The sequence below is a fragment of the Bifidobacterium ruminantium DSM 6489 genome (genome assembly GCF_000770925.1).
GTDB classification, from domain to species: domain Bacteria; phylum Actinomycetota; class Actinomycetes; order Actinomycetales; family Bifidobacteriaceae; genus Bifidobacterium; species Bifidobacterium ruminantium.
The window spans coordinates 1-57,671 of sequence record NZ_JDTK01000016.1 but is presented as its reverse complement, the minus strand read 5'-3'; the positions used below and the strand labels follow the sequence as shown (position 1 = coordinate 57,671).

General features: G+C 59.3%; 42 protein-coding genes and 1 tRNA gene (1 of these 43 running past the window's edge). 31 read left to right on the top strand and 12 right to left on the bottom strand.

The annotated features are described in order from the left end of the window. The 11 genes from OU26_RS06875 to OU26_RS06825 all read left to right on the top strand — a co-directional run. Positions 1–379: the 3' portion of a sugar ABC transporter permease gene (locus tag OU26_RS06875; protein WP_026647129.1), read on the top strand. Its footprint begins 521 nt before the window's first position; only the last 379 of its 900 coding nucleotides appear in the window; the start codon falls outside the window, past its left edge; it ends in the stop codon at positions 377–379. A gap of 15 nt (positions 380–394) precedes the next feature. Then, complete coding sequence (locus tag OU26_RS06870; protein ID WP_026647130.1) at positions 395–2,449, top strand: alpha-amylase family glycosyl hydrolase; 2,055 nt, start codon at positions 395–397, stop codon at positions 2,447–2,449. A gap of 120 nt (positions 2,450–2,569) precedes the next feature. Next, a complete protein-coding gene (locus OU26_RS06865) occupies positions 2,570–3,364 on the top strand; it encodes an HAD family hydrolase (RefSeq protein WP_026647131.1) in 795 nt (264 codons plus the stop codon). Between the two features lie 99 nt (positions 3,365–3,463). Then, positions 3,464–4,270 carry a TraX family protein gene (locus OU26_RS06860; protein ID WP_026647132.1) on the top strand — a complete coding sequence of 269 codons (807 nt, stop codon included), beginning with the start codon at positions 3,464–3,466 and terminating at the stop codon, positions 4,268–4,270. A gap of 119 nt (positions 4,271–4,389) precedes the next feature. Beyond that, entirely contained in the window at positions 4,390–5,412 is a 1,023-nt protein-coding gene (locus OU26_RS06855) for a LacI family DNA-binding transcriptional regulator (RefSeq protein WP_026647133.1), read from the top strand. Between the two features lie 689 nt (positions 5,413–6,101). Further along, positions 6,102–10,160 (top strand): SpaA isopeptide-forming pilin-related protein, encoded by a 4,059-nt coding sequence (locus OU26_RS06850; RefSeq protein WP_026647134.1) that lies wholly within the window; start codon positions 6,102–6,104, stop codon positions 10,158–10,160. A gap of 119 nt (positions 10,161–10,279) precedes the next feature. Beyond that, positions 10,280–11,818, top strand: a complete 1,539-nt coding sequence (locus OU26_RS06845) for an isopeptide-forming domain-containing fimbrial protein (protein ID WP_026647135.1) — start codon at positions 10,280–10,282, stop codon at positions 11,816–11,818. A gap of 274 nt (positions 11,819–12,092) precedes the next feature. After that, positions 12,093–13,130 carry a Cna B-type domain-containing protein gene (locus tag OU26_RS06840; protein ID WP_237743798.1) on the top strand — a complete coding sequence of 346 codons (1,038 nt, stop codon included), beginning with the start codon at positions 12,093–12,095 and terminating at the stop codon, positions 13,128–13,130. 10 nt (positions 13,131–13,140) lie between these two features. Beyond that, positions 13,141–14,259, top strand: a complete 1,119-nt coding sequence (locus OU26_RS06835; protein ID WP_280641649.1) for a class C sortase — start codon at positions 13,141–13,143, stop codon at positions 14,257–14,259. Positions 14,260–14,479: 220 nt separating this feature from the next. Beyond that, entirely contained in the window at positions 14,480–15,838 is a 1,359-nt protein-coding gene (locus OU26_RS06830; RefSeq protein WP_026647137.1) for an ATP-binding protein, read from the top strand. Positions 15,839–15,910: 72 nt separating this feature from the next. Continuing rightward, positions 15,911–16,747, top strand: coding sequence for a sulfite exporter TauE/SafE family protein (locus tag OU26_RS06825; RefSeq protein ID WP_026647138.1), 837 nt, complete (start codon positions 15,911–15,913; stop codon positions 16,745–16,747). Here the strand turns inward: OU26_RS06825 and OU26_RS06820 are convergent. Continuing rightward, positions 16,744–18,084, bottom strand: a complete 1,341-nt coding sequence (locus OU26_RS06820) for an ATP-binding protein (RefSeq protein ID WP_026647139.1) — start codon at positions 18,082–18,084, stop codon at positions 16,744–16,746. The genes OU26_RS06825 and OU26_RS06820 overlap by 4 nt on opposite strands. A 649-nt stretch (positions 18,085–18,733) precedes the next feature. Here OU26_RS06820 and OU26_RS10215 point away from each other — a divergent pair. From OU26_RS10215 to OU26_RS06785, 8 genes are all read left to right on the top strand, one after another. After that, positions 18,734–18,883, top strand: a complete 150-nt coding sequence (locus tag OU26_RS10215; protein WP_155809206.1) for a hypothetical protein — start codon at positions 18,734–18,736, stop codon at positions 18,881–18,883. 244 nt (positions 18,884–19,127) lie between these two features. Then, a complete protein-coding gene (locus OU26_RS06815; protein WP_026647093.1) occupies positions 19,128–21,770 on the top strand; it encodes a glycoside hydrolase family 31 protein in 2,643 nt (880 codons plus the stop codon). Positions 21,771–22,285: 515 nt separating this feature from the next. Beyond that, positions 22,286–24,175, top strand: coding sequence for a molecular chaperone DnaK (dnaK, locus tag OU26_RS06810; protein WP_026647094.1), 1,890 nt, complete (start codon positions 22,286–22,288; stop codon positions 24,173–24,175). Positions 24,176–24,177: 2 nt separating this feature from the next. Further along, positions 24,178–24,867: a nucleotide exchange factor GrpE gene (gene grpE / locus OU26_RS06805; RefSeq protein ID WP_026647095.1), complete on the top strand. Its 690-nt coding sequence runs from the start codon at positions 24,178–24,180 to the stop codon at positions 24,865–24,867. Between the two features lie 174 nt (positions 24,868–25,041). Beyond that, positions 25,042–26,067, top strand: coding sequence for a DnaJ C-terminal domain-containing protein (locus tag OU26_RS06800; protein WP_026647096.1), 1,026 nt, complete (start codon positions 25,042–25,044; stop codon positions 26,065–26,067). Between the two features lie 5 nt (positions 26,068–26,072). Next, complete coding sequence (locus tag OU26_RS06795; RefSeq protein ID WP_033499011.1) at positions 26,073–26,693, top strand: heat shock protein transcriptional repressor HspR; 621 nt, start codon at positions 26,073–26,075, stop codon at positions 26,691–26,693. A 348-nt stretch (positions 26,694–27,041) separates the two neighbouring features. Beyond that, positions 27,042–27,329, top strand: coding sequence for a hypothetical protein (locus tag OU26_RS06790; RefSeq protein WP_026647098.1), 288 nt, complete (start codon positions 27,042–27,044; stop codon positions 27,327–27,329). 342 nt (positions 27,330–27,671) lie between these two features. After that, a complete protein-coding gene (locus OU26_RS06785; protein ID WP_230581792.1) occupies positions 27,672–28,385 on the top strand; it encodes an HAD family hydrolase in 714 nt (237 codons plus the stop codon). A 70-nt stretch (positions 28,386–28,455) separates the two neighbouring features. Here OU26_RS06785 and OU26_RS06780 read toward each other — a convergent pair whose 3' ends face one another. The 4 genes from OU26_RS06780 to OU26_RS06765 all read right to left on the bottom strand — a co-directional run bounded on the left by OU26_RS06780 (position 28,456) and on the right by OU26_RS06765 (position 31,981). Then, the gene (locus OU26_RS06780) at positions 28,456–29,697 is read right to left on the bottom strand and encodes an ATP-binding protein (RefSeq protein WP_026647100.1); all 1,242 of its coding nucleotides are present in this window, start codon (positions 29,695–29,697) and stop codon (positions 28,456–28,458) included. Between the two features lie 427 nt (positions 29,698–30,124). Beyond that, positions 30,125–30,197 (bottom strand) — tRNA-Ala (locus tag OU26_RS06775). A 189-nt stretch (positions 30,198–30,386) separates the two neighbouring features. Next, entirely contained in the window at positions 30,387–31,073 is a 687-nt protein-coding gene (locus OU26_RS06770) for a DedA family protein (RefSeq protein ID WP_026647101.1), read from the bottom strand. A 497-nt stretch (positions 31,074–31,570) separates the two neighbouring features. Beyond that, positions 31,571–31,981, bottom strand: coding sequence for a DUF4143 domain-containing protein (locus OU26_RS06765; RefSeq protein WP_237743799.1), 411 nt, complete (start codon positions 31,979–31,981; stop codon positions 31,571–31,573). Positions 31,982–32,054: 73 nt separating this feature from the next. Between OU26_RS06765 and rsmI the strand changes: the two genes are divergently transcribed. Beyond that, positions 32,055–33,074, top strand: a complete 1,020-nt coding sequence (gene rsmI, locus OU26_RS06760; protein ID WP_152571341.1) for a 16S rRNA (cytidine(1402)-2'-O)-methyltransferase — start codon at positions 32,055–32,057, stop codon at positions 33,072–33,074. A 20-nt stretch (positions 33,075–33,094) separates the two neighbouring features. Here rsmI and OU26_RS10535 read toward each other — a convergent pair whose 3' ends face one another. Both OU26_RS10535 and OU26_RS06750 read right to left on the bottom strand, forming a co-directional pair. Further along, a complete protein-coding gene (locus OU26_RS10535; protein WP_237743800.1) occupies positions 33,095–33,514 on the bottom strand; it encodes a variant leucine-rich repeat-containing protein in 420 nt (139 codons plus the stop codon). Continuing rightward, positions 33,511–34,065, bottom strand: a complete 555-nt coding sequence (locus OU26_RS06750) for a hypothetical protein (RefSeq protein WP_152571340.1) — start codon at positions 34,063–34,065, stop codon at positions 33,511–33,513. Before OU26_RS06750 ends, OU26_RS10535 begins: the two co-directional genes overlap by 4 nt. Positions 34,066–34,301: 236 nt before the next feature. Here OU26_RS06750 and metG point away from each other — a divergent pair, with 236 nt between their 5' ends. Together metG and OU26_RS06740 are read left to right on the top strand one after the other, a co-directional pair. Next, entirely contained in the window at positions 34,302–36,164 is a 1,863-nt protein-coding gene (metG, locus tag OU26_RS06745) for a methionine--tRNA ligase (RefSeq protein ID WP_026647106.1), read from the top strand. 348 nt (positions 36,165–36,512) lie between these two features. Next, positions 36,513–38,717: a glycoside hydrolase family 2 protein gene (locus tag OU26_RS06740; RefSeq protein WP_026647107.1), complete on the top strand. Its 2,205-nt coding sequence runs from the start codon at positions 36,513–36,515 to the stop codon at positions 38,715–38,717. Between the two features lie 268 nt (positions 38,718–38,985). Here the strand turns inward: OU26_RS06740 and OU26_RS06735 are convergent, their stop codons facing one another. Next, positions 38,986–40,014, bottom strand: a complete 1,029-nt coding sequence (locus tag OU26_RS06735) for an alpha/beta hydrolase (RefSeq protein WP_081815682.1) — start codon at positions 40,012–40,014, stop codon at positions 38,986–38,988. Between the two features lie 90 nt (positions 40,015–40,104). Between OU26_RS06735 and OU26_RS06730 the strand changes: the two genes are divergently transcribed. The 4 genes from OU26_RS06730 (at position 40,105) to OU26_RS06715 (ending at position 46,325) form a co-directional block, all read left to right on the top strand. Beyond that, a complete protein-coding gene (locus OU26_RS06730) occupies positions 40,105–40,599 on the top strand; it encodes a hypothetical protein (protein ID WP_155809207.1) in 495 nt (164 codons plus the stop codon). Positions 40,600–40,619: 20 nt separating this feature from the next. Then, on the top strand, positions 40,620–42,110 hold the full coding sequence (locus OU26_RS06725) for a sugar porter family MFS transporter (protein WP_026647110.1): 1,491 nt from the start codon (positions 40,620–40,622) through the stop codon (positions 42,108–42,110). A 546-nt stretch (positions 42,111–42,656) separates the two neighbouring features. Continuing rightward, entirely contained in the window at positions 42,657–44,519 is a 1,863-nt protein-coding gene (locus tag OU26_RS06720; protein WP_033499010.1) for an ABC transporter ATP-binding protein, read from the top strand. Between the two features lie 18 nt (positions 44,520–44,537). Next, entirely contained in the window at positions 44,538–46,325 is a 1,788-nt protein-coding gene (locus tag OU26_RS06715) for an ABC transporter ATP-binding protein (protein WP_026647112.1), read from the top strand. An 88-nt stretch (positions 46,326–46,413) separates the two neighbouring features. On the opposite strand, the gene OU26_RS10530 is transcribed toward OU26_RS06715, so the two are convergent. Both OU26_RS10530 and OU26_RS10525 read right to left on the bottom strand, forming a co-directional pair. After that, positions 46,414–46,788 (bottom strand): glycoside hydrolase family 2 TIM barrel-domain containing protein, encoded by a 375-nt coding sequence (locus OU26_RS10530; protein ID WP_026647113.1) that lies wholly within the window; start codon positions 46,786–46,788, stop codon positions 46,414–46,416. Continuing rightward, on the bottom strand, positions 46,770–47,114 hold the full coding sequence (locus OU26_RS10525; protein WP_026647114.1) for a hypothetical protein: 345 nt from the start codon (positions 47,112–47,114) through the stop codon (positions 46,770–46,772). The genes OU26_RS10530 and OU26_RS10525 overlap by 19 nt, the downstream gene beginning before the upstream one ends. A gap of 192 nt (positions 47,115–47,306) precedes the next feature. On the opposite strand from OU26_RS10525, the gene OU26_RS06700 reads away from it, so the two are divergent. From OU26_RS06700 to OU26_RS06685, 4 genes are all read left to right on the top strand, one after another. Beyond that, positions 47,307–48,263, top strand: a complete 957-nt coding sequence (locus OU26_RS06700; protein WP_026647115.1) for a TatD family hydrolase — start codon at positions 47,307–47,309, stop codon at positions 48,261–48,263. 169 nt (positions 48,264–48,432) lie between these two features. Beyond that, positions 48,433–50,613 carry a KUP/HAK/KT family potassium transporter gene (locus OU26_RS06695; protein ID WP_026647116.1) on the top strand — a complete coding sequence of 727 codons (2,181 nt, stop codon included), beginning with the start codon at positions 48,433–48,435 and terminating at the stop codon, positions 50,611–50,613. A gap of 71 nt (positions 50,614–50,684) precedes the next feature. Continuing rightward, the gene (locus tag OU26_RS06690) at positions 50,685–51,569 is read left to right on the top strand and encodes a class II glutamine amidotransferase (RefSeq protein WP_026647117.1); all 885 of its coding nucleotides are present in this window, start codon (positions 50,685–50,687) and stop codon (positions 51,567–51,569) included. Between the two features lie 30 nt (positions 51,570–51,599). Beyond that, positions 51,600–52,463, top strand: a complete 864-nt coding sequence (locus tag OU26_RS06685; RefSeq protein WP_081815680.1) for an HD domain-containing protein — start codon at positions 51,600–51,602, stop codon at positions 52,461–52,463. Positions 52,464–52,583: 120 nt separating this feature from the next. Here the strand turns inward: OU26_RS06685 and OU26_RS06680 are convergent, their stop codons facing one another. Next, positions 52,584–53,654 carry an ATP-binding cassette domain-containing protein gene (locus OU26_RS06680; protein ID WP_026647119.1) on the bottom strand — a complete coding sequence of 357 codons (1,071 nt, stop codon included), beginning with the start codon at positions 53,652–53,654 and terminating at the stop codon, positions 52,584–52,586. After that, the gene (locus tag OU26_RS06675; protein ID WP_081815681.1) at positions 53,651–55,030 is read right to left on the bottom strand and encodes an ABC transporter permease; all 1,380 of its coding nucleotides are present in this window, start codon (positions 55,028–55,030) and stop codon (positions 53,651–53,653) included. The genes OU26_RS06680 and OU26_RS06675 overlap by 4 nt, the downstream gene beginning before the upstream one ends. A 262-nt stretch (positions 55,031–55,292) precedes the next feature. On the opposite strand from OU26_RS06675, the gene OU26_RS06670 reads away from it, so the two are divergent. Next, entirely contained in the window at positions 55,293–57,464 is a 2,172-nt protein-coding gene (locus OU26_RS06670) for a DUF6541 family protein (protein ID WP_237743801.1), read from the top strand. Positions 57,465–57,671 lie beyond the last annotated feature (207 nt).

The window sequence follows — 57,671 nt, the reverse complement described above, 5'->3', positions numbered from 1 at the left end:
TGGCTTCTACGTGATGAAGGGCTATATGGACACCATTCCGACCTCGCTGGACGAAGCCGCCCTGCTCGACGGTTGCACCCGTTTCCAGGTGTTCCATAAGATCATCATCCCGATCTGCAAGCCCATGATCGTCTACCAGGCCATCATCGGCTTCCTGACCCCGTGGCTCGACTTTGTCATGGCCAAGGTGATCTGCCGTACGCAATCCAACTACACCGTGGCATTGGGCCTGTGGCTCATGCTGCAGAAGGAATATATCCAGAACTGGTTTGCCCGCTTCGCCGCGGCCGCGGTCGTGATCTCCGTTCCGATCGCCATCCTGTTCATTGTGATGCAGCGCTTCTACCAGGAGTCCATGGCTGGCTCCGTGAAGGGCTAAAGAAAGGCAAAGGATATGACGCTCGTAGACAGCTTCGCACAGCCGAATACGAGCGTCGCCGAACCGTTCCCGCTGTGTCTGGAACGGCCGCTGGGTGCCGTGGTTACTGAAACCGGCACCCAGTTTGCTCTCTGGGCGCCTTCCGCACAGAAGGTGACACTGCGACTGTTCATGCGCGGCTCTACGGGGGAAGACGGCGACGCTCTGATCGGACAGTACCCGATGCGTTCGGAATCCGATGGTTCCTGGACGTATGATTTCGCCGACAACATGCACGGCGTGTATTACGACTTTTTGATCGAACGCGATTGCGGTTCCGTCGACCGCATCGCCGACCCGTGGGCGTACGGTGCCGGAGTGAACGGTCGCCGCAGCATGGTCGTCGATTTCGATCGCACTAATCCGGACGGCTGGGGAAACGACCGCACGCCCGACGTTCCGCTTGCGCAGACCGTGGTCTGGGAAACGCACGTGGGCGATTTCAGCAACGACCCGACCGGCGGCTTCCCCGAATCGCACCGCGGAAAATATATTGCTTTCACGGACGATGGCACTACGCTGGAAGGCCATCCCGATTTCCCGACGGGCATCGATTATCTGAAGAAGCTCGGTGTGACCGCGGTGCAGCTGATGCCGATCTACGACTTCGGTTCCGTGGACGAAGCCGCCTGCAATCGCTATAACTGGGGCTACGACCCGGTCAACTACAATGTGCCGGAAGGTTCGTACTCCACCAATCCGTTCGACGGCTCCACGCGCATCCGCGAGGTCAAGCAGATGGTGCAGGCGCTGCATAAGGCCGGCATCAAGGTGATCATGGACGTGGTCTACAACCACATGTTCTCCACTGACAACTGGTTCGAGCGCGCCGTACCGGAATATTTCCTGCGTCGCAAACCGAACGGGGCGTTCGCCAACGGCTCCGGCTGCGGTTGCGACATGGCCACCGAACGCAAGATGTTCCGCCGTTTCATTGTGGAATCGGTGACGTTCTGGGCGCGCGAATACCACTTGGACGGCTTCCGCTTCGACCTGATGGGCCTTATCGACGTAGACACCATGAACGCCGTGCGCGCCGCGCTGGACGAGATTCCCGGACGTGGATGCGACATCCTCATGTACGGCGAGCCGTGGTCCGCCGGAGCCACCTCGCCGCTGCCTGCCGACACGCTGCTGGCTGACAAGGGCGGCCTGTCGAAGCTTGACGATCGCATCGGCCATTTCTGCGACACCACGCGTGACACCATCAAGGGCCACGTGTTCTATTCCGACCGGCCGGGCTACGTGAACGGCGGCATGCACGAGAACGCGCCGGCCGTGCGCGAGGCCGTGGATGCGTGGCGCAACGGCAAGCATCCGGAAGGCAAGCCGGGGCAGATCATCCAATACGTCTCCGCGCATGACGACCTGACGCTGTGGGACAAGCTGTGCGCGAGTCTCGCGGTCAAATCGCTGGGCAGCGCGGTATCCGAAGGCGATCAAGAGAATTCCGTGGACGTGCCGAAGGTCATGTACGACGCCGATTTCTCGGACGAGAACCTGGCTTCCCTCGATCCGCGTGTGGCGGCCGCGTTGCAGGACGTGACGAACGCCAACAAGCTGGCCGCGGGCATCACGCTCACCTCCGCTGGCATTCCGTTCATGCTGTCCGGCGAGGAGTTCGCCCGCACCAAGTTCGGCAGCTCCGACTCGTACGATTCCGCCAAAGAGCTGAACTGGCTGGATTGGCATCGTGCGTGGCGCATGCGCGATCTGGTCGGGTACTACGCGAAGCTGATCGCGTTGCGCAAGTCCGATTCGCGGTGGTTCGACGGCGAACGCGAGATCGTCAACACGGAGGGCGACGAGCTGGTATACCGTGTCGGCGATTATCTGGTGGCCGTCAATCCGGGTAAGCATGTCGGCGTGATCGACGTGGGTTCCACGGGTGTGGACCAGATTTCCGGAACCCCGCGCTTCTGGTGCGGCTACAGTTCGTCCAGGGGGTCTATGGAAGGCAACGTGAACACGGGCGACGGCGATTATCTGATCATTCCGTCGCATACGTTTGCAATCTGGCGGCTACAGTAATACTCTCGTTACAGGGAATACCCTCAACAGTAGAGTTACAGCAAACGGCGGCCGCGAAGCTGCGGTCGCCGTAACCGTACGGCAATGGGGCCGGGTGACCAGAAAGGACACGATAATACGATGGGAACCGAAGCGCAGAATTCGCAGCCGAATCCGCGGTACGAAGTGGTGTTTTTCGACCTTTACGGCACGTTGATCGACATCCGCACCGACGAGCAGAGCGACGCCGCCTGGCAGGCGTTGTACGATTGCGTCCGCGAATTGGGCGCGGACTATGGTTCGGTCGAGGAGATGCGTGACCGTTTCGACAAGCTTGAAACGCGTGAGATGGTTCATCAGGCGGATCGTGCAATCGTTCGCAATGGTTGGGACGAGTTCGACATACTGCCGGTCTACCGCTCGCTGCTGATGCACCGCGACGAGGAGTCGGAAAAAAAGCTGGCGTTGCCGCAGGCCGCGTTGAAGGCCGCGTGGGCGTTCCGCCAGGGCAGCACCAGCATGATTCGCTTGTATCCGGGCGTGTTGGACATGATCAAGAAGCTGCAGGATGCCGGCGTGGTCGTGGTGCTGCTGAGCAATGCGCAGGCCTGCTACACGCGTCCGGAATTGGAGATGACGGGCCTGTCGAGCGTGCTGGACGACGTGATCATCTCCAGCGAGGAGAAGATTCGCAAGCCCGCGCGCGACCTGTACATGCTGGCGCTCGACCGCGAGTTCGTCACCGCCAAGCACGCGCTCATGGTCGGCAACGACGAGCGCAACGACATCATCGGCGCCAATTCCGCCGGCCTCGACGCAGCGTATTTCCGCACGGAGATTTCGCCGGCGGACGACCCGCAGGTGTCGGAGCATGCTGTATGTTCTTTCAACGGCGCGGATTACGACGGGCTGCTGAAATTCGTGCTGGACGCGTGAACCGCGTGTGGGGTAAGGACGCGCAAACAACAACGCGCAAGTAAGATGCGCGCAATAAAAATGCGTGGGTAAGAACGCGCATATGAAATAGGAGGACGTATGGAAGGCTATGCCGATCAGGGCACTGGAACCGATTCGACCGATCAGATTGGATTCGGCGCCGCGCGACGCGGCAGGAAGAAGCGCAGTGGTTTGACGGTGTTCCAGCTCAAGGTCATCGGCGCGGTGGCGCTGCTGCTGTCCGCCGGTTCCACCACCATCGTCCCGCTGTTCTTCGGCTCCGACACGAACAACATGACGTCGCTGACCGCGATGGTGCTCAGCGAGGTGGCTTCCTGGTTTGCGATCCCGATCTATGCGTGGCTTCTCGTGCAGGGTTTTCTGAAAACGCATAGCCGTGTTGCATATGGTTTGCAGTTGTTTGCACTCGCCGTGGTGTGCGAGGTGCCGTATGACCTCGCCACATCCGGAAAGACCTTCGATCTGGGCTCTCAGAACCCGGTTTTCGGCTTGTTTGTTGCATTTGTGGTGCTTACGGCGCTCGAATGGGTGGGTGAGCACTATCAGAAGGCCATGAAGGTGGTTTTCTCGGTTCTTCTGGTGGTGGTCGGCCTGCTGTGGGACCTGCTGCTGCGCGTGGGACTGCGTCAGCACATGATGAGCATCGGTGCCGTAACCCTTGGTTTTGCGCTGATTTTCAAGCTTATGCGGCAGTATGAGAACTCGATGATGTTCACCGCCGGCCTGTTCGGCGCGGTGATGATGATCACTCCTGGCGTGGGCGTCGCGTTCGTGCATTACGACAATGGCCGTCTGGGCTATAAGCATTCCTGGACGAAGTGGGTTTTCTACGCTCTGTATCCGATTATTCTGATTATTTGCGCATTTTGTGCAAAACTAGCGTGATTTTTGACAACGTTCGCAGTATGATGGAAACAGATTGAGAGAGCATCGCCGCTCAAACGAATATTTCCAATGCTGGAAACGTTTGTGATTCCGGTGCTGAGGCCGCAAAGGGGATGGAGATGGACAAAGCAGGCATTCGTGAGGTTGCCAAAGCCGCAGGTGTGTCGATTTCCACGGTTTCGCGAGCGTTCACGCGTCCGGAACTGGTTTCCGACCGCACCCGTCGCAAGGTTCTGGAGACCGCGGACAAGCTGGATTTCAACATCTCACGTTCCGCGACATCGTTGAAATCGGGTCAATCGTACCGTGTGGCGATGCTGATGAATGAAGAGATCACTAGCTGGTTCAATACGGAAGTGTTCGCTGGAATCGAATCCGTCATGCATAATGCCGGGTATGACGTATCGCTGTTCCAGCACGTCGACACCGCCGAAAATCGCCGCGACTTCTTCACGAATCTGCCGGTCCGCCGCAACGTGGACGCAGTATTCGTGACATCGTTCGGCGTGGAGCCGAAGGAAATCCAGCAGCTCAAGCGCATCCACGTACCGATTATTGGCATCAATACGCCGACGCAAAACGGCTTCGACGCCACCATCTCCATCGACGATGAGGACGGTATGTTCACCGCCGCCCAGCATCTGATCAATCTGGGGCACAAGAATATCGTGTACGTGTGCTCCGATGCGGTCGATTCCATTAATTCCTCCATCGATGCGCGAGGACAGGGCTTCATCCGCGCCTGCAAGACGATGGAGGCCTCCCATGACTTCAAGTGGCGCGTCGTCTCTGTGCCGCGTGGCAAGACCTTCGCCGACTCGGCGTTGACCGCGCTGCTTGCGTTGGACGAGTTCCCGGACGCGATCTGCTGCCAGATGGATATGATGGCGATTCCGCTGGTGTTGCGTTTGGAGCGTTACGGCCACCACACGCCGAGTGACTATTCGATTATCGGCTTCGACGATTCGCCGTACGCCGACACTGTGAACCTGACCACCATGCGCCAGGATCCGTATGCGATGGGTCGCGCGGCCGCACAAAAGGCCATGAGGCTTATCGAAGGTGAGCCGCTTGAGAACGCGCATGAGATTGTGCGCGCGCAGTTGGTGCTGCGTGGCACCGATTCCGTGTACAGGAAGTAGGATCGGCGCCCCGGTTGACCGGATTGATGCCCCTGGCGGGCTCGATTCCCGGGTGTGATTCCAGGTTTTTCGAGTACGGGGGAGACGGGGCGATTCCGATGCGTGCATCCGGGGGCTTAACTCGTGTTCCGGTTGCGAGGTTGGAACGGAGGGAGCACGGGGTGGCGGTTGGCGCCGGTTTCCCGGGGGTACTATGGCTTGTCTCGGATACGGTTTGCAACCACGGTCGGGACGATAAGAGTCGATTACGGGAAATCATTTCCCCGGATTGATGCGTGATCGCAATGATACTGTTTCATGAAACAGATTTGCATGCATTTGTTTCATTACGCACATTCGGGGGCATAGGTCGCGGCAAATTTTAGCAAGTTTTGAATAATTCTCGGCAAGGCTCAAAAAAACTGAGAACCCAATAAGCACAAAGGATTAGTGCTTGCTGAAAAATGGATGGGGGGGGTGTTTCATTGCTGTAAGGGTGAACATGAGGAAGTGTTTCATTGATTTTCAGTAATGTAAAGGTTAGCATTGCAAATGAATAAGTGGGGTCCGGATGAGGTACCGGAACCGCGATGGGGCAAAGGAAACGTATGCACGCGCAGAGCGTGCAGTGACAGACATTACGCAAGGGATGTCAGCCCTCGAGTTTTGAGGGACTCGAGAGGTTGAGGGCCTTTGCAGGAGGAGACAGGATGAGAAAGTGGCTTAACGGTACCGACAAACACGTACCGCAGCACTATTCAGGAACGCGACCGACCGCCGGTCGCGTGCTTTCGCGTACCCGCTCCCTGACCGCCGCCGCCATAGCGGTAGCCATGATGGCCACCGTAGCAGTAACTTCCCTCCTCCCCGCCTACAATGCCAAAGCTGACGAAAGTCACAATGGCGGCGCAATCTGCACGCCTACCAGCATTTCCCTCGGCACCGATACCGGTAGCGGAACTGTAGATTCCGGAATCGCCACATATGTTGGCGGTGATATGTATGTAGGCCAGAAAGCCTCATCTGGCAATATGAACAATGTCAGTGGCCCGTCAGGTTCATACGCTGCCGAAGCCGAAGGCCTGACCGCGGTGAACGGCAAGTTGCTTATGCACCCACTCAAAGGCGTGTGGACTTCGTATTACACCAGTGGCACGAAGAACGGCTATGTGCAGGATTACAAGGGCTTCCGTTTCGGCATTGTGGGCTTTGGCGGTCAGTATCGTCCGGCAACAGGTTCCTCCACGCTTGAGGTGAGAGGTAATAGCTCCGATAACGACATCAGTTGGGTCGGCAGTGCGCAGGCTTGGGGTAATGCCGGATGGGTCGGCCAGACCAAGACTTCGGAGCCGAATTACACGGCTAACATTGCTGGCGCTTCAACCAACGTGTACGGCGGTTCGTCCAACGATATTCTCGGTGCGTCTTACGGCTCGCAGAATACCGATAAGAACAAGTACAACAATCGCAACTCCGTTTACGTGCCGAGCGATACAAGAGGTACCGTCAACTGGAATCAGAACGATGATCAGATTGGTTCCACCGGTCAGACATTCACTGGGTTCGGCTTCTATATCAAGACGTTATCGGAGGATCTGAGTGACCTCAGCAAGCAGCAGTCAAGCAGCGTCTACGTGGCTGATGCGACAACCTCTTCAACTAACGACCAGAGCAACCTCATCCGCACGAAGTTCGATGGAAGCTATACCTTCTCCATCAACAACGTGCATGAGAAGATCATCAAGTTTGTAGGCAATGGCACGTCTTCCATGCAGGTGTTCAATCTGCCGGCAAGCATGCTTAACGATTCCTTGTCGTATACCGGCGTGAGCTTTAGCTTCTCGAATATTCCGGACACCTCTTCCGTGGTCATTAATGTGACCGGTGGGGATGTGGACTTCCACAATGGTTGGCGGTTCTGGTGGACCGATATGAATAATCAGACTGCGGAGTTGGGCGGTTCCTATACAGAAGCTGCCTATGCCAAGCGTGCTCAGCAGATTATGTGGAACTTCGCGGATGCGAGCAGTGTAATCATCCGCGGTGGTCAGGGTAGCGGCACTACTACGCGTACAGGAGAGAATTCCATGGTGGAACGGAACGATGGCGTATGGGCCGGCTCGTTCCCCATGCAAACAGAAGATGACCCGGCTGCGGGTATGCTCGGTAGCATTCTCGTACCGAACGGTAGCTTTGAATCGCATGTGAGCACCAACGGCCGCGTATGGGTCGGTGGATCGTTCGCCATGTACAACCCTGATGCGGTGGGCAACACCAATAACGGTACGTTCTACCCGTTCATAAACTATGAACGAAGCCATTCCGCTTCGGCTCTGGACATGGATCAGGAACGTCACAACCTCCCGTGGAACGGTTCATATTCTACTTCTTGTGCGGCAATCGCATGGGACAAGGTGGATGACACCGCTGAGCACAAGGCTCTCGGCGGAACCAGCTGGACCGTGTACGGCAAGAAGGAAGATGCGGTAAACGGTACGAACGCTCTCGCCACCATCGCAGATGACGGTTGGAACGATGCTGCTGCTGCGGAAGGTTCGTTCCAGCTGGGCAACCTCGCCAAGAACGGCACTTACTTCCTTAAGGAATCCGGCACAGTCGAAGGTTACGCGCAAAACACCAATATTTACCAGATCAACACTGGCAGCACCACTGACGCTGTGAGTACCATTGCTAGCGTTTTCGATAGCGACGGTAATGAAATCACTGCAGAAGCAGACAGGCTGCTGACCAATGGCAAGATCGTCAATAAGAAGACGGGCTCTTCGATTACATGGCAGAAGGTCGACGGCACCGACAACAACACGTTGCTGGCCGGTTCAACGTGGACGCTCTCCAAGATGAACGGCAATACTGCTGAGCAGTCTTGGGACATTACTGACGACCAGTCCGGCACAGAGGTTAAAAGCATTACGATTAGGGATGCAAACGGCGAAGTTGTCCCATCTGATACGACTATTACGTTTGAGGGCAACAATTCGCAGACGTTTACCGCAACTGCGTACGACCAGCAAAACCAGGTGATCACTGGTGCCAAGCTGACTTGGTCTTCCGACAACGCCACTGTCGCGTCGGTTGACCAGAACGGTACCGTCACTCCGACCGGCAACGGCAATACCACTATTACCGTGAAGTCGGCTGATGATAAGGTCACTGCATCGTTCACTGTCAATGTTTCCGGTGTGACCGTAGAGACTTCCGTGTCGATTAAAGACTATACCAATGATCAGGAAATCAGTCTTGAGAAGGGCAAGACCCTTAATCTGATTGCTTCTGTGGCTCCTGAAAGCAACACTGTTACATGGTCCACTTCCCCCAATGCGGATAACGTCTCGCTGAGCGCCACCACCGGCACCAGCGTCACGTTGACCGCGAATAAGGTGACTTCTTCGCCGGTGACGATCACGGCGAAGGAAACTCGTACGGGCAAGACCGTCACCCTGAGGGTGAACGTGACCAAGCCGCCGGCAACCACCACCACGGTGTTCTTCAAGATGCAAGATAACTTCATCCAGAATAATGGTCAGAAGCTGTTTCTTGAATGGAAGACCTCGAACGGAAACTGGCCTGCAGACAACGGCGATCAGCCGAACAGAAAAGAGATGACGGTTGCCAGTGGCTGCAATGGTTACGTGTCGTACACCATTAACGAGGTCATGCCTACCAGCGCCAGTTTCCGAATCCGCAGAGATAAGGCAGGCTGGACTACGTCGCAATCCTTCTATCGTCCCGATGAAAACAGTGGCTTTGCGTTCAACGGAGGCGACATTGTGACGTTGAACACTGCAACTGAGATACTTGACACTGCGCCCTCCGGCTGCGCCGTCACCTCCACCGCCGCGTACCGCAGCCGTGGTGTTGCTGCTCGTAGTGGTGAACATCGCGCGGTCGCAGCCGTGCTGCGCACACAGGGCAGCGTGCTGGCTGTGGCGAACGAGTCTAACGACACCAAGGCAGATGAAGATACCGCAGCCGGCAAGTTCAAGGTTTCCGACCTTGAGGACGGCACGTACCATCTGCAGGAGAAGACCGCCCCGAACGGTTACGAAGTGTCCGAAACGGTGTACACGATCACCATCGCCAACGGATCCGCTACTTGGAATCCGGCGTTTGGTCCGGACAATGCTGACAACAAGATTGCGAACACCCGTAAGACCGGTGCCGTGACTTGGACCAAGGTGTCTTCGGATACCAACAACTCTGAGCCGCTTTCCGGTTCCGAATGGACCCTCAAGCAGACGAAGGCCTTCTCTTGGGCTGATGGCGCAGCCAAGTACGCCGATGTCACTCCGGCCACCACGCTTGGCACGGTCACCGACTGCGTGGATGAGCAGAACGGTGTTGCTAAGTGCTCTACCCAGACCGGTGTATATGTTGATTTGAATGGCGACTCCGGCAAATTCAAGATCAGCGGCTTGGGCTGGGGTGAGTACGAACTCGTCGAATCCAAAGCGCCTGATGGCTACGATCTTGATAACACTCCTCACAAGTTCCGTATTGGCCCGCTGGAAGGCGGCAACATCGCTGGCAATTGGTACGCGAACACCGACTTCAATACTGAAGGTACAAGCGCTTACAACGAGCAGACCACGTTCACTGTCAATGGCGGTGCCATCAAGAACAAGCCGGGTGTGATTCTGCCGGGGACCGGTGGAGCTGGCGATTATTGGATTTACGCGGCGGCTTTGGTGGCTGCGTTGATAGGTGTTGTTGCGGCTGGAATGGCCCTCAAGGTCAGGAGGCGGCAATGATGAACTCGTCTAGGGGAAGGGGGCTGGACCGTAGCGTAGCGACCCAATGCCCACTAGGCAATAACTGAACACACATAACTGAAGATTCAAGATTTCAAACAAGAAAGAAAGGGAGAACAATGAATAAGGTTCTCAAGGGCCTCGTCGCTGTGGCAGCCACCGCGGCAATGGCCGTCGCCGGTTTCGCCGGCGCCGCCAGCGCAACCGCCAATGAGCCTGCCTCTGCGAATTATTGGATCACTGTCCCCGAGACTGATACTCACACCTATGATGCATACCAGATCTTCAAGGGCGATCTGAATGATGATGGAACAGTGCTCAGCAATATCACTGCTGGTTCCGACTTCAAGGAAAATAATGCGGCCGGCACTGACGGTGCTGATCTGACTGCTGCTCAGGCTGCCGAAAAGATTGCTACTGGTACATATGCGGATGACACTGCCAAGCTGACGGCAATCCAGGCTTTCGCCGAGCTGGCCACTGTGTATGGTTCCGTCTCCAAGGATGCTCCGCTGTCTGCTGAACCGGGCTACTACCTGTTCAAGGACAAGGATTCCACTGCAGGCAAGGATGATGCAGCCACGCTGTTCATCGTCAAGGTTGTTGGCAACCAGGAAATCGAGCGTAAGGCCGATCAGCCTTCTGTCGAGAAGAAGGTCCAGGACACCAACGACACCACCGGCGAGACTTCCGGTTGGCAGGATTCCGCCGACTATGATGTGACCGACAAGGTTCCGTTCCAGCTGACCGCCACTCTGCCGACCGACGCCACTGATTTTGCGGCATATAAGACCTACAAGCTGGTGTTCCACGATAGCCAGTCCGAAGGTCTGACTTTCAACAATGACATCACTGTCAAGTACGGCGATACGGAAGTTTCTTCCGATTTCTACTCTGTTGAAACCACTGATCTTAACGAAGGTGAAACCTTCCGCGTCACCATCAATGATGCGAAGACCGTCAAGGGTACGGATGGTCAGCCGATTGCTGTTACTGCAGGCGGCAAGTTCACTGTTGCATATTCTTCCACTCTGAACGAAAAGTCCATTATCGGCGCTCAGGGCAACCCGAACAAGGTCTCGCTGGAATACTCCAACAACCCGAACGCGGGTGGCGAAGGCGAAACCGGTAAGACTTCGGAAGATACCGTCATCGTTTTCACCTACCAGCTGGATGTCAACAAGACCTTCAACGCTACTGTCAACGACAACGATCTGCCTGAGTTCACCCTCTACAAGAAGGTTGGCGCTTCTGGCGACTACACCAAGGAAGTCGCTAAGGTCAAGGTTGTCAAGAACTCTGATGGCAAGTACGTCGCTTCCTTCCCGCGCGTGGACGACGGCCTGTACAAGCTCGTCGAGACCAAGGTGCCGGGCGGCTTCAACAAGGCAGACGATACCTACCTTGAAATCAAGGCTACCCATGATGAGAAGGCTGAGAACCCGGCTCTGAAGGACCTGACTATCACTGTCAAGAATGTGGAGACTAAGGGTAACACCGCCACTGGTACCGTTGCCACTAGCGTCGTGAACAAGAAGGGCTCCAACCTCCCGTCCACCGGTGGCATGGGCACTGTGCTGCTGTACGTGGCTGGTATCGCCGTGTTCGTGCTTGCTGGCGCGACCCTGGTGATGGCTCTGCGTCGTCGCAATGCCTGATCCCCCGGATTCCATAAGAATCTGAAGTAACCATGCGAAACCCGTGAGCCGCGTTGACGCAAGTCAGCAGCGGCTTACGGGAATCGCAATACATAATTTAAAAACTAAAAATTAAATAATAACTGAACCCACATATGCTGGGCTGGACCACCTCAATCCCTTGTACACTGCCTAATTTTCTTGAGTATCCAGCCTGGCTCCATATATTTTCCGGTTTGCCGTTGGGGGCGAATCAAACATGCTTACTTTCCAATCCACAGAAGAGGGGTCGGCAATGAAGGAACGCACGATCGCAAGCCGCGTCATCGCCGCATGCTGCGCAGTCGCTGCCACATTCGCCGCGGCAGCCTGCGCATTCACTACTCGCGATGCCGTCGCGGCTCCAACAACAGACTCTGCCAGCGGCAGCATCGCCATTTCGTACCACCATAAGAGCTCGGATTCCGAAACTGGCGACGATTCTACCAACTTCGCCATTTCGGACGCCAGCTTCAACCTCTACAAAGTCGGACAGATCCCGGCAAGCGGCGGCGCCACCTTCGAACCCGTCGCACCATTCACCGACTCCACCGCCTACCCCGTCGACTGGTCGAAGATGACCGGCAAGGACGCGCAGACGTGGCGAGACATGGCCAACACGCTCGCCGGACTCATCGCAGTGAACCAACCCGACGCCACGGCAACCGGTGTCACCAACGCCTCCGGGCATCTGACCTTCACCGGACTGTCCGACGGCCTGTACTTGGCCGTGTCCGACAGCGTTGACGTGAAGGTCGCCAACGCCTCCGGAAAGAACCAGACATGGACGTGCTCTTCCGGCAGCATGCTCGTCGCAGTGCCCGAAGACGGCGTCTCCGGCGGGTCGCGTGTGCTGAGTATCGAACCGAAAACCGAATGTGTGGCGCAACCGCCGAAAACCGTGGAACGCACCGTGCGCAAAATCTGGAATGACCGGAACAATTCCGACGGCAAGCGCCCCGAATCCATCACCGTGAAGCTCCTGCGCGACGGCGAGCCCGTGGAAAACGTGAAGCTGAACGAGTCCAACAAGTGGACGCACACGTGGACGGATCTCGATGCAGACCACGAATGGACCGTGGTCGAAGCGGCGGTGCCCGACGGCTACACCACCATCTCCGATGTGGAAGGCGACTCCACTGAAATCACCAACACGCACACGCCACCCACCACGCCGGACCAGCCGCACACCGGCGCCGACGTGCAGCAGGCCGCTTGGATTGCCGTGGCCATCTTGGGCGCGGGCTTGGTGCTGCTGATCGTTGCCAAGACGGCTTTGTGGAAGCGGGCGTAGCATAAATAACGTGACGGATGAATCGGACGCCAAGCCAGCTGCGCAAGTCGAATTGGATGCGCAGGTTAAACCGGGTGCGCAGGTTAAACCGGCTGCCAAGCATAAGAAATCGAATGCGCTGTTCAATGTGATGATTGCCATTTCCGCAATCGCCATGATCGGTGCGCTGGGCCTCATCGCGTATCCGACATTCAGCGACTGGTGGAACCGCATGCACCAGTCATACGCCGTGGCAGGCTACGTGGAACAAACCAAAGACATGTCCGGCGCCGAACGCAAAGCCATGCTGAAAGCGGCGCACGAATACAACGAACGGCTCGCCGCGAACGGCGATCGGTGGCACATGACCGACGAGCAGAAGCGCGAATACGACGAGACGCTCGACGTGACCGGCACCGGCATCATGGGATACGTGACCATCCCGCGCATCAAAGTGAAACTGCCCGTCTATCACGGCACAAGTGACGGCGTATTGCAGATCGCCGCCGGACATTTGGCCGGCACATCGCTGCCCGTAGGCGGGGCGACCACGCACGCGGTGGTCTCCGGGCACACCGGACTGCCGAGCGCACGACTGCTGACTGGCCTCGACGAGCTTCGCAAGGGCGATACATTCGCATTCCACGTGCTTGACGAAACCTACACGTACCAAGTGGATCAGATCTCAGTGGTGCTGCCGAGCGAAATCAGCAAGCTGAATATTGAGTCCGGGGCCGATTACGCGACGCTGATCACGTGCACGCCGTACGGTGTCAACTCGCACAGGCTGCTCGTGCGAGGGCACCGAATTCCGAACCCCAAAGTGCCAGACAAGACGCAATACGACGAGCCGGGCGAAATGACGGCCGTGGCGGCGGCGGTTGTGGGGCTGCTGGTGCTGATTGTTGGGTGCGCTCTCGTGTGGCTGGCCGGGCTGTGGCGGCGTTCGTGGTTGATCCGGCATGGGCAGGTGGCCGGTGCCGCGATGGTGGGCGGTCGGCGCGGTGTTGGTGCGGCTGGCGCTGTCTCTGGCGGTGGTGTCTCTGGTGGTTCGGTTGATGTTGGTGTTTCCACTGATGCCCCTGCTGGAGGAGGTGCGAAGACTGGTGCGGCCGGCGGCCCGCGTCACTCGTCCGGCATGCGCGCGTAATCAATTTTCGTTGCACTGAGACGGTTTTTGAACCCGATTTTCGTTGCAGTATTCCGTTGCACTTTTACGTTGCAGAATACGTTGTATTTGATATACTATGTAATGCAAGTTTCGTTGCGCTATTTCGTTGCGCTGCCTTGCTGCCCGGTGTGCGCTCAGGGTTCGGTTGAAGCGCAACGGCGCAACGTGCCGCGATGGAAGCTACTTCACGGAGGCGAACATGCTGAAACGCAAGGCTTGGAGCGATCTTGAGGATTGGAAAAAACGCGGTGCGGACAAGGCGCTGATGATCACTGGAGCGCGTCAAATCGGCAAAACCACGCTCGTTCGCGAATTCGCTCGGCATAGCTATCGTCGCTTTGCCGAATTGAACTTTGTGGAGGACCCTAAGGCTGCGTCGGTATTCGAGGAGGCACTTGATGCGGACAGCATCATCGAAAGCCTCACGGCATACCTGCGTATTCCCTTGGAACCAGGCAACACCTTGATCCTGTTCGATGAGATTCAGGAATGTCCGGCGGCACGCACGGCCATCAAATTCCTTGTGGAGGACGGACGTTTCGACTATGTGGAAACCGGCTCGCTGCTTGGTGTTAAAACCCGTCAAATTACATCGTATCCCGTTGGATTCGAAGAGCAGCTGCGCATGTACCCGTTGGATTTTGAGGAATTCTGCATGGCGAACGGCGTGCAGGAACAGACGTTGGACATGCTGCGCAGCCACTTCGAGACACGCACCCCCGTTCCGACGCCGGTGCACGATGCCATGATGGGACTGTTCCAAACCTATTTGGTGGTGGGCGGCATGCCGGATGTCGTGCAGCGATACGTTGATACGCACGACATCGCGCAAGTGGTATCCCTGCAAAACGATCTGCTCGCCCTGTATCGGCTCGACATCGCCAAATATGCCGAAACGAAGGATCGTACGAAAATCCGCAGTATCTTCGATGCGATTCCGTCCCAACTGGATGACAAAAATCGCAGATTCGTACTTGCCGACCTCTCGAAAACCGCTCGCCAAAACCGGTATGCCAGCAGCTTCCTCTGGCTGGCCGACGCCGGCGTTGCGCTGCCTTGCTACAACGTGACCGAACCGGTTCCACCGTTGGCAAACAACGGTAGGCACAGCCTGTTCAAACTGTTCCTCAACGATGTCGGACTGCTGTGCGCAGCATCCATGGGCAATATCCAATACGATCTGCTGCAGGGCAATCTCGACGTGAACATGGGAGCGATCATGGAGGATGTGGTCGCCCAAGAGCTGCGAGCCCATGGCTTCGACCTGCACTACTACAATTCAACCCGCTTGGGCGAAGTCGATTTCGTGGTGCAAAACGGCAAAACAGTGCTGCCGATCGAAGTGAAATCCGGCAACGATTGGCGGCGTCACAAGGCTCTGGACAACATGCTTGCGATTGACGACTGGCATTTGCGCGACGCATACGTGTTCTGCAAAGGCAATGTTGATGTGGACGGGCCGATCACATATCTCCCGCTTTATATGACTATGTTTCTCAAGCCGGAACGGCTTCCGGAATCGTTGATTTACGTGCCTGATTTGTCTGCGCTACGGTAAGGGCGCGGTGAGGTGCTGGTTTGCGTGGGGTTGGGCGGGCTGGAGTAGTATCGGGCGGAGAAGGAGCGCGATATGACCGATACGAGCAGTGGAACCGAGCTGGGGGAGGCGCGCGGCGCACGCGCGGTCGCGATACTGGTGGCGGTCGGCGTGATCGTCGGACTGCTGTCAGGCATGTTCGGCATCGGCGGCGGCACGGTGATCGTGCCCGCGCTCGTATGGCTGGGGCTGTCGCAACGCAATGCAGCCGCCACATCCACGCTGGCAATCGTGCCGACCTCCATCTCCGGCGTCATCTCATACGCCACCGGCGGTCATGTCGACTGTATCGCGGCGCTGCTGCTGTTCTGCGGCATGTTTGTGGGCGGGCAAATCGGCAGCTGGCTGCTATCGCGGCTGCCGGAACTCGTGCTGCGATGGATTTTCGTGGCGTTCCTGGTATTTGTGGTCGTCAACCAGGCGGGATTCGTGCCCTCGCGCAGTCAGCGCATCGTCATGACCGTGACGACCGGTATCTGTCTGGCACTGCTGGGCGTGGTGATCGGCACACTGGCCGGATTGCTGGGCATCGGCGGCGGGGCGCTCGCCGTGCCTGCGCTGTCGATGCTGTTCGGCGCGTCCGACCTGATCGCGCGCGGCACCTCGCTGCTGGCCATGTTCCCGAATTCGATCACCACCAGTGCGGCGAATCTCAAACGCAAGTTGGCGCATGTGAGAACCGCGCTCATCATTGGCGTGACGGCGGCCGTGACCGCGCCGCTGGGCACGTGGGCCGCCGGTGCGGTCACGCCGCGCGTCGGATCAATACTGTTCGCTTGCTACCTGTGCGTGCTGCTGGTACGTTCGGTGTTCGTGGCGGTGAAGGCCACGCGCGAGGCGCGGGCTGGGCGGGGCGCGCGTCGCGGTTAATCGCGCTGCAGCATCCATTCCCATGCGGGCACTTGCCGTACGGTATGGGCGCCATCGGGACTGTCATATGAAGCATGCTCGCCTTCACCGACGATAATCGTGCCATTGCACAATCCGGATTCCTCCATGGCTTCCCAGAGTGCGCGCAATTCGCGTGCCCGGGTCTGCTCGTCATCCATGGAATCGGTGACCTGATAGAGTTCGTACGGGTGTCCTTCAAGCTCGTCGCCGACAACGAAATCGATTTCGTATCCGTGCGCTTTGGTGTGATATGACGAAATTGTGCCACGTCGCGAGCCGACGGTACGTCTACGTAATTCCAAGTACACGGCATTTTCCAATCGCTGCCCTTCGTCTCGGATGCTGGCGTTGGTGTTCGCCGCTGCTAGTCCGGGATCGATGGCATAGATCTTCGGCAAAGACGTGGTTGTGTCGCTGAGAGAGAAGGAAAAATCGCGTATCTGAAAAATCAAATACGCTTCCTGTAGATAGTCGAGCATGTCCGCCAGTAGCTCGCGGCTGGTCGACAGACCCATGGAGCGTAGTATGTTTTCGGTTTTTCGGATTGACAGTTGTTTGCCGTTCGTGCCGAGTACTCGTCGCGTGAAAGCCGCTGCGACGCGCGGACGGGAGATGTTGTGCCGTTCGACGATATCGCGTGCAACCACTTGCTGCGCATATGATTGCAGCAGTGGAATTGCAAGTTCTTCTGGCAATCCTTGCGCAGCTGGAAAACCGCCGCGTTGGAGATATGCCGAGAACAATTTGCGCAACGTGATGTGTTTGGTTGTGGAATGGATATCGTTGATGCCGTTATTCTGTGCGATTTCGCGGAAAGAGTACGGTAGCAGCTCGAACTCAATGGCGCGGCCGCGGAATTCGGTTGCGATTTCCGTGGACAGCATTTTCGAGGATGATCCGCTAACGTAGATGGTTGCTTTTCGTGTGTCGACGATGCGTCGCAGCCATGCGCCCCAGTCTTGCATTTCCTGCAGTTCGTCAAAGAACAGGTATGCACCATCTGTCAGTGCTTCGGGATGCAATTCGTAGAACGTGTCGAGTACCTCGTCTCCGGTTTGGGCGGTGACGGGAGCGAAACGGTTGTCTTCGAAATTAAAGTAGCAAATGAGATTTGGGCCTACGCCCTGCCGGATAAGCTCGTCCATTTCCTGGAACATACGGTAGCTTTTGCCGCTGCGGCGCATGCCGGTGATTACTTTGACGAGATTGCCGATACGGGGTTGGAGGGCGGTTCCGAGACTGAGATCGCGTTGCAATATCGGGCGATAGTTGTCGAGCGAGAAGTCGCTGATGGTTTCCGCGATGATGCGATTCATATTGCCTCGTTTGGTCTGATGTGGCTTGATGTGGCTTGATGCGGAAGAGGGGAATTTTGGTATAACTGGCAGTTTTAGTTTACCAGTTTAGTATAAAAGTGGCAAAGTAAAGTTACCAGTTGCCTCGCATTGGGTGAATTATTCCAGTAGCTGGGGGATTTTGGCGCGTGAGTGGGATTTAAGCGGCGGTTTTATTCCAGCCGGTGGGGATTTTGGCGTGTGAGAGAGGGGAGCGGGGTACGCCCGATGGAGGGCATGGCGGTAGGGGTTTGCTGGAGAGGTGGATTCATCCAGCCATCGGGGGATTTGGGCGATTGGAACACGTGCTGGAAACGTATGTGAGCGTGTGCGACACGCCCAACGGCAACAAATAGTTAGGTCATTTTACATACGGGGATTTTTGTTGATTTACGGCTTGTCAAACGTTTGAAACAGGGGCTTCAAAATAAGGGGGGGGGGGGGTATTTGTTGACGATGTGTACCCGAAGCGAATGCATAATGAATATAGCGCTATTTATAAATATATAAATAAGCGATTGCCGCTACCGCTGCGCACAATGAGAGCAACCGCGATGCTCCCACTTTCCCGACCGCAGCCGAGGCAGCACGAATAGAAGAGCCAATCTCCTGCACAGGAGGAAGGGTAGATATGAACAGTATTGTGAAGCGCGTGCTTTCGGGCGTGGCCGCTTTGGGTATCGCACTCAGCGGTCTGGCTCTAGGTGCGGCGTCGGTTTGGTGGCACGGGTTCTGCGAAACCGACGGTGAGAGGCTTGTAGGCGTCGGTTTTGCGGAATGATGGCGATGAAACCGACGGTGAGAGGGTGCTGGGCGTCGGTTTGGTGGCACGGGTTCTGCGAAACCGACGGTGAGTGGGTGCTGGGCGTCGGTTTGGTGGAATGATGGCGATGAAACCGACGGTGAGGCGTTGCTGAGCGTCGGTTTGGCAGAATGAGCGCGGTGGGGCCGCCGCGGTATATCCTATTTACTCCATTCACAGTGCATTACCAGGTTTTCGCAATCGCCAACTATCGAGGAATCGCATGACTGATAACGTTTTCACGGCGTTCGTGCGCAACGCACAGCCGCAACCCAATCCCGACAACATCATCCAGGGAGATCGGTGGCGCATCTGCCTGCTCACCGACGCGCTGGCCCGCTTCGAGTGGTCCGACACCGGCCATTTCGAGGACCACGTCACCCAAACCGTGCTCAACCGCGACTTCGGACATCGCGTGGAACGCACCGTGACGGAACGCGACGGTCGCGTCATCATCGACACCGAAAATCTGCACATCGACTACGACGGCAAGCCGTTCAGCAAAGAAGGCCTGTGCGTGGTCGTCAAGCATATTTCCAGCACCCAGTTCAACACCTGGCATTACGGCGATCAATCAAGAGGCAACCTCAAAGGCACCGCGCGTACGCTCGACGAAGCGGACGGCGACAAGAAATTCGGCCAGCCGCTCGACATGGGCGACGGCGTGATCTCGCGCGATGGCTGGGCGGTACTCGACGATTCCAAATCGAACGTGATCGTGCTCGCCGACAGCGTGAACGGCAAGCCGAATCCGTTCGGCTCCTGGGTCTCGCCGCGCGACAAAGGCTGCATCGACCTATATTTCTTCGGCTACGCGCATCGCTATATCGAAGCCGTGCAGGACTTCTACAAGCTCACCGGACCGCAGCCGCTGCTGCCGCGATTCGCGTTCGGCAACTGGTGGAGCCGCTACTACCAGTACACGCAGCCCGAATATCTGGCGCTCATGGACCGGTTCAAGCGCGAAGGCATCCCGTTCACCACGTCCGTGATCGACATGGATTGGCATCTCGTCGACAGCGTCGACCCGAAGTACGGTTCCGGCTGGACCGGTTACACGTGGAACCACGAGCTGTTCCCCGACCATGTGAAGTTCCTCGACGAACTGCATCGCAAGGGGCTCAAGACCACGCTCAACGTGCATCCGCGCGACGGCATCCGCGCATTCGAAAACGCGTATCCGAAGGCCGCCAAGCGTATGGGCGTCGACCCGGCGAGCGGCGAGAACCTCGAATTCGACCTGACCAATCCGGACTATATGGACGCCTACTTCGACATGCACCACGATCTTGAGGCCGAGGGTGTTGACTTCTGGTGGCTCGACTGGCAGCAGGGCGGCGTGACGCGCCAGCCCGGCCTCGACCCGTTGTGGATCCTCAACCACATGCACTACCTCGATTCCGGCCGCGACGGCCGCTGGCCGCTCACCTTCTCGCGCTACGCCGGCCCCGGCTCGCACCGCTACCCGGTCGGCTTCTCCGGCGACACCGTGATCACCTGGGATTCGCTCGCCTTCCAGCCGCAATTCACCGCCACCGCGTCCAATATCGGCTACGGCTGGTGGAGCCACGACATCGGCGGCCACATGTTCGGCTACCGCGACGACGAGCTCGAGGCACGCTGGTACCAGCTCGGCGCATTCAGCCCGATCAATCGCCTGCATTCGAGCAATTCGCCGTTCTCCGGCAAGGAGCCGTGGAACTACACGGGTGACGTGCGTGCCTCGATGACAGCCTCGCTGCGCCTGCGCCACGCGCTGCTGCCGTACCTGTACAGCATGAACTACCGCGCCGCGTTCGAAGGCCGGCCGATCATCGAACCGATGTACTGGCAGTCGCCCGAGACATGGGCCGCCTACGATTACCCCGACGAATTCCGCTTCGGCACCGAGCTTGTCGTGGCGCCGATCGTCAGCGCCGCCGATCGCAAGGTAGCGCGCGGCCGTGCGGATTTGTGGTTGCCGCAGGGCGAATGGTTTGACTTCTTCGACGGCCGTCGTTATGAGGCGCGCGGGGATGCGGGGCGTGCTGTCACCGTATGGCGCGCGCTTGACCGCATGCCGGTATTCGCCAAAGCCGGCGCGATTGTGCCGATGCAGCGACTGGGTGAGGGGGACGACGTCAACTCCATCGCCAATCCGACCGCGATGGACGTGCTGCTCTTCCCAGGCGCTTCCGGCGAATTCACGATGCGCGAGGACGACGGCGTGTACGCGCACGCTTCGGCCGGACGCACGGCCGACACTGCGTTGCGTTGGCAGTGGTGCGATGGCGATACGGGCGATTGCGCTGGTACTGCTGGTATTGGTGCTGTTGCTGGTGCCGGCGATGCTGCTGATACTGGTAAAACCGCCATATTCACCGTCGACCCGGTCCGCGGCGACAGTTCCGACGCGGCTCCCAAGTCGCGCGATTGGACGATCACCGTACGTGGTGTCGCCCGTCCCCGCATTTCCGGCAATCGTTTGGAAAGTTTGGAAGGTTTGGAAAACGGTGTGCAGGCTTCCGTCGGAAGTGTTGATGTGACGTTGCATCCAGCCGACATTTCCTACGATGAAGCGACCATGAGCCTCACCGTCACCGTGCGCGACGTGCCGACCGACCAATCGCTACGCATCGCATTCACGGACGGCCTCGAAATCGCCGATAATCCGGTGGAACGCGACTGCTACGGCATTCTGTTGCACGCGCAAATCCAATTCTTCGCCAAGGAAAAGGCGCTGAACGCGATCCGCGAGGAAGGCGTGCGTGCCATCGGATCGTTCGCGGCGCTGAACAAGAAACCGCGATTCGACGGCGACTTCCTTGACGTGGACCTGCCCGAATCGGTGGTGTCTGCCCTGGAGGAAGTGCTGCTCAGAAGCTGAACCGACGCGTGCTGAGCACTAGATGTGCAGAGTGCTGGGCGCTGGAACGTACAGACCGCTGCTCGTTGAGTGGTCGCCAAATTCGCTAGCCGATGAACCGCCGGTGCTGGATACCTCTTGTGTGTGTGGGGGGGCCGGCGCCGGCGGTTTTGTCTCATGCATTCTGCCAAACCGACGCTTAGGAGGCTCTCACCGTCGGTTTGGTGGAATGGGTTCTGCGGAACCGACGGTGGGGGAGTGCTGAGCGTCGGTTTGGCGGAATGAGGGTGATTGGGCCGACGGTGAGTTGGGTTGGAGGAGGCGTGTTGGGTTGGGGAGCTGGGTTGGGTGAGTGGATAGATTTAGAAAGTTGAGTGGGATGCGCTCAAGATTTTTTGCGATTTCGGGAATGATAACTTGCGATTCAAAGTTGAGTGGTGTAGGCTCAAGTTTTGGAAAGCACGGGAGACGGCAATCCGAAACCCGAGCGAAGAACGAAGAGAACGCATAGCGAACCTATCCAAAGGAGATACATTATGGGACGCGCAGTTGGCATTGATCTGGGTACTACCAATTCCTGCATCGCAACGCTTGAAGGTGGCCAGCCCACCGTTATCGTGAACGCCGAGGGCGCTCGCACCACGCCGTCCGTCGTGGCATTCAGCAAGTCCGGCGAGATCCTGGTCGGCGAAGTCGCCAAGCGCCAGGCCGTCACCAACGTCGACCGCACCATCAGCTCCGTCAAGCGCCACATGGGTACCGACTGGACCGTTGAGATCGACGGCAAGAAGTGGACGCCGCAGGAGATTTCCGCGCAGGTTCTGATGAAGCTGAAGCGCGATGCCGAGGCCTACCTCGGCGAGCCGGTCACCGACGCTGTGATCACCTGCCCGGCATACTTCAACGATGCCCAGCGTCAGGCCACCAAGGACGCCGGCACCATCGCAGGTCTGAACGTCCTGCGTATCATCAACGAGCCGACCGCTGCGGCACTGGCTTACGGCCTTGAAAAGGGCAAGGAAGACGAAACCATCCTGGTCTTCGATCTGGGCGGCGGCACCTTCGATGTGTCCCTGCTGGAGATCGGCAAGGATGAGGATGGCTTCTCCACCATCCAGGTGCAGGCCACCAACGGCGACAACCACTTGGGCGGCGACGATTGGGACCAGAAGATCATCGACTGGCTCGTCGGCGAAGTCAAGAACAAGTACGGCGTTGACCTGAGCAAGGACAAAATCGCCCTGCAGCGTCTGAAGGAAGCCGCCGAGCAGGCCAAGAAGGAACTGTCCAGCTCCACCAGCACCTCCATCTCCATGCAGTACCTGGCCATGACCCCTGACGGCACTCCGGTGCATCTGGACGAGACCCTGACCCGTGCCCACTTCGAGGAAATGACCTCCGACCTGCTGGGCCGCTGCCGCACCCCGTTCAACAACGTGCTGCGCGACGCTGGTATCGGCGTCTCCGACATCGACCACGTGGTCCTCGTCGGTGGCTCCACCCGTATGCCGGCCGTCAAGGAGCTCGTCAAGGAACTCACCGGCGGTAAGGAAGCCAACCAGTCCGTGAACCCGGATGAAGTCGTGGCCGTCGGCGCTGCCGTGCAGTCCGGCGTCATCAAGGGCGACCGCAAGGACGTCCTGCTCATCGATGTGACCCCGCTGTCCCTCGGCATCGAAACCAAGGGTGGCATCATGACCAAGCTCATCGAGCGCAACACCGCCATCCCGACCAAGCGTTCCGAAGTGTTCTCCACCGCCGAGGACAACCAGCCGTCCGTGCTGATCCAGGTCTACCAGGGCGAGCGTGAGTTCGCTCGCGACAACAAGCCGCTGGGCACCTTCGAGCTGACCGGCATCGCTCCGGCCCCGCGTGGCGTTCCGCAGATCGAGGTCACCTTCGATATCGACGCCAACGGCATCGTGCACGTGTCCGCCAAGGACAAGGGCACCGGCAAGGAGCAGTCCATGACCATCACCGGTGGTTCCGGCCTGCCGAAGGACGAGATCGACCGCATGGTCAAGGAAGCCGAAGCCCACGAGGCCGAGGACAAGAAGCGCAAGGAAGACGCCGAGACCCGCAACCAGGCCGAGTCCTTCGCCTATCAGACCGAGAAGCTCGTCAATGACAACAAGGACAAGCTCTCCGACGATGTGGCCAAGGAAGTCACCGACAAGGTCAACGAGCTCAAGGAAGCCCTGAAGGGTGAGGACATTGAGAAGATCAAGTCCGCCCAGAGCGAGCTGATGACCTCCGCCCAGAAGATCGGCCAGGCTCTCTACGCCCAGCAGGGCGCTGCCGACGCCGCTGGTGCCGCTGGCGCCGCGGGTGCTGCCGGCTCCACCTCCGACGCATCCAACGGCTCCGACGACGACGTGGTCGACGCCGAAGTCGTGGACGATGACGACGACAAGGACAACAAGTAATCATGTCCGACTTTAACAAGGACGAGTACCTGAACGATCTGCCCGACATGGATGACCTGTCCGGGCAGGCCGCCCCGGCCGCTGGAGCCGATTCCGCAGCCTCTGCCGGCTCCGCTGACAAGCCCGCTGCCGACACCTCCGCCGCGCAGGAAGCATCCGCTGCCGACGCGACCGCGAAATCGCAGGACAACGGCGATGCCGCTGCCAAAGGCGATGCCGACAAGTCTGACAAAGACGGCAAGGACGGTGACACGCTGACCCCGCTTGGCCAGGCCAAGAAGGAGGCCGCCGAATATCTGGAGGCGCTGCAGCGCGAACGCGCGGAGTTCATCAACTTCCGTAATCGCGCGCAGAAGGAGCAGGACCGCTTCCGCCAGCACGGCATCATCGACGTGCTGACCGCGCTGCTCCCGGCACTGGACGATATCGACCGCATCCGCGAACACAGCGAGATGGACGATTCGTTCAAGGCCGTGGCCAACAAGATCGACAAGGCGTTCGAGAAGTTCGGCGTCGAGAAGTTCGGCGAAAAAGGCGAGGACTTCGATCCGACCAAGCACGATGCGATTCTGCACAAGCCGGATCCGAATGCCGAGAAGGAAACCGTCGACACCGTGGTGGAAGCCGGCTACCGCATCGGCGACCGCGTGATCCGCGCGGCCCGCGTGGTCGTGGCTTCTCCGCAGAACTGATCGCGCATTCGCACAATCCGCGTATCCGCGCGAAACGCATGTGACGAGTAATCGGGCCCCTCTGAAAAACGAGGGGCCTTCGATTACCTGAAACAACGGTTCAACGACAACTGTTTGAAAGTTTGAAAAACTGTACTTTTTACTTCATGAAGACCTCACGAAAGGAGGCACATCATGGCTGAGAATGAATGGCTGAGCAAGGATTTCTACAAGGTCCTTGGTGTCTCCAAAGACGCCACCGAAGCCGAAATCACCAAAGCGTACCGCAAGCTGGCGCGCAAATACCATCCCGACCTGAACAAGACCAAGGAGGCCGAGGAGAAGTTCAAGGACATCTCCGAGGCGTACGACGTGCTGAGCAACAAGGAGAATCGTCAGAAGTACGATGCGATTCGCCAGTTTGGCATGGGTGGCGCACGCTTCGCCGGCGGTTCCGGCCAAGGCGGCTTCGACGCGGGCGCGTTCTCCGATATCTTCGGTTCGATGTTCGGCGGCGGCGCAGGCATGGGCGGCAATGGGTCGCGCATCCGCTTCCAGACCAGCGGCGGCGGCAATCCGAACTTCGATGACATCTTCTCGATGTTCGGCGGTGGCGCCGGAGGTCCGGGCGCCGGCGGACGCCAGTACGAGAGGCGGAGCGCCGGATACGAGCAGCCGCGTCCGGAAGACGGCGAGGATCGGAATTCCAAGATTCGTCTGACCTTCCGCCAGGCGGTCAAGGGAGCCACCGTCTCGCTGTCCGCGGGCGGCAAGAAGTTCAAGACGCATATCCCGGCCGGCGTGCATGACGGGCAGAAGATCCGTCTTGCCGGCAAAGGCAAGCCAGGCAGCAACGGCGGCAAGAACGGCGATCTGTACCTGCATATCACCGTCGCCGAAGATCCGAAATTCACGTTGCGCGGCCGTGACATCGTCATGCCTCTGCCGATTACCGTCAGCCAGGCCGTGAACGGCGCGAAAGTGACCGCCACGGACATCGATGGCAACGAAATCGTCTTCAAAGTGCCGGCCGGCTCGTCCAGCGGCGCGGAAGTGCGCATTTCGGGCAAGGGCGTGGTCAATCCGCATGAGAACGGCGATCTGGTCGGACGTGTGGAGATTCACGTTCCGGAACGCCCCAACCTCGTCGCCAAGCACGCGGCCAAGGAATTCGACAAGGCTTGCGGCGACTTCGCCGACGAGCTCGCACGGGAGCGCTGACCGTCATGGCACGCTCATCGCGGACCTCGCACGCCTCGCAGGCGCGCGCCGCACGGCAGGCCAAGCGGCTGTACGAAATGTGCGCCATGGCGATCGTGGCCGGCCGTGCCGACCTGGACGGCGCCGATGAAGTCGGCTTCGATATCGAATTGCCGGTATTCTCTGTCGGCGCCGCCGGCGAGCTTGCCAACGTGCATCCGCAGACGCTGCGCCAGTACGATCGGCTTGGCTTGGTCGTGCCGCAACGCACGGAAGGCGGCGCTCGCCGTTATTCGCTGCGCGACATCTCCCGGCTTGCGCAGGCCCAGCAGCTCAGCCAGGAGGACGGCGTCAATCTGGCCGGAATCACGCGCATCCTCGAGCTTGAGGAGGAGAACCGCGAGCTTCGCCGGCAGGTGGAGCGGCTCCGCAAGCCGGCCGGTTCCAGCGTGTTCGCGGCGGATGCGGATGGCGGAATCGTGGAGATAGAGCGGTCCCGCCGGGCGCGCATGTGGCGCAGGCAGATTCGGACCCGCATGCGTCAGCTTCCGTCGCGTGAATCGGCGCAATCCGCGGACGTGTCCGTGTGTGCGGGGGAGGGGAGCAGCTCCGATTCCACATCCGTGGTGATTTGGGGTGTCGACTAACTCCCCTCGAATCAGCTGGTTTGATGCCGAAGCGGCGCCGTTCTACGCCGTTTTGAAAATGACGGTTCCTGTAGTTGATGATTTGTTTTCTGAAAAAGTTACAAATCAGTTGCAAAAATGAATGAAAATAGCATTTTTTGCGCAAAAAGCCACCCTCTGTTATATAGTTGTGGATAGCGAGCATTGTTGGCTGCAATTATGTCGTAGTTGTAGTAAATAATGTTGCATATCCGCATTGTGGACTGTATTTCTTCCGGCCTGTATCGGGGCTTCGATGAAATATGGCTACCCGTCTCGTGGAGAAGCGGGAGAGGTATGCGGTGGATACAGAAAGGTTAGGAGCGTACAGTGCCAAGAGTTGCGTTCGCCGCGAAGACCCGTAAATATCTTGGGTCTCTGGATGCCGTCGAATCGGTCACCCAGTATCGTATTTGCTACTCCAAGGAATTCCGTGACGATTGCATGCGCAGGTATGCCGAAGGTGGTTCGCCTGCGGCGATCTTCCGCGAGGCTGGCTTGGATCCGAAGATCATCGGTTACAAGCGTGTCGAGCGTTGCATCGCTCGCTGGAAGGCCGAGAAGGCTGAGGAAGCCGAAAAGGCCGCAGAGGCTGAGCAGCAGAATAACCAGGAATAAGTTTTGGACGATTCCCGCAGTGTGACGTGTACCGCCTCCTAAGGGGGTTGGTTGCGGTACGCGTCGCAAATGCGGCGTTGTTTCAAGCTTGAATTGGTTGTGAACGTCTGGATGAGCATTCATCCAGACGTTTTTTCATACCTTTTTCATGCCACGGTGCTTTGCGGTGTTTTTGCGATGCTTTGCGGTGTGCCCGTGGCGTATTCGCGGCGTATCTGCGATGCTTTCGTGCCGCATCCGTCGCGCCGCTCTGCTGGAATGGTTGCGGTTGACGGTTGCGGGCTGACGTCGCGCCCGGCCGTTGGGACATTATCGCAGGGAGACGCTATCAAGGAGACCACTATGAACGAGCCGAACGTCCGGAACGCACAGACTTCCCCGGAACCGATGCTCAAAGCCGTGTTCTGGGACATGGACGGCACGCTGATCGATTCCGAGCCGTACTGGCATGAGGGCGAGCTGAAGATCGCCGCGGAAAACGGCGGATATTGGGATGAGGATCTTGCCTGGCAGGGCTCCGGCACGCCGGTGCCGGACGTGGCGCGCCGCATGGTCGAGCACGGCTGCAAACTGTCGATCGAGGAAATTGGCAAAGGCATGATCGATTACGTGGCGCAGAAGGAGTTCGAGCGCATCCCGTGGATCGACGGCGTCGAGGACGTGCTGCTGTCGCTGAAGGAAGCCGGCATCCCGTCCATGCTCGTCACCACATCGCCCCGCCATTTGGCGGAAAACCTGATCGCCCAGGCGCCGGCAGGCACGTTCGCCGGCTACGTGTGTGGTGACGACGACATCGAGAAGAAGCCGTCGCCAGCACCGTATCTCGCTGCCGGCCGCAAGCTCGGCATCGCGCCGGAGGACATGCGCTATTGCATCGCGATCGAGGATTCCATGTCCGGCCTGCGCTCAGCCGTCGCATCTGGCGCGACCACGCTCGGCCAGACCGGCTTCATGCGCATCGACAATTCTAACGGACCGCAGTTTGCCTCGATCAACGGCTACGACGGCATCACCGCCGCCACGCTCGACGCCTATATACGCCGCCGCAACGCCTGACGCCTCCGCAATGCGTGTGATGCGTCTGCACAACCGGCGCGCCACACGACATAATCGCCATTGTTAATGTTTAATCGAAGTCGATATCGCCGTCGTTTTGCAGAAATTCCATGAGATTGAGGTGACGTACGCCGTCGCGCTGCAATGGTAGCGGATCCAATGTGAACAGGTATTTCGGATACCCGTCCGCCAATTTGCTGAACGGGCGATATTCGCGTTCCTCGACCTGCGGATCCTGAACGCTCATAGACACTTGGATATAGGCGTACTGGTTGCGCTTTCGGACAATGAAGTCACATTCAAGTTTGCCGATGGTGCCGACGCTGACGTCATAGCCTTTCGACCGCAAATGCGTATATAGCGCGTTCTCCAGTGACGGACCGTAGCTGACTCGCGTATCGGTATTACGGGCGAACCGGATACCGGGATCGGCAAGATAGTATTTTTCCCCGCCCCTGAGTGACTTGCGGGATTTCAGATCGAAGCGAGGACACTTGTAGAGGATTTTGGCGCTTTCCAGCAGACGGACGTAGCTGGCAAGCGTTTCGCGTTTGATGCTGATGCCTTCGCTGTGTTTCAGATACGCGATAATGCCGGAAAGATTCGTGGGCGCTGCGAAATTATTGATGAGATAGTCCTGCACACGGGTGAAAGTATCGCGATTGCGTACTTTTTTGTGGGCGGTGATGTCCTTGTTGAAGATCTGCCCGATGACGTCTTGAATATATGCGGCTTTTGCGTCGGGATCGTCATATTCCAGCGATTTCGGGAACCCGCCGTATGTGAGATAGTCGCGGAAGGCTTGCGATACCGGAATTTCCGGTTTGTTTAGGAAATTCCGCATGCCGAGGTATTCCTGAAAGGAAAGGGTGAACATTTCCAGCTTGATATAGCGGCCGGTAAGTTTCGTGGCAAGCTCTCCGGACAGCAGATAGGAATTTGAGCCAGTGATGAAAATGGAGCAATTACCTTCCTCCCGCCAGCCGTTGATGACGGTTTCGAAGCCTTTCACGTTCTGTACTTCATCGATGAACAGATAACGCAGTCCTGCACCGTAGGCATTCGACATGGCTTGTTCGATGAGTTGATCGAGTTGGTCCGGAGTGGTCACATTACGGTATTCGCGGCGATCGAGGTTGAGGTAGATGAGATTGGTTTCAGGGATTCCCTGCTCAAAGAGCTCGTTGAGAACTGTGATGAGCAGGCTGGATTTGCCGCATCTGCGGATGCCGGTGATTACTTTGATGAGACCGGAATCGTTGTAGAAAGGACGGAGCTTGGCCAAATAGTGCTCTCTGCGATAGGTGCTCATGTGGTGCTCCTTGTGACTTTTTAGATACCGATAATCCCTGAGATGTGGTTTAACGGGGTCAAAATTGCGAAAATTGCAAAAATGACCCCGTTAAAACGCTAGTTTAACGTATTTTTGGGTTTGTGTGGACTGTTTGACGTGGACTATCGTACGGGTTTTGCGAAAAATGCGATTTTAACGGGGTTAAAATCGTAAAAATCGCGAAAATAACCCCGTTAAATGGCTTTTTTAGAAGTCGGCATGTATGGCGATTCGGCTGGGTTGCGTTTGCGCGGCCGGTGCGGACGGCGCGGTGCGTGCGTGCGGACGGGCGTATGCACGGTGCGAAGAGCGCTGGAAAGTGCGTATGGGAATCGCAAGAAATACCGGAAACGGCGGAAAGCAAAAGAAAAAGCCCGCTGCGGTGGAATGAATGCAGCGGGCTTCGTGGAGCTGACGGTAGTCGAAACCGCGACCTCTTCGATGCGAACGAAGCGCTCTACCAACTGAGCTACAGCCCCGTGGATGTCACCCTGCTCTGCAAGGCAACTCTCAGAATATTAGTACGGAGTGTGGAAAAACGCAATTCCGCACTCCGCGTGTTGCGATCAGCCTGCGATTGGCCGACGATTAGCCGGCAAGCACCCGGCAACCACCTTGCGATTGTCCGGTAATCGTCCGGCGGCCACCTTGCGATCGCAGGAAAGCGATCACTTGGATTCCATGTTTTCCGCCGGCTTCTTCTTGCCGAACTTGGCCTTGAGCAGGCCGACGATTGTCGGAATCAGCGACAGCACCAGAATTGCGATGATCACCAGTTCGAAGTGCTTCTGCACCGCCGGAATGCCGCCGAAGAAATAGCCGAGCAGCGTGAACAGCGTGGACCAGCACAGGCCGCCGAGCACGGAGAACGGCGTGAAGCGGCTCCAGCGCATGCCGGAAATGCCGGAGATGAACGGCATGAACGTGCGGATGAACGGGAAGAAACGGCCCAGGAACACGGCCAGCGGACCCCACTTCTCGATCATCTTCTCAGTCTTCTCGATGCGCTCCGGAGTCATGGCCTTGACCTTGCCGGATTCGAGGATGCGACGGCCGAAGAAGTGGCCGATCCAGTAATTGCACTGGTCGCCGATGATCGGCGCGCACCAGACCGCCGGCAGTAGCGCGAACAGCGGCAGCGCGGACACGCCGGTCTTCGCGTCGGGCGCGGCGAAGAAGCCGGCCGCGAACAGCAGGGAATCGCCCGGCAGGAACGGGAAGAAGACCACACCGGTCTCGATGAAGACGATGAGGAAGATGAAGCCGAGGGTCGGGGCGACGCCCATCGCGATCCAGCTGGCGATCGCGGTACGGGGGTCCTTGATGAGGCTGACGAAGAAATTGATGATATTCATGGGTCTCTCTGTGTGATTTTGCGCGCGGACGCGCGGTTCTGCTTATATGGCTCGCTTTTCCATCATTCGTGATTGGTTTGCCACGTAAACCAATCACAGATTACCAACGGGTCTGCGCAGGCGACGGGGCGACGCGGCTACGGGTGGCAAATCTGCACAAATCGTCAATCTTTCCGTCGTGCCGAGTGGTTGCAAGCAAACCGCTTGTTAATCAAAGCGGTGCCGCATCAAGCGCGAGGAGACCGCCGATGGCGTGTTCCTGCGCGACGCACGCGAAGGGGAGTCGCCGGACTTCGTCTCGCTGGTGGTGCAGCGGCTGCTGAGCCCATGGGTGGTGGCCGAATCGCCGTGCTGCGCATGACCGGGAGAATGGCGTGCGTGCCGGAGCCTTGCCCGACCGGCACGAATCTTGGCTCGACACCCTCTACTACGGCGACCGCCAGATGGTGCACGAGTCCCGTCCGATCTGACGAAGGTCGCGGTTGCGCTGCATTCGTCTAAACGCCGAGTGCGCGCACGGGAATGACGTAGATACCGTCCTCACGTTGGTAGGCAAACTCGCCGACGCCTATCAAAACGGCCAGAAATTCTGGTGCCTTGGCCCGTGCCTGGGGATTCTTCAGTAGTTTGGCCTTCATGCGGTTCAGATTCGCTGCGGCCTGCTCCACTTTATCTTGGCTGCTCTTGATTTCGATGCCGGCCCAGCGGCCATCCGCAAGCTCGATAATTGCGTCGCATTCCAATCCGGAATCGTCGTGGTAGTACCGTAACGGCTCCATGCCAATGTCCGGCAGTGCGCGGGCAAGGCTCGCTCGCGCGCGTTGATGTACTACGGGTTCTTCACCTTGCTCATGCCGTCGTAACGTGAAGCTCCATGGCAGGTGCGCGACTTCGCATAGGCCACTCATACGATGCGGGAACGGAATCGTCGGCAACCGTATCGGCAACCCTCGTCGGCAGTGCGGTGCGATACTGGAAGATATGGAAAGCACAAGCGAACATATTGTTGAGAACGCGCAGCCGGCGCTGCCCATCGAAGACGCCGACTCCGCCGCACGGCTTGCGAAGGCGACGGAACGCGCCGAATTCGGACTTGACGGACTGGTGTCGGACGTCGACATCCCGCGCGGAACGGTCGTGCTTGCGGCCACGCCGATCGGCAACACGGCCGACGCCTCCGCCCGACTGATCGCACTGATGGAAGGAGCCGACATCGTCGCGGCCGAGGATACGCGACGCCTGTACGCGCTCGCCAATCGCCTCGGAATCCGCGTGCCCGGCCGTGTCGTGGCATACCACGACCACAACGAGCGCGACAAGGCCGACGGCCTGCTCGACCAGGTGGAGCAGGGCGCGACCGTGCTCGTCGTTTCCGACGCGGGCATGCCCACCATCAACGATCCGGGACTGGCCATCGTCCGCAGGGCCATCGATCGCGGTCTGCCCGTCACCTGCGCTCCCGGCCCGTCCGCCGTGCTCGACGCGCTGTGCCTGTCCGGCCTGCCGACCGACCGCTTCTGCTACGAAGGATTCCTACCGCGCAAGCACAGCGAACGTGTGCAGCACCTGCGCGCGCTCAAATCGGAACGTCGCACCATCGTCTTCTACGAAACCCTGCATCGCATCGCCGAGTCCATGGCGGACCTGCTCGACGTGTTCGGGCCGAATCGCAAAATGGCGCTGTGCCGCGAACTGACCAAGGATTACGAGCAGATCCGCCGCGGAACCATCGCTGAAATCCGCCAGAGCGTCACCGACGATCCGCCGCGCGGCGAAATGGTGCTGGTCATCGCCGGCGCCTCCGAGGAGGAGGCTGACGCGGCCGCTCCAGCAACGCTGTCCATCGAGGATCTGGCGGTGCTGGCCGTAGACCGCGCGCAGGAGGACAATCTGCGTATCAAGGACGCGATCTCCCAGGTCGTCGCCGAGCATCCGCTGTCCGACGGCTCGCTTGCCAACCGCAAGCAGGTCTACAACGCCGTGCTTGCGATGAAAGGCTAAGTGAAAGGCTAAGGGGGAGGCTAGTTTCTGCGCGATTCGCGCTCGTCCAGCGATTTCAGCAGTATCCGCAGCGCCTCGGGAACGCCCGGTCCTCCGACCTGAGCCAGATATTCCAGCATCGACGGCGTCGCCGAAGGATTGGCGACCAGCCACTTGCGCAGCTTCGGCGCGTATTCCGCGATATGCCACAGCACGTCCTGCGCGGTGTCGGCGCTGCACGCCACCAATGGCGTCAGCTCGATCGGCGGCGCGGGTGGCTCGACCAGCGCCTTCGGACGTGGCGTCGGCTGGTATTTCGGCGGCGAACGTCGTGTCGCATGCCGTGCTTTTCTTGTTTTGCGCGCTTTGTGCGCCTTCCGCTCTCTGTGCGTGTTCTCTCTGCGTACGCTTTCTTTGCGTGCGTTTTCCGACGAATGGCTCATCCGTCGCGTAATCTTCATAGCTTTCCTTCGATCGTTCGAAAAAAATTGCGCGCCCAAGGCGCGTTGCGGATATGCGTGGCTTCGCGCATAACCTGCAGGCAGTCGGCGGGACGGAACCGGAATTCCTGCATGAGCATGCAGACGAGATCCACAGCCGACGTCAACGTTTCCGGCGTGCAGTTCATGGCCAGGTCGCAGGCGGTGCGCGGCGGTGTGGTGATGGTGATCGGGCCGACGGCGATGACATGGCTATCGGGTGTTCTGCGATTGAACACGCTGATTCGCCTGCCGTATCGCAATGCGCGGCAATGCGCCTTCGCGATGATGTCGATGGTTTCGGGGAACCGTCCGCCCAACCATACCCAGGCGGCGGTTCCCGCGCATGCCACGGATCGGCTTGGCAGCAGCGTTGCGATGATGCTGGCGCGGCCGTACAGCGTGCGCGCATCGTGGTATGTGTAGGCATTCTCGTTGTCCAGTTTGCATATCGCGCCCATGGAATGCAGGGTATTCAGGCAGAGTGGTCCGGGCAGGTCGGCGCCGCCCAGTAAGGGTGGTGATGAATCCATGTCGGTACCGTAGCGGATTCGAAGGTGCCATTCCATCGCTTTGGATGAAACAGTGGAAATGTGGATAGAAATTGTTGCATGATGCAACAAATGTGAACAGCCAATCGATGGTGCCGGTATCGGTCGCAGTCTTTACCTACGTATCCGCATATCCGCGCAACCGCCCGAACGGGGTGCTTCCGTCTATCGGAATGCGCCGAAAACGTGGGATATGGCGCTTTGTATAATCGGTCACCATGAGTCATATTTTGGTGAATGTTGCATGGCCGTACGCGAACGGCCCGCGTCATATCGGTCATGTCGCCGGCTTCGGCGTGCCGTCCGACGTGTACGCGCGCTACGAGCGCATGAAGGGCAATGACGTGCTGATGGTCTCGGGTACCGACGAGCACGGCACCCCGATTCTGGTGGAGGCGGATAAGAAGGGCGTGAGCGCCCAGGAGCTCGCCAACCGCTACAACCGCGTGATTGCCAAGGATCTGTGCGATCTGGGTCTGAGCTACGACCTGTTCACGCGCACCACCACCGGCAACCACGAGAAGGTCGTGCAGGAGCTGTTCACGCAGTGCCTGAAGAACGGCTACATCTACAAGGGCACGCAGAAGGTCGCCATCTCCCCGTCCACCGGCCGCACCCTGCCGGACCGCTACATCGAGGGCACCTGCCCGATCTGCGGCGCAGACGGCGCCCGTGGCGATCAGTGCGACGCCTGCGGCAACGAACTCGACCCGGACGAGCTGATCAACCCGGTATCCAAGATCAACGGCGAAACCCCGCGCTTCGAGGAGACCGAGCATTTCTTCCTCGACCTGCCGGCGCTGGCCGAAGCCAATCTGGCTTGGCTCAAGACCCGCGAGGGTTGGCGTACCAACGTCATCAACTTCTCCATCGGCCTGTTCAAAGAGGTCAAGCCGCGCGCCATCACGCGTGACATCGATTGGGGCATTCCGGTGCCGGTCGCGGGCTGGATCGACAACCCGAACAAGAAGCTGTACGTGTGGTTCGACGCTGTGATCGGCTACTTGTCCGCATCGATTGAATGGGCCCGCCGCAAGGGCGACCCGGAGGCATGGCGTGCGTGGTGGAACGATCCGACCACCCCGGGCTATTACTTCATGGGCAAGGACAACATCACGTTCCATTCCCAGATCTGGCCCTCCGAGATGCTGGCTTACAACGGCCAGGGCTCCAAAGACGGCGAAACCGGCAAGCTCGGCCCGCTGAACATGCCGGAGCAGGTCGTGGCCAGCGAGTTCATGACCATGGAAGGCAAGAAGTTCTCGTCCTCCCGCGGCATCGTCATCTATGTGAAGGACATCCTGGCGCGCTACCCGGTTGACGCCGTGCGCTACTACATCTCCGTGGCCGGTCCGGAAAGCTCCGACTCCGACTTCACGTGGGCTGAATTCGTGCGCCACAACAATGAGGAGCTCGCCGCATCCTGGGGCAACCTGGTGAACCGCGTGGCCAACCTCATCAACAAGAACTTCGGCGAGATCCCGGCGTTCGACGAGGTGTCCGCCACCGACGAGGACCGTGCCCTGCTGGCCGAAACCAAGGCCGCGTTCGAAACCGTCGGCGGACTCATCGAGAACCATCGCCAGAAGAACGCGCTGTCCGAAGCGATGCGCGTGGTCGGCGACATCAACAAGTACATCTCCGCCACCGAACCGTGGAAGATCAAGGACAATCCGGCCCGCCTCGGCACCGTGCTGCACACCGCCGCGCAGGCCGTGTCAGACGCCAACCACCTGCTGGCCCCGTTCCTGCCGCACTCCGCGCAGAAGGTGTGGGAGGCCCTTGGCGGAACCGGCGTGTTCTCGCCGCTGCCGCACATCGAAGAGGTCGAGGATCTCGACAAGCCGGGCTTCACCTACCCGATCATCACCGGCGACTACGAGCTCGGCAAGACCGTGCATCCGTGGCAGTCCGAGCCGATCGTGGCCGGAACTCCGGTGCCGAAGCCGCATCCGATCTTCGCGAAGATCCCGCCGGAGGCCGTCGAGGAGGAGCTCGCCCGCTTCGATGCCGAGCTGAAGGCCCGCAAGGAGGCCGAAGCTGCCCGCCTCGCCGCGGAAAAGGCGAAGCTGGAAAGCTGATCTGAGCCGCCTGGTTCATTTGGCACCTGTCCGTATTGTCGGGCGGGTGCCTTTTTTGATGTTTTTGGATTTTTTCTGTGTTTCTGGCGACGCCGAGGGCGTTTTCTGAGGTCCTTTCCTGCGTTCCCGACGCCTATTTACCCCCTTATATGTGTCACGATTCCGATTTTGGGGCAAAATTTCGGATCGTGACGCATCGCAATGTGTTGTGATGTGCGATGCGGCGCGCGATGTAACGTATTGCGACGCATCGGTGTGCATATACCGCGCATGCCGACGTGCCATGCGGCGCGCCGCCGTTTACAATGGAACGGCGAGAGCATGCAAAGTTGCAGGAAGGGACGCTCCATGCTGGATATCAAACGCGTATTGAAGGCCGCTCCGACGAAAATGCGGTCCCGGGAGCCGCTACGGCAGCTGTGGACGCCGTGGGGCGAGCGGATCGAGCACGAATGGCTGTCCGCGCGCGCCGGCAACAAAGCGTTCACCCCGTCCGAAGAAGGAGAGCGCAAGCTGGCTGAAGGTCGCACGCCGATTCTCGACGAGCATCCAAGGCCGGATATGGTGCGCGGCAACCACACCATGCTCAACGGCCTGTGGGATTACGCGATCGTGTCCATTCCGGAAGACGAGAACGCTTCGAAACGGCGCAAAACCGCGGCGATGCTCACCCGCGACGAAGCGGTTCGCGCAGTGAGGGAAGCCGCCATCCCGCAAACCTTCGACGGCAAGATCCTCGTGCCGTTCTCGCCGGAATCCGCGCTTTCCGGCGTGCATCAGACCATTTACCCGGACAATCTCATGTGGTACCGCACCGTCGTGCATCCCGTCACGCTCGGGGATGAGGAAGCGGTTCGGCAGATCGGTGACGCGAACCGTCTGATTCTGCATTTCGAGGCGGTCGATTACATCTGCGCCTGCTACATCAATGGCCAGCTCGCCGGCACGCACGTCGGCGGCTATCTGCCGTTCGACGTCGATGTTTCCGCGTTCATCGATTCCGACGACGCCTTCGAAATCGCATTGTGCGTGTACGATCCCAACGATTCGGGCACGCAGCCGCGCGGCAAGCAGAAAATCGAACGCGAAGGCATCTGGTACACCGCGCAAAGCGGCATCTGGCAAAGCGTCTGGCTGGAGATTGTGCCGGACGCCTATCTGCGCACGCTCACGTTGAAGGGTGCCGCCGACGGCAGGCTGTTCATCCGCGCGGAAATCGGCGGCGACAAGCCGAACGCGAAGCTGCGCGTCGTCGTGACCGATCCCACGGACGGCACGGTGGTGGCGGATGAGACGTTGCCCGCCGGAACCCGCAAGCTCCGTACGGAAATCCGGACGACGGCGGAGCATCTGTGGTCGCCGGCCGACCCACATCTGTACGACGTGACCGCGACGCTCCTGACAGGCCCGGCAGCGAAACCGACCATCAAATCGGCAGTGAAACCATCCGTGGAACAGTCTCCGGAACCGACGGAGCTCTCGCCGGATGCCGCAGGAACTCTTGCGAAACCGCCATTCGCGGACATCGTGAAATCCTACTGCGCGTTCCGCTCCGTCGAAGTGAAACCCGACATGAAAGGCGTCGCCCGATTCCATCTCAACGGCAAGCCGCTGTTCGTCAAAGGCGTGCTCGACCAGGGGTATTGGCCCGACGGACTGATGACCGCGCCCGACGACGAGGCGCTGATCCATGACATCGAAGCCATGAAAAAGGCCGGCTTCAACATGCTGCGCAAGCACATCAAGGTCGAATCGGCACGCTGGTACTACCATTGCGACCGGCTCGGCATGCTCGTATGGCAGGACGCGGTGTCCGGCGGTGGCGCGGACGGCGAATATAACGCGTGGGCCACGAATCGCAAGCCGACGCTGATCCGTTCCACCTGGAACAAGTTCCGCGACGACACGGCCGAGCATTTCGCGGCGCTTGGCGCGGACGATCCGATCTACCGGCGCGACTGGTCGCGTATGTGCGACGCGATGGTGCACATACTCGGAGGACATCCCTCGATAGTGACATGGACGCTGTTCAACGAAGGATGGGGCCAGTTCGACGCATGCGACGCTGCTGAGCGCATCCACGCCCTCGATCCGACGCGTCCGATCGATGCGACCAGCGGATGGTACGACCAGCGTTGCGGCGATTTCCATAGCGTGCACAACTACTTCCGTCCGCTGGAGATCTATCCGGACAAGGGGCCATTGCGCGGATATGTGGCCGAATTCGAGAAGCGGCATCGCCGCAACCGCAGGGCCGCGAATTACACGGTGCTGCCGGTGGCGCGGCACGGTGCGCGCGCGTTCGTGATTTCGGAATTCGGCGGATTGGCGCAGCTTGTGCCGGAGCATGCGGAGGTTTCCCGCGCCTACGGTTACGGCGAATACGATTCGATCGACGATTGGCGCGCGGCGGTGCGTTCCGTGCTTGCCTCCGCGGCGGCGCTGGAGGCTCGCGGGCTGGCGGGATACGTGTACACGCAGGTTTCCGACGTGGAGGAGGAGCTCAACGGACTGCTCACATACGACCGGCGGGTCAACAAATTCGTCGGATAAGGCGCGGATGCGTGGTTTTTCGCGCCATCGTGACATTTTCGTCACGTGATTCTCAGGGAATTGACAGGAACACGCATCATTCCTCCAAGGGTTGAACGGTTATATAGAACATGTCAACGGTTACGGCTGTTGACGAGGTTCCATCCGGAATCCCATAACTGAACCCTTCTTCTCTCTTCTCTCTCAGCCGGCGGCTTCTCTTCCGCCGGCTTTCTTTTTTGCTTTGCTGCCTTTGTTGCTCTTTCTGCCTTTGTGCGGCCTGCCTGCATCAGCAGCGGTCGTAGGAAAACGCGCGCAGACGGTCGAGGCATTCCTGGCTTTCCTCAAGCCACGGCATGCCGATCATGTACACGTGACCCAGCGTCTCATGCCTTCGCGGCTTCGGATCGAACAGCTCGAAATCGGCGCCCTGCCGGGCCAAGGCGGTGGCCAATGCCAGATTGTCCGCCTCCAGGAAATCGTCGCCGCAAGTGGCGATGAACAGCGGCGGCAGATCCACGTTGAACGCCAGCCCCTCCGCGGTGAGGAACTTCGGATCCGCGGCCCCAAGCCCGTCGAAGAACCCGACGCCCAGCATCTGCTCCAATCCGATGCGCCGGTTCGGATCGTACCCGACCGTCAGCTTGCGTCCCATGGTCTCCAGCGACGCCGAACTGTATGCGCCGCACATCGGCGCCGCGCCCGCGAAACCGATGCCGGACGGCTCGTAGACGCCGAACGCGGCCGCTGCCTCCGCGCTGTTCTCGATCGCCAACGTCAGCAACGTCAACGCGCCGCCCGCGGAATCACCGGTCAGAAACACCGCGTGCGGATCGACCGGATAATCGGCCAAATGCGCCTTGACCCAACGCAACGCCGCCTGCACGTCCGCAAGCTGGCCGCGCAGATCGGTCTGCGGCGCCGGACGATAGTTCAGCGAGAACACGGCGAACCCTTTTTCGGCCAAGTGCACGTTGAAATTGCGGTTCAATTCCTTGTATCCGTAAGTGAAACCGCCGCCATGGATGTCGATGTACACCGGCAGCGTGCGCCCGCCGCGCAGCACCGCGTCGTGCGGCAGATACAGGTCGAGCAGATGCCCCCTGCACTGCCCGGCGGCCTTGTCGTAGCCGCCATCCGGCAGATACGCGAGGTCGTTGATCTCATCGATGCCGTCCGGGGTGTGCCACAGCTCGGAACGTGGCGTATCGGCCGCGATCGCGCCGAATCGCATGCCCAGCATGCCCGGCAGCAGCTCCTCCGGCACGCCGTCAAGGTCGCCCGTGGTCTCCGTCCACCGCTCCGCGTTCCGGAGCATGTCTTCCGTCAGTCCGAATTTCGCCGCGTATTCCGCGCGAATTTCCGCAAGATTCGTCACCTTTGCCGCCTTTCCTCACATATGTTGCGATTGCTTGCGATTCTAGTATTTTTTGCGATTTTCGATTGGCGATTTTTGATTGCGTGGGCCGACCACCTCCTTTTTGTGGATGTTCCGGACGTTCCTGCGTTGTTTCCGACAGACGAAAGGCGATTTGTCGGCTGGTTTCGACGGGAAAGCATGCGTTTGCGTCGTTTTGGGCAGAAGGAGGGCAAGATTTCTGCTGGAATCGACGCGAACAGCCCGTTCCGCATTGGTTTGGGCAGAAACGGCTGCGATTTTCGGCCGATACCGACGCAGGAACAAAGAGCGTCCCGTATGCACCGAAATACTGCCGGTAAACGTTTTCTGAAAATCGGTGTGTCGCGCTGTGCGATGCCATACACTAGAGAGCAATACAGTAACGAAAGCAACAAAGCAGGGTTGCAACTCACAACGAGGCAAGACCTGAAACGTGCGGAAATCCGCCGTTTCAGGTCTTTTTTGTTGCTGCCGTTGCCAAATCTCATGTCAATGAGGATCTAATGGGAATGAAAGGTGGAATCATGACTACGGTGCAAACGTCACAGACGTCCAATCCGGTGCGGAATGCCGGCAAAACGTTGGAAAATGGCGTCCGCGGGGCCGAAAGGGCCGTCGATGCCGTCGAAGAGACGGTGGAACGCGGCATTTCCACGCGGTTCCCGCTCAACAGCGCCTTCATCTTCACGTTCGGCGCGCTGGGAGGCATGCTTTTCGGCTTCGATACGGGCATCATCTCCGGCGCCTCGCCGCTGATCGAGTCCGATTTCAACCTGTCCGTGGCGCAAACTGGCTTCATCACCTCGTCCGTGCTCATCGGCTCCTGCGTGGGCGCGCTGTCCATCGGCGCGCTGTCCGACCGGTTCGGTCGCAAGAAACTGCTGATTCTTTCGGCGGTTCTGTTCCTGCTTGGTTCCGGCATGTGCGCGCTGTCCACCGGATTCCTGATGATGATCGCAGCCCGAATCATTCTCGGCCTCGCCGTTGGCGCCGCCTCCGCGCTTACTCCGGCGTATCTCGCCGAACTTGCGCCGAAGGAACGTCGCGGCTCGCTTTCCACGCTGTTCCAGCTGATGATCACGTTCGGTATTCTGCTGGCATACGCGTCCAATCTTGGATTCCTCGGCCACAATATCGCCGGTGTCCGCGATTGGAGGTGGATGCTCGGCTCGGCGCTCATCCCGGCTGCGCTGCTGCTGATCGGCGGTCTGCTGCTGCCGGAATCGCCCCGTTATCTGGTGAGCAAAGGCAAGGAACGCGAGGCGTTCAAGGTGCTCACTCTTATCCGCAAAGATGTCGATCAAACCCAGGTGCAGCTTGAGCTCGACGAAATCAAAGCCGTGGCCGCGCAGAACACCAAGGGTGGTGTGCGCGAACTGTTCCGCATCGCCCGTCCGGCGCTCGTCGCCGCGGTCGGCATCATGCTGTTCCAGCAGCTCGTCGGCATCAATTCCGTGATCTACTTCCTGCCGCAGGTGTTCATCAAGGGCTTCGGATTCCCCGAAAATGACGCCATCTGGGTGTCGGTCGGCATCGGCGTGGTCAATTTCGTGGCCACCATCGCAGCCACCTTCATTATGGACAAATTCCCGCGCAAAACGCTGCTGATCTTCGGCTCGGTGACCATGACCGCATCCCTTGCGGTGCTCGCCGTGCTCAACTTCACCGGCGATGTGGCCACGCTCGCCGTGCCGACCATGGTGCTGATCGCCGTCTATATTCTCGGCTTCGCGCTGTCCTGGGGGCCAATCGCGTGGGTGCTGATCGGCGAGGTCTTCCCGCTGAGCGTGCGCGGCATTGGCAGCTCCTTCGGCTCCGCGGCCAACTGGCTTGGCAACTTCGTGGTCTCCCAGTTCTTCCTGATGCTGCTCGCCGCGTTCGGCAACAATGTTGGCGGCCCGTTCGCCATCTTCTGTGTGTTCTCTGCGCTGTCCATCCCGTTCGTGCTGCGCTTCGTGCCCGAAACCAAGGGCAAGTCGCTCGAGCAGATCGAAGAGGAGATGGTCCGCCGCTGAAAACGCGACCGGGAATGCGGTTTGGGCGTATATCTCGCTTATAGGTGGCGGATTTGCGGGTCTGACATACGCTATCTCGCTTATAGGTGGCGGATGATTTGCCGAAATAGGGGTTAGAGGGTATGGATAATCCCCTCTAACCCCTTGTTCTTTGTATGGGGGCGCCATCTATAAGCGAGATAGGCGTTGGGTGACCTTCGGTGGCCCTTGCCGGCGGTCCTTTGCTGGCTTGCATACTGCTGTTTCTTCCCGCAAACCACCTTATTCCGCGTTGCTTTGGACAGACGAAAGGCGATTTGTCTGTTGGTTTCGACGGTGACGGCCTGCTCTGCGTTGTTTTGGGCAGAAGTGGTGCTGGATTTCAGCTGGAACCGACGCAAACAGCCCGTTCCGCGTCGTTTTGAGCAGAAAAGCGCACGATTACCGGCCGAAACCGATGCAACGCGGCACCACCCGAATCGTACCGGTTCGCGGCTAGTATGACGCTACGTAGCTTTCCGCACAAAACCAGCTTTTCGATCAACCAATTCGAAGGAAACGGTGCGCATGTACGTCGACCCCAATCGCAACAAGCAAGCAGGCAACCTCAAATGGATTCTGCCGTACTGCAAACCCGACCTGCCGCGCGTGGGTGGCGCGTTCGCGCTGTTCTGCCTGAACAACGCGATGGCGCTCATCATCCCGCTGCTGTCGGGCCTCATCGTGGACCGCGTCATCACGCAAGGCCATGTGAGCGAACTGACCCGCCTATGCGTGGCGATGGTCGTCTTCACCATCGTGCGCGTCGGCTCCCGCTACGGCTGCCAGATGTGGATGGAACGCTTCGGACAGAACTCCATCTACCGTCTCGTGAGCGACGAATTCGAAAAGCTTCACGAACTCGACTTCACCTACTTCAACCACACCCGTACCGGCGACATCATGAGCCGCATGACCTCCGACACCGACGCCATCCGACACGCCCTCAGCTGGGTGACGCTGCAGGCGCTCGACTGCGTGGTCATGTTCGTCGGCGCGCTCGCCATGATGTTCTCGATCAATTGGCGGCTCGCGCTCGCGCTCGCCTGCGTCACTCCGCCACTGTTCATTCTGACAAGAGGATTGTCGAAGCATGCGCGGCCGCTGTTCTTCGCCATCCGCAATTCGCTCGCCGAAATGAACTCGATGGTCGAGGAGAACATCGAAGGCAACCGCGTGGTCAAGGCGTTCGTGCGCGAATCGTACGAAACCGAAAAATTCGACAAGCGCAATGACGATTACATGCAGCGCAACATGGACCAGGCCTACAACAGCCGCAAATACATGCCCTGGCTCGACGGCCTCGGCTTCTCCCTGCAGCTCATCACGCTCGGCCTCGGCGGGTTCCTCGTCATCAAGGGATACATGACCCTTGGCAATCTTGTTGCGTTCAACTCATACCTGTGGATGCTCGACAGCCCGATCCGCCAATCCGGATGGCTCACCAACGACTGGCAGCGGTTCAACGCGGCATGCATCAAAATCCGCAAACTGCTCACCGCCGAATCGCGCATCCGGGAGAAGCACGTTTCCGCCGAAACCGAGGAACCGGTTAAAATCGCGGGAACCATCGACTTCCAACACGTCGACTTCGCATTCCCCGACGATCCGGACACCCCCGTGCTTAGCGACATCGATTTCCATGTCCCCGCCGGCGCGAAACTCGGCATCCTCGGCGAAACCGGCGCCGGCAAATCGACGCTCGTCAACCTCATTTCCCGCTTCTACGACCCGACTGCCGGCCGTGTGCTTATCGACGGCGTCAACGCGTGCGATTGGCCGCTCGCCACATTGCGATCGCAGGTCTGCGTCGTCGCGCAGGACACGTTCCTGTTCTCCGACACGATCGGCAGCAACATCAGCTTCGGCGCGGGCAATCGGGAGGACGTGCCGGCCAACGGCCCCGCTGATGCGCCGGCCGACGCCGAACGCGGACCGCGCGGCTACGACGAACAGTACGTACGCCGCATGGCCGCCATCGCAGGCGCCGACAATTTCATCCGCAGCATGCCGGACGGCTACGATACCGTCGTCGGCGAACGCGGCGTCGGCCTGTCCGGCGGGCAGAAACAGCGGCTGAGCTTGGCCCGCGCGCTTGCCGACAATCCGTCGATTCTCATCATGGACGATACGACCAGCGCCGTCGACATGGAGACGGAGGCGGAGATTCAGCAGCACCTGCAGGAGATGGACGAGAAGAAGACGATTGTCACGATCGCGCACCGCATTTCGTCGGTCAAGGATTCCGACCTGATCCTCGTGCTGGAGCACGGACGCATTGTGGAGCGCGGCACGCACGACGAACTGGTGGCCGCGCATGGCCGGTACTGGCAGATCTACAGCAAACAGTTGGGCGCGCAGGCCGGCCGCGCGCAGGGATTCGAAGCGTAAGGCGGGAAGGAGGACATCATGGCACAACGCAACACTTTCCGTGATGACGAGGATCTTGAGGAGAAGATCAACCTGCGCGACATCGCCCGCGTCGGCGTCTATCTGAAACCGTACAAGGCCCGCGTGGTGCGCATTCTCATCGTCGTGGCGGCGATGGGCTGCATCAACGTCGTGGAACCGTATTTGACGAAAATCATGATCGACAACGCCATTCCAACGAAGAACCTCGCGCTGCTCGGCGGGCTGGTGGCGCTGCTGGCGGCGCTCATCGTCATCTACGAGCTCGGACTGCGCTACCGTACGGTGGAGATCACGCGCGTCGGCCAGCTCATGCTCAAGGACATGCGCCGCGACCTGTTCACGCACATCCAGACATTGCCGTTCAGCTATTTCGATTCGCGTCCGCACGGCAAGATTCTCATCCGCGTGGTCAACTATGTGAACACGCTTTCGGACACGTTGAGCTCCGGTCTGGTCAACGTGATTTCCGACGTGCTCACGTTCCTCATCACGTTGGTGGTCATGTTCGTCGTGGACTGGCGGCTCGCATTGTACAGCCTCGCATTGTTCCCGCTGCTCATCGCATGGGTGCTGGTATTGCAGCATTTCCAGCGTCGCGCCTACCAAGTGCTGTCCAACAAGCAAAGCAACCTCAACGCGTTTATCCATGAATCGATCGCCGGTGTGAAGACCACGCAGACGTTCGCACGCGAAGCGGCGCAGTTCCGCACGTTCCAGGAACAGCAGGGGGCCGTGCGCTCCGCGTGGATGCGCACCGTGCATATCCAGGCGCTCATGTGGCCTGGCATCCAGACCATTTCCGTCATGACGATCGCGTTCATCTACTATGTGGGCGTCACCGGCTTCGGCGCGGTGAACGTGACCACGGGCGTGCTCATCGCGTTCGTTGGCTACGCGAACAATTTCTGGAATCCGGTCATCAGCATCGGCAATTTCTACAACCAGCTCATCACCTGCTCCGCGTATTTGGAACGCATCTTCGAAACGCTCGACGTCAAGCCGGAGATCACCGACGCGCCCGACGCCGTCGCGTTGCCGCAGGTCGAAGGCCGCGTCGATTTCAACGACGTGGTCTTCCGCTACGAGCCGGACGGCCGCAATATCCTCAACCTGGTCGACCTGCATGTCGATCCGGGCGAGACGATCGCGTTGGTCGGCCCCACGGGCGCAGGCAAGACGACGATCGTCAGCCTGCTGTCGCGTTTCTACGACGTTTCGGAAGGATCGGTGGCGATTGACGGGCACGATGTGCGTTCTGTGACATTGGATAGCCTGCGTCGGCAGATGGGTGTCATGCTGCAGGACACGTTCATCTTCTCCGGCAACGTGCGTGAGAACATCCGCTACGGCAAGCTGGACGCGACCGACGAGGAGATCGAAGCGGCGGCCAAGGCGGTGCATGCGCACGAGTTCATCATGGATCTGCCCGACGGCTACGACACCGTGGTGGAGGAGCGCGGATCCACGCTGTCTGCTGGCCAGCGCCAACTCATCGCGTTCGCGCGCGTGTTGCTCGCCGATCCGCGCATCCTGATCCTCGACGAAGCCACGTCGAACATCGACACGCGTACCGAGGAGGCGCTGCAGGCCGGCCTGAACCATCTGCTCAAGGGGCGTACAAGCTTCATCATCGCGCACCGACTGTCTACCATCGAGAACGCGGACGAGATCTGCTACATCGATCATGGGCAGATCGTCGAACGGGGAAGCCATGCCGAGCTGCTTGCACGTCGTGGCGCGTACTATCGGTTGTACGAATCGCAGTACGCGATGATCAAGGTCTGAATGGCCGTAGTCTGGGCAATCACAGGCCTGAATGCCAAAGCCTGAGCCGGTGGACGCCGGCCCAGGCTTTTTAGCTCCTTGTAGTTCCTTATAGCCCCTTATAGCCGTAGTCCGGAATGCCGGCACAACGGTCGCGCAGCCAATGCGCGGCCATCTTGGGCTGGCGGTCGCGGGTCAGAATGCCCTTGCGGTTGCCTTCCACGCGAATGATGCCTTGAAAGGTCGCGAAATCGGCGAAATTCCACAACTGTTCGCCGATGAACCACGGCCGCTTGTCGATTTCGGCGTCGATGCGCGGGCGCGTCGCCGTGCCGTCTTCGGACAGCGTCACCACGGCAGGCACGTTCGCGTTGTCGGAGCCCATGAACGCGGTGCCGGCATCGTTGCCGACCGGCAGCGCGAACGAACGCTGATAGACCGCCCAGCCGTAGTGCGCGCGTAGATTCAATTCGTCGTTCTGCACAATTTCAAGGCCGCCGCCGCGCCCAGGAAGACGGGCACAACTACGAGCCGCGCGAGCAGAACTACGCCTACTACCAGGCCGACAAGCCAATCACGGAACAGACGGAGGCAATCGGCCACGCCGTTCGCGCCGCCTATTTCTATGCCGGAGCCGCCGACGTGGCACGAATGGCCGGCGCGTGGTATGACGGCGATGTCATCGATTCCGATTTCCCGATGACCACGCTGACGATTCCCGCTTGGCGCGAAGTACAGCTGTTCGTCGGTGGGATTGCGCTCTTCGCCGATGAAATGCACGAACAGATAGGCTTGGGTGTCGATGCTCATGATGCTCCTGCGGATTCCTTCGTGAATAATGAATAACGAATGACGATTGCGATTGGCAATAACGACACATATACGATTATGCGCGATTATGCGGTTCTCATGTGGCGACGTTCGTCGGCATCGCGATCGAATGATTCAAATAACGGAAGCCGTATAAAGCGAAGATGGCACGGCGAGCGTAGTCTGGAAACCATGAGCAAACACCATCGCAACCGCAACTGGGCCCCGGCCCCGCAGCCACTTCCCGAAGACGCGCACGTCATCGACGACCACACCCACGTGGCGTCCGTCGTGCCGTTCTCCCAAGCCATGAGCCATGAGGCCGTGGAAAAAGGCCAGGGGGAGGTGCCGGTCTACAGCGTCGACGAACTTCTGAAACAAGCCCAAAACGTCGGCGTCGAAGGCGTGATCGACTGCGGTTGTGAGCTGCCGAACCTCATGACCGCCATCGACATGGCCCGTGAGCGTCCGGGCGTGGTGTATGCGGCGATCGCCATCCACCCCAACGAAGCCGTGCTACACGGCCACCGCGGCGTGCCCGGACCGGACGGACTGCCCATCAAATACCGGCCATGGCACGATATCTCCTTCGACGACGCCATGGCCGAAGTGCACCGCCTCGCCACCACCTACCCGGACCAGGTCGTGGCCATCGGAGAGACCGGCATGGACCTGTTCCGCACCGGCGAAGGCGCCAAAGAGCTGCAACGCGAGGCCTTCCGCGCCCACATCGCGCTCGCCAAGGAACTCAACCTGCCCATGCAGATCCACGACCGCGACTCGCACAAGGAGGTCATCGAAACGCTGCTCGCCGACGGGGCGCCCGAACGCACCGTCTTCCACAGCTACTCGGGCGACGCCGAAATGGGTGAGATCGCCCGGCAAAACGGCTGGTATCTCAGCCTTTCTGGCACCTCCAGCTACAAAGGCAACGACGGCATCCGCGAATCGGCGAAACTCGTCGGCATGAGCCACGTCATGGTCGAAACCGATGCGCCCTACTTAAGTCCGATGCCGTATCGCGGCCGCACCAACGCGCCGTACATGATCCCCTACACCCTGCAGGCGCTCGCCGATTATCTGGATAAGCCTTTGGCGAACATTGCCCGGGCCACACGCGAGACCACGCGTGAGGTATACGGCATCTGAAGCGCTTCATAAATTAGGTAAAACAAACAATCCAGTTTATTTGAATCACTGTCAAAACATGCCAGAATTTGTGTGAAGATTTGACAACTGTTTGTCAGGCTCCTAGTGTCGCACTTTGCGTTTTATTGTGGGGAGCGGGTTGGAAGGCCCGCCGCTTGGAGGAAGCGTTATGGCGAACGAGCCTGACGAAGAGGAGCGACCGCTGCTGCATGCGGCGACATACACGCAGGCGCCAAAGGTCTCGCACAAAGTCCTGACCAAAGAAGAGCGTCAAGTGCTCATCAAGGAGCACGAACAGCAGCAGGAAGAGGCCGCGAAACTCGACGAGGCCGCCAGCAAGGGCCGTCTTGGCCGCTGGTGGAGCCGGCTGCAGTCCGGACCGGACAAGATCACTCCGGCCATGGCCGTGGTGGCGCTTGGTGTGGTATACGGAGACATCGGCACGTCGCCGCTGTACACCATGCAGACGTTCCTCAACGGCCAGGGCGGTCTGGCCAACACCGACCGCGCCGCCGTGCTCGGCATCCTGTCTCTGGTGTTCTGGTCGATCACGCTGATCACCACCGTCAAATACGTGCTCATCGCCATGCGTATCGACAACAACGGCGAAGGCGGTATCTTCGCGCTGTATTCGCTGATCCGCAAATACGGGGCATGGCTGGCGATTCCCGCCATGCTCGGTGGCGCCGCGTTCCTCGCCGATTCCGTGCTCACGCCGGCCGTGTCGATCAGCTCCGCGGTCGAAGGCTTGGAAACATTGCCATTGCTGGAACCGATCATGAGCGAGAACAAGGAGCTGACGCTGATGATCACCGTGGTGATCATCGTCGGACTGTTCGCCGTCCAATCGCGTGGCACCGAACGCATCGGACGCACCTTCGGCACCGTGGTCATGGTCTGGTTCTCGTTCCTCGCCGTGGTCGGCCTGGTGAACCTGAGTTCCGATTGGAGCGTGTTCGAGGCGCTGAACCCGGTGTACGGCGTGAAATTCCTCTTCAGCCACCACAACGCGGCGGGCCTCGCCGTCATGGGCACCGTATTCCTGTCCACCACCGGCGCCGAAGCCCTGTATTCCGACATGGGCCATGTCGGCCGTGGCAACATCTACTTCACCTGGCCGTTCATCAAGATCTCGTTGGTGCTGTGCTATTTCGGCCAGGGCGCGTGGATGCTCAACCATTGGGACGATTCGGCATACCGCCGCATGCACGGCCTGAATCCGTTCTTCGAGATGATGACCCCGTCCGTGCGCTATGTCGCCGTGCTGCTGTCGGTGTTCGCCGGCATCATCGCATCCCAGGCTCTGATTACCGGCGCCTACACCATGGTCTCCGAAGCCACGAGACTCAACTGGATGCCGCATCTGCAGGTCCGTTACCCGGCCCGCACCCGCGGCCAGCTGTACATTCCGGTGGTCAATGGCGTGCTGTGCGTCTCCACGTTGCTCGTATTGGCGCTGTTCCGCGATTCGGAGCACATCTCCGCCGCGTATGGCCTCGCGTTGACCATCACGATGATCACCACCACGATTCTGCTGGCGGTGTATATCTGGCATGACGGCAAACGCGTCGGCGCGGTGGTGTTCACCGTGGTCTTCCTGGCCATCCAGTTCATGTTCTTCTTCGCGTCGATGGCGAAGTTCCTGCATGGCGGCTGGTTCACCATGCTGCTGACTTTGGCGATTCTGCTGGTCATGTACACGTGGAACGAAGGCACGAAGCTGGAGCGCGCGCAGCGGCGGCACATGCAGCCCGCCGATTGCATTCCGGTGTTGCAACAGTTGCATGACGATGATTCGATTCCGTATTTCGCGGACAACATTGTCTACCTGACGTCCGATTCGGAGATGAAGCGCGTCGATACCGACATCTTCTTCTCGATTTTCGCCGACCATCCGAAGCGCGCCCGTGCTTGGTGGGCCGTGTCGGTGGAGACGTCCGACAATCCGTTCACACGCGAGTATTCGGTGGAGAACTTCGGCACGGACTTCCTGTTCCGCGTGCGCATCCGCCTGGGATTCAAGGTTTCCCAATCGTTGCCTGCCTACATCCATCAGATCATGAACGATCTGTCGAAGTCCGGCGACCTGCCGAAGCAAACCACCCGATACCCGAAGCTGGACGCCGATCCGAACATCGGACCGATCCGCTACGTGCTGATCCACAAGGCCTTGATGCCCGAATCGAAGGTCTCGCAGAAGGGTGCGATCTCCCTGCAGATCAAGTACGCCATCCGTCATTTGGCTGGATCCCCGATCAAATGGTTCGGCCTCGCACCCTACAATCCGCTGGTCGAAATCCAGCCGCTGTTCCTCGCCACGGAGCGTCCGCCGCGCCTGAAGCGCGTGTGAATCGCGGGCTATAAGCAACTCCGATAACGGCGTACGCGCGTCGAAACCTGCCGTCGGTAGAGTAATCAACCATGTGCAGATTACTTGGATTCGCGACGGCAGGCAGCAACACCACTCTCAACGGTGTGCTCGGCATGCAGACCGTGCGTGAATTCCGTAATCTCAGCGAAATCCACAACGATGGATGGGGCGCTGCGCTGGTCACGGTTCCGGAGGAATCGCCATACCGTCGTGACGGCGGTGCACCGACTCCGGAAACCGGCACCGCCATCTACAAGAACACGGTCGCGGCCCGTCACGATCCCATCTTCGACGAGCTCGCCAACACCCCGGCCCGCGGTGGCCTGTGGCACCTGCGTCTTGCCAGCTCGAACCTGCCGTTGATCCTGGAGAACCAGCAGCCGTTCTTCGCCAACGGACTGAGCTTCATCCACAACGGCGACATCTCCGACGACCAGGGTCGCAACATCATCACCAACCGTTCGTTCCCGGTCGACCCGAGCCTGGTGCAGTCCACCGGCGGCCGTTCCGATTCCGCCATCTTCTTCGCGGTCATCCTGCAGTACATCGGTTTCGGCTTCGCGCTCGACGAGGCGGTGGCCCAGGCCGTGCGCGAGCTGCGCAAAAGTTATCCGAAGTCCAGCTACAACTGCATGATCCAAAGCCGGGACCAGTTCATCGCTCTGTGCGCGGCCGGTCGTGAGGTCACTTCCAAGCGCATCGTCGAAATCTACGACCAGTACGGCCGTGGCGAGCAGGCTCGCGACTACCGTGTGCTGCGCTACCGTGAGCTCGGCGATTCCGAGGCCGATCTTGCCGCCGGCCAGCCCAAGGGTGTGGTCGTGGCCAGCTCCGGCTTCGACCAGCGTGCCGAGGACGGCTGGACCCGTCTGAACAACGATCAGATGATCGTGGCCTCCAACCGCACCGGCGAATTCCGCGTCCGTTCCATCTGACGCGTCTGAAACGCGCCTAATATGGGGCGTATGACGAACGAATCGAACGAACCGACCACATCGACGGCTGCATCGACGACCACATCGAACGAATCGGCGCAGCATACCACCGGGTATATTCCCACACTCGCGCAAGTGGACGAATTGCATCGCAAAATCGCCCAGTCGCAAGCCGCATACGACCTCATCCATGGTCACTGCGTGGTCGTGGCGGACATCGCCCGACGCATGGCACGTCGCCAGAACGCGCTGTTCACCCGTCGTTGCACTCTGCCTGCGGACGCGCCCGAAAAAACCGGCGATTTCGGATTGGAACTTGCTACGGACGATTCCGGTTCCGCGTCGCTCGGTATGCTGCACGTACCCGCGGTGGCGTCGACGGAGGGTCTTACTGGCGGTACGGTTCCGCCGCGGCTCATCGACGAGCATCTGGTGGTGATCGGCGGCCTGCTGCACGACATCGGCACGTACTTTCTGCTCAAGCAGGACGGTTCCGACGGCAAACCGCTCAAATTCGACGGTCCGCGCTATGTTCAGCACGGGTTGAAAGGATACGAATACCTGCTGGAACAGGGCGTCGACGAGTCCATTGCACAGTTCGCGCGCAACCATACGGGCGTAGGGCTCACCAAGGAGGCGGTGGAATCGCAGGGGTTGCCGTTGCCTCCGGCCGATTATGTGCCGGTGAACCTCGAACAGGAGGTCGTCATGGTGGCGGACAAGTACAACAGCAAGTCGATTCCGCCGAAGTTTCTCACCGCCGAAGCCTACGCGCGCAAGGCCGCCCGTTTCGGGGAGGATAACAAGCGCGAATGGCTGCGGCTTCTGGAACGTTACGGCATCCTCGATGTCAAGCCGCTCGCCGAGCAGTATCACATGCGCGTCGCCGAATAATCCATACGGAGCCCTACGGCCACTTTGCCAAAGCGGGTTGCCGAAGCAACGAAAAAGCCTTGTCCAACATCGCAAAAAACGATGCAAGACAAGGCTTTTTAAGATTATGGAAACGCGAAACTAGTCGAGTTCCGCGCAATGCTCCATTTGGTCGGCCACGCCGGGATCGGAAGTCACCACGATGATCGCGCGCTTGCGGTCCTCGTCGCGCTTCGCCTTCTTCAACAGGCCAAGCACCACAGCGGCGTCGTCATGGTTCAGTCCCACGGTCGGCTCGTCGGCGATGATCACCTCGGCCTCGCAGCTCAACGCTCGGGCGATAGCCACACGGCGCTGATCCAATTCGCTCAGCTTGCCGACTGGCATGCCAGACGTCACCTCTTCGAATCCCACGCGCTTGAGCAGCTCGCGTGCGATCACCGGCTTCGGTTGAAGGAAGTTGCGGTTCGATGCGTCCATCGCATACAGCACGTTGCTTTCCGCGTCAAGATCCCCGCGCACCGAGAAGCGCTGCGGAATGAAACCGATGCGGTGTCCAAGCACGTCCACCGGCTCCACGTCGGCGATATTCGTGCTTTTGTGCATCACGTTGCCGCTGGTCGTCCGCATCATGCCGACCATGGTGGCCAGCAGCGCCTGATGCTGTTCGACATCATCGGCGTCCACCAGCACCGCGTAGGTCGCGCCGGCATGGAACGCCAGGGAGACGTCGTCAAGCACGTTGCGGCCGGTCTTGCGGTCATTCACCGTCACATGGTCGAGCGCGAACGTCGGATTCGTCTTGAAGAAGAACGCATCCTTCTTGCGGCGATGCTTGATCTCCCGATCGATCTGGGACGACACGCTCGTCGCGGAATCCGCCTTCACGCTTTCGCGACCGGCAAGCGGCGTCTTGTCGTCGGTCGTACCCAGCGCGAGCGTCTCGTTCACGCGGTTCGCGTTGTCGCTGGCCACGCTGTCTTCCGTGGCGATGCCTTCCGCATCTTCCTTGTCCGCCGTGGCTTCCTGCGATTCCGCGGTGCCGGACGCTGCATGGTCCGCCGTATCGCCGGCATCGTCCGTATCGTCATACACCACCGCGAAATCGACCGCTTCGATCGAATCGATCGATACGGAAGCGTCGTTTCCGTCAACGCCGTCAGCCGACGTCAACGTCTCGTTCTCGGTATCCTTCACGTCCTTGTCGCTCATGCGTCCACCTCCGTACGGTTCGTCGTTTCGGCCGCATCCGTTCCGGTCATATCAACCGGCTTGTCGGAACGGCTTGCGAATAATTGGCTTAAATCGAAGAATCCCACGCGCATGAACGCGATGATGCCCAATACCAGGCATGCGCCCAGCCCGTACCAGATCACGTTCCACACGGACGCGGACGTGATGGCCACGGCCTGTCCTCCGGCCCATGCGGTGCCGATCGGTTTGGCCAGCAGCGCGCCGGCGACCAGACCGATGATCCAACCCGGAACGGTCATCATGAACGTCTCCAGCATAAACTGCCATCCCAAGCGGCCCTTGGTGACGCCCGAAATCATCGCCATGCCGATTTCGTCACGGCGGCCGGCGATCGCGGCCCACAGCACCAGCGCCAGCAGTGCGAGACCGCCGACGATCACGGCCACCAGCAGGATCACGCGTGCCGAGGCGGCGGCGGAATCCAGCGGCGCGATGCGCTTCTTGTATGCGTCGAGCGACGGCGAGGAGATCGTGTACTTCGACGTGTCCAGCTTGGCCTTCTTCACCAGGCGCACGAACTTGTTGTACGTGGCCGGGTCGGTCAGCGTGAAGATGATGTTGAGGTCGGGAATGCCCCAGCCCTTGGCGTCGGTCGTGTCCAATCCGTCCTTCGCGAAATTGATGTACGTCGTGTACACCACATTCTCGCGGTTGTCCTTCGCGTACTTCGCGTCGGAACCGTATCCGGCAGGCGCGTCATCGGTGTATTCGTAGATGCCGCGCACGGTGGCCTTGTAGGTCGTGGAAGCCTTCGTCGGATTGCCGACGGTCACCTTGCTTCCCACTTTGAGGTTGTTCTTCTTGGCCAGCGACTGCGAGACCAGCACCCCGTCGTTTTCCGTCTTGTAGCTCAGGTTCTTGCCCTTGACCACCTTGAATGTGCCGTAATCGTTGACTTTCGCGGCTTCGGCAGTATAGAAGGCCTGCAGCGTCAGATCGCCGCCGGTTTTGTCCTCGCTGGTGTCGCTTTTCGCAGCGATCGCCTGCAGCGACTTGCTGGCGCGCACCGGCACGGACGTAGCTAGGGTGTAATCGAACGTCACATTGTTCTTCTGCACGGCTTCCGCGTACTTGCTGTACAGCTCCCACGTCATGTAATTCGCGGTATAGCTGGAGTCCGCGCCATCATGTTTCGCCATGGTCTTCGCGCTTGGCCGGATCATCGCCGACGCCTTCTGCGATTGGTATGTTTCGTTATTCGCGGTATCGTCTGCCCTCAGGACCGCCAGATCCACGGCGGCCGAGAACGACACCAGCAGTGCAAGCAAGGCTGTCAACGCGGTGCGCCACTTGACGCGACCGAGCGCAGCCCATGCGTTCTTGAGAACGAACATGCGGTACTTCTCCAGTTCTCTGTAGTTATGCGACGGCGCTTGCCGACGCCAGCGTTGGCCGGGGCGCACCGTCAAGCAACGACAGCGAGGTACGCTTACAGCGCAATGCGCCCCGTGCAATCATCCTGCCCATCCAACGTGATTGTTTTCTTGCGCAACACTGTTATACCTCTGTGTGAAGTCTGAATACTTCCTGAAAATCGAAGGCTGGATACGGGCAGTAACGCGCCTGGAATCGCGGTTTCGGCTACGATGGATTGCGATGAAGCAGCACAGCACAAAGCAGCACGACAGGAAAAACTACGGCGCGGAGCGGCACGGCGCAAACAAGGTCGACGATGTCATAATCGGTTCCGTTGATTCCGGCATCGCCGCAGATTCCGCAGATTCCGACGTTTCCGCTGTCTCCCGTCTGCCTCATATCGCACGGCTCGTCTGCTCCGTCATCGGCGTCGCGCTCGCTGCCGCGATCGTATGGGCCTGGTTCCCGCGTGGCGCCGCCGCTTGGACGAATCCGTTGCATGAGATCGATGCGCCCGCGCACTACTACTTCATTCGCAAGATCCTTGACGAGGGTATCGGCGCCGCCACCCATTTGTGGCCGAACGACGAATACTATCCGCCGTTGTTCCATCTGCTTGCGGCTGGTTTGATCAAACTTGCCGGGCTGTTCGGCGTCAACCTGTCGATCTACGCGGCGTTCAACACGGTCTGGCTGGCCACTTCCGGTCTGATATGGCCGATTTCGATCCAGCTGTACGCCTCCTATTTCACGAGGCGCCTGTCGGATTCGGACAGTGCCGTGCGATTCGCACGCTCCGCATCCGCACGCCAGGCGGCGGCATCGCAGCATTCCCCGCATTCCAACGTTTCCGCCCGTGCGATCGCAACGTCACTGCTTCCCGCGGTACTCGCGCTCATCATCCCTTCATTGGCTGTCGCGTCCGCCTGCCACCCCTTCCAAATGCTGGCTTCCGGCCCGCTGATCGCTTTCGGTTTGGCCACTACGCTTCTGCCGTTCTGGCTGTACACCACACTTCGGCTGCTTGACGCGATCGCCGCTCGCGAGCATCTCGTCAAATGGAGTCTGCTGTTCCTTGCCGTAGCCGGCATCTGCATGTTCGCCCATCCGCGCATCGTCTTCACCTGGCTGCTGCTTATGGCCCCCTTCGTATTGACCCGCCTGCCATGGAAGGCCATCGCGGGCCTTGCAATTGTGGTGGTGCTCGGCGCGGGCGCGTTCCTTGCGTACATGATGTCCAGCTATCAATCGGACCGCTATTTCAACCCCGCCAGCTGGTTCCATACCTTCGTACCGAATCGCACGGTGCCTGAAGCGTTGAGAATCTATTTCACCGACAATATCGCCGGCGTGCAGGGCTGGTTCATGGCAGTGATCGTCCTGGTCGCGCTGGCCGTCACCGTCGTCGCAATCGTCCGTCCGCAAATATTCGTTTCCGCCGATTCCGCGCACGCCTGTACAACCGATGCCGTGGCGAAGCGATCGCAGGAGCAATTCACCGTTTCCGAAACGGTTCCCGTCGGCGTCGCGGCCGAGTCGGATTCGGTTACTTCCGCTGGACACGGGAATCGTCGTATTTCCACCGTCCGTCATACCCCGCATTCCGAGGCGTCCCGTCTTCGTCGTGACGCGATCGCCATCGCATTGGTCTTCTTCCTGGTCGGCCTGGTCTATGTTTGCTCGACCGCTTTGACCGGATGGTTCCCCAATATCGTTGCCGCCGCTTGGTATCGCGCCGAAACCCGGCCGCTCACCATGATTCCGTTCAGCGTGGTGTCGCTGATCGTCTTCGCGGCGGTCGTTCTGCTGCGTTCCAGCCGTTTGCCGGACGTGACGAAAATCGTTGCGGTTATCGTGCTTGCGGCGCTTGTCGTTTCCTGCCAATTCGGCAATGCCGTCCGTTCCGGTCTGTCCGATGCCGTTTACTCGAATATGACAATCGACGATTCGCAGCCGGATGAGCAGCTCACTTCCACGAAGGAGCGGATTCTTAGGAAGATGGTGGGGGAGACCGGCACCGATTCGGTCGTGGTCTCCGATCCGTTGAACGGCTCCATGTATGCCACTGCGATGTATGGCGCGGATATGCTGTTCCCCATTTACAATCCGAAGGCCGAGAAGAATGGTGCGATTTACGGACAGACGGAACGTGCGTTCGCTTCGGGCGACGGCAGGGAATTGACGAACACCGTTTGTCCGTTGAGCGAAGATGGCGATGCGTACTTCCTCAGCATGGGTGCCCAGGCGCCGAGTTTGCAGATGTTTACATTCAAGCAGCAGTACGACACGTTCCACGACCAGCAGCTGATCGACAAATATGCGAACGACGGCACGATGAAGAAGATTCAGGATTATTCGGGCATGTCTTCCGATGCGAAAGGCTGGGCACTGTATCAATTCAACTGCCAATGAGTGCGGAACACGTTATTTTGTCAAGTTTCGACACGCCGATGGAGTCCAGTGTTTCCAACGGTTCACATGGGATTTACAAACGACGATTTGCGCGTTTCCCGCTTTCCGTGTAAGTTTATCTTTTGCTGCCGCTCAGCGAGTGGCCCGGACGAGTCCGGGACGTGAGGTGGGTGAGTGGTGGTGGTTTGAGAACTCAAGAGCGTATTT

Bases quoted from the DNA above. Each gene is read 5' to 3' on its own strand.
- OU26_RS06815 (WP_026647093.1), top strand. From the start codon at position 19,128: ATGACTGATAACGTTTTCACGGCGTTCGTGCGCAACGCACAGCCGCAA.
- OU26_RS06740 (WP_026647107.1), top strand. From the start codon at position 36,513: ATGCTGGATATCAAACGCGTATTGAAGGCCGCTCCGACGAAAATGCGG.
- OU26_RS06695 (WP_026647116.1), top strand. From the start codon at position 48,433: ATGGCGAACGAGCCTGACGAAGAGGAGCGACCGCTGCTGCATGCGGCG.
- OU26_RS06720 (WP_033499010.1), top strand. From the start codon at position 42,657: ATGTACGTCGACCCCAATCGCAACAAGCAAGCAGGCAACCTCAAATGG.
- OU26_RS06865 (WP_026647131.1), top strand. From the start codon at position 2,570: ATGGGAACCGAAGCGCAGAATTCGCAGCCGAATCCGCGGTACGAAGTG.
- OU26_RS06800 (WP_026647096.1), top strand. From the start codon at position 25,042: ATGGCTGAGAATGAATGGCTGAGCAAGGATTTCTACAAGGTCCTTGGT.
- OU26_RS06845 (WP_026647135.1), top strand. From the start codon at position 10,280: ATGAATAAGGTTCTCAAGGGCCTCGTCGCTGTGGCAGCCACCGCGGCA.
- grpE (WP_026647095.1), top strand. From the start codon at position 24,178: ATGTCCGACTTTAACAAGGACGAGTACCTGAACGATCTGCCCGACATG.
- OU26_RS06770 (WP_026647101.1), bottom strand. From the start codon at position 31,073: ATGAATATCATCAATTTCTTCGTCAGCCTCATCAAGGACCCCCGTACC.
- OU26_RS06750 (WP_152571340.1), bottom strand. From the start codon at position 34,065: ATGGATTCATCACCACCCTTACTGGGCGGCGCCGACCTGCCCGGACCA.
- OU26_RS06735 (WP_081815682.1), bottom strand. From the start codon at position 40,014: ATGCTCCGGAACGCGGAGCGGTGGACGGAGACCACGGGCGACCTTGAC.
- OU26_RS06765 (WP_237743799.1), bottom strand. From the start codon at position 31,981: ATGAGTGGCCTATGCGAAGTCGCGCACCTGCCATGGAGCTTCACGTTA.
- OU26_RS06715 (WP_026647112.1), top strand. From the start codon at position 44,538: ATGGCACAACGCAACACTTTCCGTGATGACGAGGATCTTGAGGAGAAG.
- OU26_RS06855 (WP_026647133.1), top strand. From the start codon at position 4,390: ATGGACAAAGCAGGCATTCGTGAGGTTGCCAAAGCCGCAGGTGTGTCG.
- metG (WP_026647106.1), top strand. From the start codon at position 34,302: ATGAGTCATATTTTGGTGAATGTTGCATGGCCGTACGCGAACGGCCCG.
- OU26_RS06675 (WP_081815681.1), bottom strand. From the start codon at position 55,030: ATGTTCGTTCTCAAGAACGCATGGGCTGCGCTCGGTCGCGTCAAGTGG.
- OU26_RS06690 (WP_026647117.1), top strand. From the start codon at position 50,685: ATGTGCAGATTACTTGGATTCGCGACGGCAGGCAGCAACACCACTCTC.
- OU26_RS06670 (WP_237743801.1), top strand. From the start codon at position 55,293: ATGAAGCAGCACAGCACAAAGCAGCACGACAGGAAAAACTACGGCGCG.
- rsmI (WP_152571341.1), top strand. From the start codon at position 32,055: ATGGAAAGCACAAGCGAACATATTGTTGAGAACGCGCAGCCGGCGCTG.
- OU26_RS06785 (WP_230581792.1), top strand. From the start codon at position 27,672: ATGAACGAGCCGAACGTCCGGAACGCACAGACTTCCCCGGAACCGATG.
- OU26_RS06860 (WP_026647132.1), top strand. From the start codon at position 3,464: ATGGAAGGCTATGCCGATCAGGGCACTGGAACCGATTCGACCGATCAG.
- OU26_RS06725 (WP_026647110.1), top strand. From the start codon at position 40,620: ATGACTACGGTGCAAACGTCACAGACGTCCAATCCGGTGCGGAATGCC.
- OU26_RS06870 (WP_026647130.1), top strand. From the start codon at position 395: ATGACGCTCGTAGACAGCTTCGCACAGCCGAATACGAGCGTCGCCGAA.
- OU26_RS10525 (WP_026647114.1), bottom strand. From the start codon at position 47,114: ATGAGCATCGACACCCAAGCCTATCTGTTCGTGCATTTCATCGGCGAA.
- OU26_RS06840 (WP_237743798.1), top strand. From the start codon at position 12,093: ATGAAGGAACGCACGATCGCAAGCCGCGTCATCGCCGCATGCTGCGCA.
- OU26_RS06680 (WP_026647119.1), bottom strand. From the start codon at position 53,654: ATGAGCGACAAGGACGTGAAGGATACCGAGAACGAGACGTTGACGTCG.
- OU26_RS06850 (WP_026647134.1), top strand. From the start codon at position 6,102: ATGAGAAAGTGGCTTAACGGTACCGACAAACACGTACCGCAGCACTAT.
- OU26_RS06700 (WP_026647115.1), top strand. From the start codon at position 47,307: ATGAGCAAACACCATCGCAACCGCAACTGGGCCCCGGCCCCGCAGCCA.
- OU26_RS06830 (WP_026647137.1), top strand. From the start codon at position 14,480: ATGCTGAAACGCAAGGCTTGGAGCGATCTTGAGGATTGGAAAAAACGC.
- OU26_RS06795 (WP_033499011.1), top strand. From the start codon at position 26,073: ATGGCACGCTCATCGCGGACCTCGCACGCCTCGCAGGCGCGCGCCGCA.
- OU26_RS10215 (WP_155809206.1), top strand. From the start codon at position 18,734: ATGAACAGTATTGTGAAGCGCGTGCTTTCGGGCGTGGCCGCTTTGGGT.
- OU26_RS06820 (WP_026647139.1), bottom strand. From the start codon at position 18,084: ATGAATCGCATCATCGCGGAAACCATCAGCGACTTCTCGCTCGACAAC.
- OU26_RS06825 (WP_026647138.1), top strand. From the start codon at position 15,911: ATGACCGATACGAGCAGTGGAACCGAGCTGGGGGAGGCGCGCGGCGCA.
- OU26_RS06780 (WP_026647100.1), bottom strand. From the start codon at position 29,697: ATGAGCACCTATCGCAGAGAGCACTATTTGGCCAAGCTCCGTCCTTTC.
- dnaK (WP_026647094.1), top strand. From the start codon at position 22,286: ATGGGACGCGCAGTTGGCATTGATCTGGGTACTACCAATTCCTGCATC.
- OU26_RS10535 (WP_237743800.1), bottom strand. From the start codon at position 33,514: ATGAAGATTACGCGACGGATGAGCCATTCGTCGGAAAACGCACGCAAA.
- OU26_RS06685 (WP_081815680.1), top strand. From the start codon at position 51,600: ATGACGAACGAATCGAACGAACCGACCACATCGACGGCTGCATCGACG.